This is a genomic window from Rhodococcus sp. IEGM 1318, assembly GCF_033142465.1.
Lineage (GTDB): Bacteria > Actinomycetota > Actinomycetes > Mycobacteriales > Mycobacteriaceae > Rhodococcus_F > Rhodococcus_F qingshengii_B.
This window is the reverse complement of the sequence record NZ_JAWLSC010000003.1, coordinates 514,315-557,810: the sequence shown is the minus strand read 5'-3', so window position 1 is coordinate 557,810 and position 43,496 is coordinate 514,315. Positions and strand designations below refer to the sequence as shown.

The window sequence follows — 43,496 nt, the reverse complement described above, 5'->3', positions numbered from 1 at the left end:
ACCGAGAGGTAGAACCAACCGAGCACCGCGAACATGATCACCTGGAACACCGAGTTGATGGCGACCAGCACCGCGGCAGCTTCGCGATCTCCGCAGGCCAGGTCGTTCCAGATGATCACCATCGCGATGCAGCGAGCAAGACCGACGATGATCAAACCGGTTCGATATTCCGGCAGGTCAGACAGAAACAACCAGGCGAGGGCGAACATCAACGCCGGGCCCAGAACCCAGTTCAGGAACAGCGAGCCCGCGAGAAGTTTCTTGTCCCCGGTGACCGTGTCGAGGCGGTCGTAGCGGACCTTCGCCAACACCGGGTACATCATGATCAACAGACCGAGGGCGATCGGCAGTGAGATGCCGTCGATCTGCACCTTCTCCAGGGCAGTGTTCACACCGGGAATCCAGCGCCCGACCAGCAGGCCGACGACCATGGCCACCCCGATCCAGACCGCCAGATAGCGATCGAGGGTGGAGAGTTTTCCGACCACTGCGCGGTGTTCGGTAGTCGCAGCGGTGTTGCTCATGCGGTGACCTCCGCGCACGCGTCCACTGCGGTCACGATCGAGCCTTCAACCAGGAGCACAGCCGAGAGCTGCTGCAGTGCAGCAGGAATCACCCAGTAGTACACCCAGGTCCCGCGACGTTCACAGTCGAGCAAACCGGCCTGACGCAACACCTTGAGATGATGCGAAATCGTCGGCTGGGACAAGTCGAACGTATCCGAGATGTCGCAGACGCAGGCCTCCCCACCCTCATGGCTGGCCACCAAGCTCAACAGACGGAGGCGAACCGGATCGCCGAGGGCCTTGAACATCCGAGACAGGTCACCGGCCCAATCCTCGGTCAACGGCTCACGCACCAGCGGGGAGCAGCAAGCGCCGGTCTCCACCACAACTTGATTCGACATACTTCGATATTGACAGTTTTCGAATCAACACGCAACAAATCGGAGATGAACATCCGCCTCCGCGATTGCCGATGCGACACTGATTCGAAACCCCACATTCGACGATCTGACCGGACTATGACCAGCAAGCCGACGTAGAAGCGCCACCTGACACGGCTCTCAGCCTTCGCACTGCGAGCACGGCGGGTCAAAGCACACTCGCTCTGCGAGGACGCGGATCGCTTGACGCAATAGGCTGGAGCGGATCGGGCCAAACGAACGAGATGAGTCCACCCGTCCGAAACGTAGATGTGATCGAGCGGCTACACCTATCCTGTCGGCGGCCTGCACGCTCGTTATGACACGAACCAGGCAGAAAGACTCTCTTTCGCCATACGTTCGACGAGCAAAGGAACGAAATCTCGTACTGGATCTAGAACCATCTACACACGCCCCCAAGCTTCCCGGTGCGCACTTCGAACCTGCGCCGCTCCTGTGGTTGGCCCTGAATCGCGGCAGCATTGACAGCGGCGGGCCTGCTCGCGTTCGGCCGTCGGGACCTGCGTTGCGTTGTCAGCACATCGTTGTCACGGTGGCGTTTGCGTGCCGAGGCCCAAGCGCCAGCACGGCGCGAAACCCTTCCGCGATAGCTGTCATCAGCGCGGGTTGGTCCGGAACTGCTCTCACGTCGACGTTGATCCCGACACACATGTGCGAGTCGTAAGACATCAAAGTCGCGTTGAAAGCCGATCCGAGGGTAGGACTGAATGCGAATTGGCGAATTATCCGCGCACCGGCGAGGTACAACGGTGTCGAAGAACCAACGACGTTGGATGCAACAAAATCCATGTGCTTGAGCATGTCGCCTGTGACCGCAACCGGCAGCAAGTTCAGCATTCTGGCCAAGTGAGGAGATAGCGGAATCGCCGGCTCGTTCCGCCAACTTTCTACGATGACGTGAACACGACGGATCAATTTCTCCGGATCTGCAATATCGACCGGAAGAGCAAACCTTGCAAGCGTGATTCGGTTGCCTCCCAGCGGATCACGACTGTCACGCAGACTGATCGGCAATGTCACCATCAGTTGATTCGGTACGTCACCGTGGCCTCTGTGGTAGCCGGCCATGCCCAGTAGAAGTGCAGCCAAGAACGCGTCGTTTACCGAGCATTGTGTGCCCGCCGCTGCAGCGGTCAGTGCCGCCACCGGAAATTCGATCACACCGAAACCACGGCGCGTACTCCGAGCAGTCATCACTGGCGACATCGTTCTGGTCGCCGGTCGCGTCATACGCGCCGTCGATCCGAAGATTCGTACGACGTCGTGCATCGTAGCGGCGGGATGGCGCACTGCGTGCGCGGCACTTCGGGCCACCGCTTCGGTCATCGCCGCACGTGAGTCTCCTGGTGTGGAACGAACAACAGGTGGCCTGAATTCGTGGCCGTCCTGACTTGATCCGCCAGTCCGCGTGTCATCGGTAATTTCGCGTGTCAGTTGCATACCCCCGACCCCGTCGGTCAAGGAATGATGAACTTTGACTACCAGCGCTGTTGCACCGCCGCCTAGCCCATCGAGCACGGTGAGTTCCCATAACGGACGATCCTTGTCGAAGGCTGCCATCCCGCTCATGCGGGCAAAATCCAGGACGCCTTTCCACCCACCTGGTGGTGGCACGGAAGACCTTCGAAGGTGCCAACTCAGGTCGAAGTCCGCGTCATCCACCCAACGTGGTGGACTCCACGGAAATTGTCGCGCAACCGCTTTGCACCTGAAGATCGGAACTACGTCGATGGCGTGGTTCATCGCGGCGGTCAATCGTTCGTGATCCGGGAGCCTGTCCAGCACGATGATCGAGACGATTGTCGAGCGGAGGACCGGATCGGCCTCCATCCGCCAAGACATCAGGTCGGTCTGCGTCATCGATCGCTCGTTTGCGCCGCTCATGGCCACTCGATTCACTCGTCGGCGTAATCCTTCAAGGATTGGCGATTCTCAAGGCCTCAATCGAACCTCGTCAACGCCTGGAACGGTCGAAGCAAGTGCAGTCACGACACCTCGCTCGGGATCATCGTCGGAAATCCCACTGACTGTCAGTATTCCGTCGACATAACCCACTGCCCATCGGTCGGGCCCGGCATAGACGTCAAGTCGATGGCGCACTTCGTCAGCGATCCGATCGGGGTCCAGGGCCAGCAGTCCGATCAAATCCTGGCGGGTCACCACTCCGATCACGTCCCTCTCACGAACGATCGGAACCGCGCGCAGCCCAGAACGCAGCATCTCGGATGCGATGTCATTGACCACGACATCTTCGGTCATTGCCACCACGGGTTGCGTCATCACGTCAGCGACGGATAGTTCGGTCGACTCGGTCGCGTGTTCCTGTGACAGTCGTTCGAACCCACTTCTGAGAAGATCGCCTTCGGACACGATCCCGACCAGTCGCTTCTGCTCGTCGACTACTGGGAGTGCCGAAAAACCTGACCGCGCAATCTCTCGTAGACAGTCACCTACACTTCGCGCCTGATCGATTGTCGTCACAGGGCTACTCATGATGTCTCGTGCACGCATGACAATTCTCCTCTGGTTATCCCGCTGGACGTCCGATCTCGCGAACGCAGGAATGCGACGAACCGATGTCCCCAGCGTGACAAACATCGACCGTGAACCGGAAGTGTCTTCGGCATCCTGCGCACTGGAAATCGGCCCCGAGCGGAGTGACTTCCGCCTCTGTAGACCTGATGCGGGAAAGGGTTTGCTGAACACTGTCGCTAGCTAACCCACGCGCATAGCACTCGGACGGGAGAGCTCATGAAAGCGAGTTCCATAGATGCCAGACGTCGGTGGGTAGTACCGATCGACGCCGTCGGACCCGAAGACGCACCGACCGTCGGCGGCAAAGCCGCGAATCTCGGCGAACTGAGGCGATCGAACTTTCCGGTTCCGCCGGGGTTCGTAATCACCACCTGCGGCTATCTCGACGCCATGGAAGCTTCCGGGTTGAGAGACGACCTGAAATCAGGGGAACTACCGTCTACCCGCAGCGCCGAGGAGGCAGTCACAGCATCACTCGTACCCAAAGCACTGCAAGAGCAGATCATCGACGCCTATCGCGCGCTGGGGCCTTCAGGTACGCGAGTAGCGGTCCGTTCGTCCGCTCCCGCAGAAGACGCGTCCGATACCTCGTACGCAGGCATTCACGAAAGTTTCACAAATGTCGCCGGTGACGAAGGCTTGATCGATGCCGTACGGCAGTGTTGGGCATCGTTATGGTCGGATCGAGCATTGTCGTACCGCAACCTCCAAGGCGTTGCGGACGAGCCGTCGCTGGCAGTTGTCGTCCAACTGATGGTCGACTCGGACCAATCGGGAGTCGTATTCACTGCCGACCCGCGCACCGGTGCGCGGGACCGCATGGTCATCGAAGCTGCCACCGGATTGGGGGAAGTCGTAGTGGGTGGACAGGTGGAACCAGACACTTACGTAGTGTCGAAACCTGACTTCGACATCATCGATGTACATATCGGTTCACAGGCATTCGCGATCTCGCTGTCCGAAGGGACTGAAAAGGCGTCGGAAATACCTCTCTCACAACGCGAACACCAGATCCTTACCGACGACCAGATCCACCAGCTCGCAGCATTGGCCGCAGCCGTGGAAGAACACTACCGGCGACCACAAGACCTCGAATTCGCCTACAGCGGAGGACAACTGTGGCTGGTCCAGACACGCCCGATCACCACCCTTTCCGAGCAACCGGAAGCACTGGCCGAAGCCCAACACGACGCCGGCGAAAAAGCACGTGTCCTCGCCCAGGGATTGGGCGCCGGGCCGGGAACTGCTACCGGACGCGTCCGAGTCCTGCGTTCAGTGGCCGACGGTCGTGATTTGGTCGACGGCGAAATACTGGTGGCCCCGATGACGCGACCGGATTGGTTACCGGTTCTCCGACGAGCCGCAGCCATCGTCACCGACGGCGGCGGCATTACCTGCCACGCAGCTATCGTGGGCCGCGAACTCGGCCGACCGGTTGTCGTCGGAACACGCACGGCAACAAAGGATCTTGCAGACGGGACTTTGATCACAGTCGACGGAACTGCAGGAACGGTCATTGCTGCAGATTCCGCAACTGCCGACTCCTCGAAAAATGCGACCACCACCATGCCGAGGACAATGTCGACACCCCGTCCGACAACCGCGACATCCGTCTACGTGAACCTGGCGACTCCTGAAGCTGCAGAACGGACAGCCGACACAGACGTCGACGGAGTAGGGCTCTTGCGAGCTGAATTCCTGATCATGGACGCTCTCGAAGGGCTGCATCCCCACACGATGATCGCCCGAGGTCTCCACGGAGAGTACGTGGCCAAAATGTCTTCTGCCCTGTCACGTATTGCCGCCGCTTTCGGAGCCCGACCGGTCATCTATCGCGCAATAGACCTCCGCACCAACGAGTTTGCACATCTTGAAGGTGGTGACATCGAACCCCACGAAGACAATCCCATGATCGGCTACCGGGGCTGTTTTCGCTACGTGCGGGAACCGGAATTGTTCGCGCTCGATCTCGATGTCATCGCCGAAACGCGAAAGAACTATCCGAACGTGCATTTGATGATTCCGTTCGTTCGGACCGAATGGGAGCTCGCGCGCTGTTTGGCACAATTGGATGCCCACCCTCTCGGGGCGGATCACCGGATGCTTCGATGGGTGATGGCTGAGATACCCTCGGTTGCCTATTGGATTCCCAGGTACGCGGCAATGGGCATCGACGGAGTGTCGATCGGCACCAACGATCTCACTCAACTGGTGCTGGGAGTCGACCGGGATTCGGAGATTTGCCAAGAACTCTTCGACACCATGGATCCTGCCGTTCTCGAAACCATCGACACCATCATCGAGCGTGCCACCCTCGCGGGCATGACGACCTCACTGTGCGGACAGGCAGTGTCAACCAATCCTGCTCTGGCCGAACACCTCGTGAGGCAAGGCATCACGTCGGTTTCCGTGACCCCCGACGCAGTTGACACCGCTCGCCATGCAATCGCGGTCGCTGAACGACGCATCCTCCTCGCCCGAGCTCGTTCGGGTTGACGCCGAAATCCGAGTCGCTGGCTTGACTGAGCATCGGAACCTAGTCGGGTCGGATCACTCCCCGATCTGCTCCTGCACGAATCCGTTCATAGAAGACCTCCACGTCGGCTGGTAAACACGGTGCCGTCCCTGGGGTCTTCAACATCGCGGCCCCGGCTGCAACACCGAACCGAACCGCATCCATCAGCGAACGCTGATGGATGAGCGAATACACCATGCCCGCAACCATGCTGTCCCCCGCGCCCACACCACTGATCGATACGACGTCCACCGACGGCACACACTCACACATGTCGGCAGTCACCAGCAAGGCTCCAGCGGCTCCAAGCGAAACGACCACCACCTCCGCAACCTTCTGCGCAACAATAGTTCTCGCTGCGTCGACTTGCTCCACCCGAGTCTCGAGTGGGTGGTCGACCCATTCACGAAGCTCGCGGATACTCGGCTTGACAAGAAAGACACCACTCTTCAATGCGCGCAATGCAGCGCCAGAGGTGTCGACAACCAGCCGCGCCCCGGTTCCCTCGAGGTAATCGACCAACCGCTGAACAAAATCAGCACCCACCCCCGGTGGCAAACTGCCGCTCACGACAACATATCCGGAATCGACGGCGAATTCACGCACTCGAGCGAGACACGATTCCACCTCTGCAACGGTGAGAATCGGTCCAGGCAACACAAAACGATACTGCTCACCTGTCGACTCATCGTCCACGGTAAAACTCTCGCGAGTCGACCCTGAGACGGGCTCGGCCCAATGCCGCACTTGTTCACCGATCAGAAGGTCCTCGACCGCCAGGCCACAATGACCTCCCGAGGGAAACACTGCCATCACGTCGCCGCCGAGGACCCGGAGCACTCGCGCGACGTTCAATCCGCCGCCGCCGGGATCACGACGAGGTGCCACACAACGCACCTTGTCTGTCGTGTGGACGGCACGCGCGCTGGTCGCTATGTCGAGTGCCGGGTTCATCGTCACCGTTACGACGCGAGAGTCACTCTGCTCCATGTAGTTTCACTTCCAGATGCAGCGTTGATCCATCACGACGAAGCGAATGCGCCCAGCCACGGTCACGAATGACCTGAAGCATCGGTGCGTTCGCCCCCAAAATTTCGGCCACCATGCGTCGTGCCCCGTGCAGGTAAGCTTCATCCTCCAGCCGCTTCAAGATCGAAGTCCCGATTCCATGCAGCCGGTCGCCTTGCGCAACCACGAGGGCGAACTCCACCGTGGGCGGCGAAACCCTCTCCAACGCAACATAGCTTCCGACACCCACCAATTCTTCGCCGATGAAGGCACCCAGAGCGCATCGCCGATCGTTGCACTCGCACAGTTGATCGGAAAAGGTGGTGAGTTGCTTCGGCTGCGGTCCGAACCACCGCATGTACGAATCATGTTGGTCAAGATGCTCATGTAACCGTTGAACAGCAACCGCGTCGGGTGCTCCGAGGCACCGGAGAGTTGTCGTGCCGATTCCGCTGCCCGTCGCGGCCATCGATCATCACCTGATTCGGCTGGGGATACTTTCCGATTGAACCGTGCCGTTGCCTTCAGGGGGCAGAGCCTTTTGTCATCGAATACCGTCCTTCGCCCCTACCCGCGCCGGCAGCCCATGCGCGAAGCTGAAGCGTGGAGGAATACGGATGACGCCCGCAAGGAGGATCCATGACTGATTCAGGATCTCCCACCGACCTGACCAGCGAACAATTCGTCATGGACCGAGACGGACTTGACGAGTTGATCACCGTGTTGATCAGCGAGGGTTATCGCGTCATCGGGCCGACTGTCCGCGACAGCGCTATTGTCCTCGACACTCTCGACTCCGGTGATCAATTGCCGACGGGGTGGGGTGTCGATACCGCCCCTGGCCTGTATCGACTGCGGAGGAGAGCAGATTCTGCCGTCTTCGGTCACTCCGCGGGCCCGCAATCGTGGAAGCAGTACCTGCACCCGTCGCGGCAACAACTCTGGAGCCAATCCACGGACGGTACATTCCACGCACCGCCGACCGAACCTGCTCGATACGCATTTCTCGGCGTGCGCGCGTGCGACCTCGCAGCGATCGGAATACTCCAGACAGTGCTGTCGGCCGGCGGAAAGGCGGCGACAAATCTATTCGAGGGTCTGTTCGTGATCGCAGCCAACTGCACGGAACCCGGCGGAGTGTGTTTCTGTGCGTCGATGAACACCGGCCCGGAGGCCAAAACCGGCTACGACCTGTGTCTGACCGAAAGGATCGACAACGACGGCCACCGATTCGTCACCGGGGTGGGCACCACGGAAGGATCACGGATACTCACGCTGGTCCGCGGTAGGCAGGCGACCGACGAGGAAACTACCGAGGCCGCAGGCGCTGTCGCCGATGCAGCACATCATATGGGTCGGCAAATGCCGGACGTCGATCTTCGCGGCATGCTCCGCGACGCACGGGACGCCGATGTCTGGGCGGACGTCGCGTCACGGTGCTTGACGTGCGGGAACTGCACGATGGTGTGCCCGACGTGCTTCTGCACTACCACCGAGGACGTCTCCGATCTTGCGGGCGACAATGTCGAGCGATGGCAGCACTGGTCGTCATGTTTCGACCTGGATTACTCGCAACTGCACGGTGGCGCAGTACGTGTCAGTGGTGAGAGCCGGTACCGACAGTGGATTTCTCACAAGTTGGGCACCTGGCACGACCAATTCGGTTCGTCCGGTTGCGTTGGTTGCGGCCGATGCATCGACTGGTGTCCAGTGGGAATCGACATCACGGCGGAAGCCGCCCGCCTGACCGGCGCTTTGACTGTGGAACCCGACAGCGATACCGGTTGTCACTCATGAACGATCACGCCTGCGAGCAGTGTCCAAGAGAAATCGAAGGTCTGGCCGACGATCAACGTCATGAACTCGCTGCCTTCTCACGCGAGGTTCAGTTCGCGGCCGGTACCGTGGTGTTCCGCGAAGGTGACTCCGCTGACAAATGTTGGCTTCTCCGGACCGGCCGGATTACGCTCACCACCAGAATTCCCGGACGCGGCGAGGAAACTGTCGAAACACTTTCTGTCGGTGAGATTCTGGGCGTGTCCTGGTTCCGCCCACCTCGACAGTGGCAATGGACAGCGACCGCGGTCACTCCCGTGACAGCAGCCGAAGTCGACGCCACCATGTTGCAATCTGTCGCCGGGAGCAATCCGGATCTCGGACGGGCGATCTACTCGATCCTGGCGGACACACTCCTCCACCGATTGCAGGCAACACGCGCACGCCTGCTTGATCTCTATGCACGCGAACATGTTCGGTGATCAACTCGTCCCGACGCCGTGCAAGGTTGTTGCCCGCCGGGACGAGAACAGCGATACCTCGACCCTGACCTTCGCGGCGCCCTCGCAGTGGTTCCCCGGGTTCCGCCCCGGTCAATTCATGATGGTCTACGCACGGGGGGTGGGCGAGATTCCGCTGTCGATCAGTGGGGACCCGACTCACGCCGATCACACAGTGGTTCATACTGTTCGGGCTGTCGGTGCCGTCAGCCGCGCGCTGCACGAAGCCTCCATCGGTGACATCGTAGGTGTCCGAGGACCTTTCGGAACGGGATGGGATCTGGATTCCGCCAAAGACGATCTGATCGTCGTCGCGGGAGGCGTCGGCTTGGCGGCAGTACGTTCGGCAGTCTTGGAGGCCCAGGCCTGCGGTCGATTTCGTCGAGTTGTCCTCAGCGTGGGTGCTCGCCGACCATCCGATCTCCTGTACCGCCCAGATCTCGACACATGGAGCCGGGGAGACCTGGTCGACCTCGAGCTGTCCGTGGACGTGGCAGAACCTGACTGGCAGGGTCATGTCGGATTTGTCACGCAGTCCCTGAACCGCCTCGTTCTCGAGCCTGGTCGCACGACGGTACTGCTGTGCGGCCCCGAACCGATGATGCGGATGTCGGCTCGGACCATGATCGGCCAAGGCGTTGAGCGCGAGAATATTCGAGTATCGCTGGAACGGAACATGCAGTGCGGGACCGGAGTGTGCGGGCACTGTCAACTCGGCGAACTCCTCCTCTGTCGTGACGGTCCGGTAGTCGACTACCGCGCGGCCGAGCCACTTCTCGCAGTGAAGGAGCTGTGATGCCCTCACCCACCATGGCGGTCTGGAAATTCGCATCCTGCGACGGATGCCAACTGACTCTGCTCGATTGCGAGGACGAACTACTCACTTTGGCCGACGCCGTTCACATCTCACATTTCCTCGAGATGTCGAGCGAGGTGGAAAGCGGTCCATACGATCTCTCGCTGGTCGAAGGCTCCATTACCACCGCTGCCGACATCGAACGTATTCATGCCATCCGCGAGAATTCCCGGCATCTGGTGACGATCGGCGCCTGCGCGACTTCTGGTGGGATACAGGCTCTCCGGAACTTTGCGGACATCGCCGAGTTCATGTCCGTGGTCTACGCGAGCGGCGAGTACATCGACACTCTCGCGACGTCCACACCGATCGCCGACCATGTCCCGGTCGATTTCGAACTACGCGGCTGCCCCATCGATCGACGGCAGCTCCTCGAGGTGATCTCGTCGTATCTGGCCGGGCGGGAGCCGAACATCCCGGACACCAGTGTCTGCGCCGAATGCAAACGACGTGGCCTCACCTGCGTCATGGTCGCCGACGGCACACCGTGTCTGGGACCAGTGACCCATTCAGGCTGCGGCGCGCTGTGTCCGGCACAGTCGAGGGGTTGCTATGGATGTTTCGGTCCATCAACCCACCCGAACTTGATTGCAATGGCGGGGTGGTTGCGCACCTGTGGGATGACCGACGAGAGTATCGAGCGCGTCTTCTCGACGTTCAACGTTGCCTCCCCCGAGTTCGACGGGATCAGGCGAGATGGACGGTGAAACGAACATGGATACCACCCGACTGACGCTCGGTTCCCTCGCCCGCGTCGAAGGGGAAGGCCGGCTGGCGTTCACGGTCCGACACGGCCGGGTTGAAGCCGCAGAGTTGAACATCTACGAACCCCCTCGATTCTTCGAGTCATTTCTCCGGGGCCGCGATTTCCGCGAGCCTCCCGACATCACATCCAGGATTTGCGGAATCTGTCCTGTCGCTTATCAAGTCAGCGCCTGCAACGCAATCGAGCAAGCATGCGGTGCGCACCTCACCCAACCGATTCTTGATCTGCGACGACTTCTGTATTGCGGCGAGTGGATCGCCAGTCATACATTGCATATCTACTTGCTGCATGCCCCTGATTTCCTGGGCGCGGCAGACGCCATCGAACTTGCCCGAATCGCGCGTCCCGACGTCGAACGTGGGCTCGCATTGAAGAAGGCGGGCAACGCGATTCTCGACATGATCGGTGGCCGATCGATTCACCCGGTCAACGTGCGCCTCGGCGGGTTCTACCGAGCGCCGACGTCCAGTGAACTCGCGCCCCTCGCCGAACAATTACACAGGGCACTCGACGATGCTCTCGCGACCGTGCAGTGGGTATCACACTTCGAGATCCCAGATGCCGAGGTGGATACCGAACTACTCGCACTGGCTCAGCCAGGCCGCTACGCGATCGAAGACGGCGTGTTGACAACCACATCCGGATCATCGTTCGCACCGGAGGAATTCTGCGATCACGTCGCGGAACGGCAAGTTCCGCATTCGACCGCGCTGCACGCGCACCTCGACGGCCAGGCCTATCTCACCGGACCGCTGGCTCGCTACAGCCTCCACTCCGCCGACCTCTCGGAGACCGCTCGTCAAGCGGCCACAGAGGCCGGCTTGGGAACAGTGTGTCGCAACCCGTTTCAAAGCATTGTGGTCCGCGCCGTCGAGACAGTGTTCGCCGTGGACGAGGCACTCCGCCTGATACGTGAGTATTACCGCCCGGAATCGCCGTACGTCGACATGTCACCCCGCGCCGCAACCGGGTACGGCGTCAGTGAAGCCCCCAGAGGCGTGCTGTACCACCGCTACCAACTCGATTCCGAGGGCCTAATCCTGCGGGCCACAATCATTCCGCCCACCTCGCAGAACCAGGCAGCAATCGAGAACGACCTCCGCAACACCCTCGCCGCGAACCTCAGGCTGACAGACGCCGAACTGACTGGACTGTGTGAGCGGACCATCCGAAACTACGATCCCTGCATCTCGTGTGCCACTCATTTCCTCGACGTGACAATCAACCGCGCATGACTGTCACAGTGGTCGGGGCCGGCAACGAATTCCGCCGAGACGACGGCGTAGGACCTGTGGTGGCGCGAACGATACAAAGCGAGCACCAGGCCGGCGTGAACGTGGTCATCGACAACGGTGAACCTTCAAGGCTGCTCGAAACATCGACGAGGTCAGATCTGGTGATCATCGTCGACGCTTCAGTCTGTGCTCCGTCTTCCGGCAGCCAGCCGCAACCTGCCGGAACAATTCGTCGGATCACGGATTGGTCGAGAGAGAACTCCGGAATACTCACCAGCTCACACGGACTGGGCATCATGGAGGCGCTGGCCTTGGCCGCCGCGCTCGGCCGAGAACCCTACCGCGTGGCGATCTACACGATCGAAGCGCACGACACCGACTACGGCATCGGGCTTTCACCCTCCGTTGCAGCTTCTGTCCCCGCGGTACTGTCTCTGATCGCAGCCGAAATCGCCGACGTGCAATCTCGGGATCTACCTCTTGGGACGTAACTCCGAGGTTATCGGAGGCGTGGCAGTGACCCGTGGCAGTGACCCGTGGCAGTGACCCGTGGCAGTGACCTTTGCCATCGATTGGCGTCGTTCGCCTCTACTTGGCCAATGTTCACCGGACAAGGCTGAAGCCACACCGGTTTCGAAGTGTCCGTGAGGATTGCACATGAAGCGACAGTGATGCGTGAACGGAACTTGACAAGTACACCACCACAGCCGAATTGACACCCAGGAACCTCGATAGGGAGGAATCTGATCGTGAACGAGAAGCATTGGTCAGTGGACATAACCATCGACGAGCACACCGCCGCAGAGGGCAACCGTACTCGGGCCATCGCACGCCTTCGATCGAGGGACGATACTCACATCGTCGGATCAGGTTTCGCTCGGTGCAACCCATCGGATCGCGATGTGCCCGAGATCGGTGACGAGCTCGCGGTCGCGCGTGCTCTTTCCCACTTGGCCCGTCAACTGATCGAGGCTACCGCTGCAGACCTCGAAAATGTCACGCACGAACCCGCCCACCTGAACGCCTAGCGACATCTCGGGAAGATGTCGAAATCGTAGAAATCGTTGTCGACCAAGGAGATGGCGATGTCGGATAAATTGACTCCCCTGGATGCGGCCTTCCTCGAGGTCGAGGACTCCGATCGACACGCGAATCTCTCAATAGGCGCGGTTGTAGTTGCCGAAGGACCCACACCCACCGACGACGATTTGATCGAGAGATTAAGCGCCCGAATTCGGTCCCTCCCACATGCTGCGGATCGGATTCACGTCATCCCACTCGATCTTGCTGCACCTACGTGGGTACCTGATCCGAATTTCGATCCAGCTCGCCACTTCACGCGGATCGGAGTGCCGAGTCCAGGGCGAATGTGCGACTTGACGGACACCGTCGCGTGGATCATGTCCGAACGACTCGATCGCGATCGTCCACTGTGGCAATGCTGGTTGATCGAAGGCCTCGAGGACTGCCGCTGGGCAATTCTCGTCAAGGCACACCACTCTCTCATCGATGGCGTTACCGGGGCCCGATTGTTCGACGTATTGTTCGACAAACCTCTCACCTCCGGACCGCCGACGGACAACGAGGCACCGAAAGGCCCGAAGTCGCTGTACGGCAAAATCATCGGATTCTATTGTTCGACGCTCAGGGCGCCGCAACGGTTGGCTCGGCGATCCGTCCGGATCGCGGAAGGCACTGCCCAGTTGGCGGGCGATCTACTGATCCCGAGCGCGAACAGTTCCCTGAACGGGCCGATTGGACATCAACGGCGATACGGGACAGCACAGGTGCGAATGCACGATGTAAGGACCATCTGTTCCGCCTTCGATGTCACCGTGAACGACGTTGCGCTGGCCTGCGTGACCAGTTCGCTGCGCTCACTTCTCCTCCACCGCAAAGAAGACATCAGCCGACATGCGGTGAGGACACTCGTCCCGGTCTCTGTTCGGGCATCGAACACCGGCACGTCGTTCCACAACGAGGTCTCTCTCATGCTTCCCTTCCTACCCGTCGAGATCGAGGATCCGGTGGACCGCTTGCAGACGATCCACCGCAGACTCTCCCGACACAAGAACGGTGGTGAATCAGGCAGTGGACAAACGATCACGGCAGCTGCTCAGTACGCACCATTCATGTCCTCCGCCTGGTTCATTCGGCTTGCGATGCGCGTTCCTCAGCGAAGTATCGTCACCGTAGTCACAGACGTTCCCGGTCCGACCGAAAAGCGCCGACTGCTGGGGCGAGAAATCATCGGTATCTATCCGTACGTGCCGATTGCAGTGCGGTTACGACTCGGATTCGCAATCCTCAGCTACCACGATCAACTCGCGTTCGGAATCACGGCTGACTACGACTCGGTCTCCGAAGTCCAACTTCTTTCAATGTCGGTGGAACAGGAAGTCGCCTCCCTACTTCGTTCCACGCGCAACCCTTCGTCCGCCGGCGAATTTCACTAGGTCAGTCGGACAGTCGCGCCCGGCCGGAGTTGTACCACTCGACCACGGCATTCGATCTCGATCGGCGGCTGGTTTCCGATCCCGGCGCTGACGTGCACTTCTCTTCCGTTGATCCGCAGTTGCAGGCGGTGGCCCCGGTAGAAGACGGGAAACTCGAGAACTCCGAGTGGTTTTGGCCAATGCGGGGAAAAGATCAGGCGGTCGCCGCGGGTCTCGAGCCCGGTGAAGCACCTTTGCAGCAAGTCGACGCTTCCCGCCATGGCGGCCAGGTGTATTCCCTCCGCGGTAGTTCCCCCCTGAACATCGGCAATATCGGAACGCAGTGCCAGGTCGAAGAATTCCATCGCCCGCTCGCGGTTGGCCCGAGCCAGCACCCAGGAATGGACGACACCACTGAGCGTCGAACCGTGCGAAGTACGTGCCATGTAATAGTCGATGGTTGCGGGGATGGCGTCACCCGAAAACTCGTAACCCAAACCATCAAGGATGCAACGCAACTCGTCAGCGGACAACAAGTAGAACAACATCACTACGTCGGCCTGCTTGGAAACCCTGTAGCAGTTGACGTCGTCCCCCTCTGCCTCGAGGAGTCGATCGAGGCGTTGTACGTCGCCGTATCGCTGACGATATGCGTCCCAATCCAGTTCGGGAAGGTCTGCGTACCCCTCGAACTGGCTGATGACATCGTCGTGAAACGGGACGAACATCTTGTGGGTAATGTCTCTCCAACGCTCGATCTCCACTGTGGGCAGTTCCAGCTTCTGAGTCAGATCCGACCGGATCTGAAGTGGCACAACTTCCAATGCCTCGAGTGCTCGCAGGATTACCCACACCGACATGACATTGGTATAGGCGTTGTTGTCGATCCCGTCACAGGGAGCATCCGGATATCCGGAGTGGAATTCGTCAGGGCCGATGATGCCCCGGATGACGTACCGTCCGCGCATCTGGTCGAGTGAAGCGAGATCCGCGTAGAACCGAGCGATTTCCACCAGCATTTCGGCCCCGAACTCGATCAGGTATTCCAAATCGCCGGTGACCTGATAGTACTGCCACACGTTGTACGCAATCGCGATGCCGCTGTGATGCTGGCGCCGACTCGGATCCGGGTTCCAGCGCCCGGATCTCGGATTGAGATGCAGTTGCTGGCTCTCTTCCCGTCCGTCACTACCCGACTGCCAGGGGAACATCGCTCCTTGATGACCGGTTTCGATCGCAGCCCGACGGGCCTCCCCTAATCGACGGTATCGATACCGGAGCAAGGACCGCGTCAGCGTAGGCAAGCGCAGGTTCAGAGCCGAAAAAACGAACAACTCGTCCCAGAAGATATGGCCACGATAGGCCTCTCCGTGCAATCCGCGAGCCGGCACTCCGGCGTCGCGGTCGGCGGTGTTCGGCGAGACCGTCTGCAGCAAGTGAAGTAGATGAAATCGGATTACACGCAGTGCGTGACCGTGACCTACGAGGTCGATGCCCATGCGATCCCACAGACTTGCCATGGCGAGAACGTGACCGTCGAGCATTACATCGAATCGGTCTAGACGAGACAGCCAGCGCTCGGCTTCGTCTGCGGGCTCGGTCACAGCGGGATCGCGTCCGGTGAACACCGTCACCATCTTCTCGAGAGTCGCCGAGCAACCCGCTGCAAGATGCAGAGATATGTCGTGCCCGATCCGACCCTCTCCTTCTACCAGTCGATACTCAGTCGAAGTCGAATCGCCATCGCTCCACACCGTATGCCGGGCGGCCATCGCCACCGGTATCCGTGAGCGATTGGTTTGCACCACGAGCAGAACCGCGTTCTCGGAAAGCTCTCTGGCCGTCAGCAGTTCGAGGTGTTGAGAGCCGAGTTCACGATAACGCTCCACCAACCTGTTGCGGACCGTACCGTCCAGTTCCGAGCGGATCTCGAGTAGGCCCGCCCAATCTTCAGCCACGATCGTCATCTCGAGCGCACAGGCGTGAGGGAGGTGCATGGCAACACATCTCCGCTGGACGACCGTGGTGGTGTATCCCTCAGTGTCGCGCACCCGGAATCGGCGCGTCAGCATTGCCCGGCGGAGATCGACGTACTGGCGGTACTCGAGCACCTCCACAGCATCGATATCGAACCACGGGCCCCCTTCGATCCGGAATGTCACCGGCAACCAGTTCGGCAGGTTGACGATGCTCTCGTTGTCGACTGTGATTCCCGATACTTCGTCCTGCAGGCGGTTGAAGATCCCCGCAGCGTACGTGCCCGGGTAGTGGATGGCCCCGGCGCGAGACTCCGGAGCACATCCCCTAGTGGCGAATGCTCCATTACCCAGGGTGCACAGTGCCTCCCTCAACTTCTCTGTGTTCGGGTCGTAGCCTTCGAAGAACACAGTCCAGGGATCGCCGGCAGGTGGCATCGTCTGCGCGCCGCTGCCCAGCAGATCTGCCAGCCATTGCACTAATTTACGGACCTGGACGGGACTGTCTACCGCGAACCGAGCAGCCGACCGCCGGTCGCCGTTCTCGAAGTGGCGCACCACGATCCCGACGCCGCGGTCTTGCAGCGCAACAAAAGCATCCTCGTCGGTGAAGTCATCGCCGATGTAAATCGGCAGCACGTTGTCGGCATCGACGAGGCGATCGAGAATCCAGTCCAGCGTTCGACCTTTGTCCCAGTCGACGTCGGGGCGGAGCTCGGCCACCATCCGTCCGCTGGTGGAACGAAGCCCGGTTCCACCCGCAACCTCCTGAACCATCGCGACAATCTCGGGGCCCCTGAGTGCATCTGCATTGCGATAGTGGACGGAGAGACCAAACCGCTTGCGCTCCAGGATAACCCCTGGAATACCGGTCAAACGATCACGCAGGATGTCCGCCGCGCGCTCGAGATTCTGCACCGAGGCCATGGCCAGCTCATTTCGATAGCGCTGCCCGTCCGGCCCGACGATTTCGAAACCGTGACTACCGGCGTACCAGATCCCGGTCATGCCAACTCGGGTCTCGATGTCCGCCAGATCGCGGCCGGTGATCACGCCGATCGTGCAATGGCGAGCCAGCCTCGCGAGATCTTCCTTCAGGCCATCGACGAGAGTGGCAGCGGCTGGGTCGTTCACGATGTTCGAGAGGGTACCGTCGAAGTCAAGAAAGACGACAGGTCGCCGGGAACGCAAAAGGGTCGTCAGCTGATCGCGTGATGTGAGAGCTTCCGGTATTTCCGACATTCGGCGGTCGTGACGACGTGGGTGGAGCGCAGGCATAGTCATGGACTCGACTCCAATGATTCATCGATGCCGGCGAGAACCCACTCGTCGCAAATATCGGACGCGATCGTCCACGAAGTATCGCCGGATTCCTTGATACACAATTTCTTTCGATGCCATCCTCTATTCGTCAACACATTCACCGCCTGGTTGTCGGACCATCAGGAGTGGGCACGGCGTTTTGTGCAGCAATGCTGTGCCGGTCGAGCCGATGTCCATCCCCGCGAAGCCGCCTCTTCCTCGGGTTCCGACCACAACGAGCTGGGCATCGGCCGCCAGAACCAGGAGATGACGAACAGGCCGGTCCCGAACCAGATTCCGCCGCACCCTGACCTCAGGGAATTGCTTCCACCACCTGGACACACTTTCCGCGAGCACCAACCGGCCTGCCGCCTCCACCGCGGCGCGGACCTCGGTCGCCGAATCGTCCTGCAGCGTAGACATATCCTGGTCGAAACAAGCGTGCAGCACGACCAGGGCCGCTCCACGAAGAGCACATTCTTCGAAGGCGAGACCGATGGCCGGATCACTGTTCATCGAGCCGTCGACGCCGACTACGACGGGTCCCGCGACGGGCTCGTCCCTTGACCAACCGTCTATCACTGCCACTGGGCATTTCGCTCGACGTGCTACCGCCGCGCACACCGAACCGACAAACCCTCTGGAGTACTCATCGAGCCCGCGACGACCGAGCACGATCATCGATGCATCCGCGGATCGATCGATGAGCGCTCCCGGAGCATACTGGTGTGACACTTCCCCCTGGACGTCGATCGATCCGGCAACTGTGTCAGCCCTGGCGATCCCAAGGGCCGTGGCAAGCACTCGATCTGCGCGGTCACATAACTCTCGGGCCAGGTACGGACCGTCTGCTGTGTATCGATAGGTCGTGCAGCAAACGAGCAGTAGAGGCAAGCCACGCAGGGTTGCCTCTCGCGTAGCCCACCCCAGAGCGTCCAGCGAGTGCTGAGACCCGTCTATTCCCACAATGATCGGAGATCTCACCATCAGGACCTCCACAACAATTGATATCAGCGTCGAACACCGATACGTCGGTGACCATCGCTTCCTCACCCACACAATTGTTCAGCTCAATCTGACTCCGGGGGCACGTCGTACAGCGCGGCGCCAGCGGTCACGCCCGCCCCTACCGCGACCAGCATCGTTCGGGAGCCGGCAAATCGTCGCGGTTTCTCCCTCGCCAAACCTGCGATCAGCGCAGCGGTGTGGATGTACTCGTCATCCGCCACGATGACCCGTGAGCTCGGTCTCCCCAGCCGTGTCGCGAGCGCTGAACGGAATGCCGGGCGAGCCGGAGCAGCCACTACGAAATCGACGTCGGCCAGAGCGATTTTCGCCTGCCGGAGACATGCGGTGACTGCTTCGTGACCGGCGGCGGCGTAGACGTCATCGAGCGAGTCGGTCTCCCGGAAACGCAGGATGTTTCGATTGTTTGCCTGACCGACAGTTGCCCGGAAGGAATCGCCGCTGTCGAGATCATTGACCCAATGCACCGGGCCGAGCCCATACCGATCCTCGGTCCAGCGGCACAACGCCGCTCCGCCTGCTGCAGAAAACGGAAAGCTCTCGCTGAGCCGGTGCCCCGGGTCTGCATCGCTGGCAACGACGAGAGCCAGTTCGATCACACCAGAGCGAAGGAATCCATCGACGATCTGCAGCGCGGTCAGAACGCCACAGGTGCCATTCGCGATATCGAAGGAGAAGGTCCCGTGTTCGCCGGTATGAGGGTCTTCCGGATGAGCACCGATGTCGTCCTGGATCAGCGCGGCCAGGGCCGGCTCACCAAGGTTTCGGTCGCGGTACAACCCTGCGTTAACGAGCAGATCCAAATCGTCCGGGCTGCGACCGGCCTTTCCGAGGCACGACTGAGCCGCCACTACCGCAAGGTGCAGTGCGCTGTGCCGCCTCAGCCATCCAGCCCGAGTGACGTTCACCTGCTCAATGATCGTTCCCATAGCACGCCACCAGTTCTTCGTCGATTTCCACCAGCACTACCCCGATCTCCAGCCCGGAAGCCAAGGAGATCAATGCCACTGTCTCTCCCGGTTTGATCCGGCCGGCTTCGAGTTCTTCGACCAACGCCACGGTGTGGGTTGTCGAGGCCGTGTTCCCGTATCGATCGACGGTGATGACCGCGTCATGGCGCGGACTGTCGCCGAACGACAGCGCCATCTCAGCCATGCCCTTCTTGATTGCCCGCGCCGAAGTTTGATGGGTGATCACATGGTCGATGTCATGGATCGACAGTCCGAGAGTGTCGAGTACCTCGTGCAGGAGTAACGGGGTATCGGCGATGGCGGCCTTCTGAATGGCTCGCGAATTGGTGAACATGCGAGCACCCGGCTCGCTGCCCTTCGGGTAAGCGAGACACAACCGGCTGTAGTCCGCGACCGTTGTAAACCCGGCGACGCGGATCCCGGCTGCACCGACGGGCGCCCGTTCGAGTACAAGTGCGGCGCCGGCATCGCCCAAGGTCAAGGAAGCCAATTCTCTGCTCAATATGTTGTGAATATGCTTGGCAGCATTGTGACCGAGCTGGGAAATATACTCACCGCTGACAACCAGCGCCCGCTCGATCAAGCCCAGGCGGATCCAATTGTTGGCCACCATCACCCCAGTGAGCATCCCAGCGCAAGCATTCGAAAGGTCGAAACTCATAGCCCGGTCTGCACCGAGGGTGCGCGCGACGGCACTACTCATCGTCGGTTCGAGCCATTGAGTCATGCCGCCCCGAAACTTGGTGATACTGCAGCTGATCACCACATCTATCGACTCGGCGGCACAACTCGACCGATGCAAGGCATCCCGCGCGGCTGCTGTTGCGAGAGTGTAGGAATCCTCATCGCCCACGCTGACCCGACGCTCGTGGATCCCAGTCAGTCGTTCGAGGTCGATACCAGTGTCGTGGCGTGTTGTCGCCATCAAGTCCTCAGTCGTGAGTCTTGTGACGGGAAGATGCCGACCTGCCCCCGCCACCCGCGTTCGATACGGCACTCGTCTGTCATTACTTTCCGAATCCGTCAACAGCCAGTGTTTGACCATGTCACTTGATACCTCACGCCGGGATTGGATCTGGAGCTAGTGCATCGACATCATCTGCATGGGTGGAAGTATGCCCATGCCGTGGAGACACATCATGAACATATGGAACATTTGCATGGCATCCATGGCTGTCACCTCCTTCTTTGCTTGTACCGAATCACTCACGGGGATGGGTCTGTTCGCAGAATCGTCAATCGGCTTCGATACTCGTTCTCATCAATTTCCCCACGCGCGAATCGCTCGGCAAGAAGTTGTTCTGCGCTGTGTTGCGGCGGCGGAAAACTTGTCGGCGGACTGCTACCGGCCGGCCGAATCGCCGACTCCGGAGGTCCGTGTCCGGCATAGCGAATGAGCAGAAAGATGCCCAAGATCAGCAGGCCCCAGAACAGGGCCATACCTACGAACATCAAGAGGTAACCCCAACTCCAACCACTCGAATAATGGTCGTGCATCACAGCGAGGCCTCCAACGTCTCCATGCGTGTCGTCCGCACTCCCTCCAGCGGAGAACTCACGCTTCCCCCCTCATGATGCGCCCTTTCACAACGCACATACAGGGTCTTTCTGCTCGTATCCACAGGTGTGGCCAAGGCTCCGCATCCTGCCGCAAGTCCTTCTTTCGAGAGCACTTCGGCACCATCTGTCACAAGAGACCCAGCCGAGGAATCCTTCCGATCCACGAGGTGTTTCAGAGGAGTAACGAGGTGGTAATCAGCGACCGCCGACTGAAGAGAAGTGGACGTCATGACGAACCTCCCCGAGTTCGAGGAGCGACTCCCGACCGCCGATACACCCGCGGTCCCTCGCGATGTCTCAGCAGAGTCCCCGGTTCGGTCCACTCCGCGCGTCATGCTCGTCGATCCACGGTTCGGTCAGCTGGCCGCACAGTTCTTTCGCCTCTTCGAGCGCCCCTCCAGCGGCGGCGGCGCACTGGCGGTATATCTGGGAGGGGAACCTGTCGTCGATATCTGGGCCGGGTGGTCGACCCCAGACACCCGCTGGCAATCTGACACCGTGTCCGTGTCTTTCTCCACCGGAAAAGGCGTCGCGAGTACAGTTTTGCACCGTCTCGTCGAACGCGGGCTGATCGATTACGACACACCCGTCGCAGAGTATTGGCCCGAATTCGCAAGCGCCGGTAAGGACACCGTGACAGTACGGCAGCTGTTGGCTCACCGGGCTGGGCTGCATCGTGTACGAGGACTGGTTCCCGGCCGATTGGCGATGCTCGATCACGACAGCATCGCCAATGCCCTTGCTTCGGCCACTCCGGACCAACGCCGCCTCGGCGCACCCGGATACCACGCAGTCACATTCGGATCTCTCGTCGCCGAACTCACAACTCGCGCCACCGGCTCATCATTTACAGACCTCGTCCGCACCGAGATCGCGGAACCTCTTGGTATTCCAGAATTCTGGTTCCAGGTCCCCGAAGACGAACGGCATCGGATCGCGAGGTTGTTCCCCCACATCAATCAGTTCAAAATGCCGTGGGATACCGCTTCGTTCGCTTTGGCCCGGATACCGGCGCTCAGAAATATCGCGGATGCCGGCATGCCGGCAGGTTTCGACGAACTCGTCCGCAATCCCGCGATCCATGACTACGTGATGCCCGGCTGGAACGGCGTGTTCAGCGCGCGTGCCCTTGCTCGTATGTATGCAGCACTTGCCAACGAGGGAATTGTGGGTGGAATCAGGTTTCTGAGCGAAGACACCCTGGAACAGGTCAGCGAAGTGCAGACCACTGCGCGCGATTACGTACTCGGAATCCACATGAACTGGAGACTCGGCTATCACTCGGCGTTCGTCACCAGCCGCACTCGGTCGCTGCAGGCCTTCGGGCACTACGGCCTCGGCGGATCAGGCGCGTTCGCCGATCCCGAAACTCGTTTGTCCGTCGCTTTCGTCACGAACAGAATGGGCGGCCCCCTAACTCCGTTCGCCGACCTCAGGCTGGCTGGATTGGGCGCCAAAGCGGAAGCCATCGCCCGCACGTTGTAGGCCGCCGATCAGCGACGTCGCGTCCACCGCCAGAATTCGTCGCATCCCCACACCAATACCGGCAACGGCAGTAACCACAGAACCTGATACCACGTGGGCGAGACTGTGCCGAATAGGCGCTGCGCCGTCGGAACCGTCACCACAACAGCGGCAAAGACAACCTCGAACGCAATCCCCCAGAGCAACAAACGGTTCGAGAACAGCCCGATCTCCCGCAAGGACGCTCGCTCAGTGCGAGAAGCGACGGCGGTACCGATCTGACACGAAACGATCCCGAGGAAACTCATTGTCGTCGCCAGCTTCCAGGTGTGCTCGAGTGCACCTGACGACACGTCAGCCCCGAATGTCCAGCCTCCGGACACGAGAGTTGCTATGAACAACACCATGACTGCTGCAGCCGACACGCCCCCCCAGGACGCCCCACGATCGGACCAGCATCGCCTTGTCCACGACATTTTGTGAAGCCTTTCGCGGCGCCCGATCCATCAAACCAGGTTCCTCCCGTTCCCGACCGAGAGCCAACGCCGGCAATGTCTCGGTACCCAAATCGATTGCCAATATTTGCATTACGGTCAATGGAAGTGGAATCTGACCACCGGAGAGCGCATAGACGAGAAAGGGCACCACTTCCGGTGTCGCGTGAGCGAAAATGTAGACGATAAATTTTCGGACATTGTCGTAGACCCTGCGCCCAGCTTGGACCGCGTCGACGATCGTGGCGAAATTGTCGTCGGTGAGAACCATCGTCGCAGCCTCCCGAGCGACGTCGGTGCCCGAGCGCCCCATCGCCACTCCGATGTCCGACCGTCGCAGAGCTGGAGCATCATTGACACCGTCGCCGGTCATCGCGACCACATAGCCACCGGCGCGTAGTGCATCCGTGATCCGAAGCTTCTCTTCAGGTGAACTACGAGCGAAGATGATCTCGTTGTCGGTGTAAAGGAGCCTGTCGAGATCCTTCTCCGACATACCTTCGAGTTCAGATCCGGTTACTACTTGTAAGCCCGCATTGCCGATTCCGACACTCTCCGCGATTCCGCGTGCAGTGAGTCCGTGATCGCCCGTCACCACGATGATGCGTATTCCGGCCGTATGACATTTTGCCACCGCCGCACGGACTTCTGGTCGCGGAGGATCGATCATCGCCACGATCCCCAGCAATGTCATGTCGCGCTCGATATCTCGACGACAGAGTTGTTCAGCCTCCTCGGCGGTGGCCGATCGTTCTGCCACAGCGATCAGTCGCAATCCTTCACGTGCCCACCTGTGGACCACCGCTGCCACTTCCGAGCGCTCCGAGGACTCGAGACCATGCTCGGACGCCCCAGAGCCGACGATGCGGACGCACAAAGACAGAATCTCTTCCGGCGCCCCCTTCGCCTGGATCCGAAATCGATCACCGACTCGGTCTACCGTCGACATCCTACGAAGCTCGGGATCGAACGGAAAAATAGTGTGATGTGCTTGGATGGCCGCGTTTCGCGGCTCCCCGATGTGTTCCGCCGCCCTCAACAATGCCACCTCGGTGGGATCCCCCGAGTCGCACTCGTCGCCGTCCCCTGACCCCTCCCTGAGCTCTGCAGTACAACAGGATGTGATCGCGTGTGCCAGACGACGCGGCACGGTCCCCTCGGGCCACGGATCGGTGGCCGCATCGTCTGCATCGAAGGTCAGAACGTCGCTCGGCATCCATATCCTGGTTACTCGCATGCGGTTCTGTGTCAGCGTCCCGGTCTTGTCCGTACAGATCACGCTGGTGGAACCGAGCGTTTCCACTGCCGAGATCCTTTTGACCAACGCACCTCGTTTAGCAAGGGTGCGTACTCCGACTGCCAGCGCCAACGTGATGATCGGAAGGAGCCCTTCGGGAACGTTGGCAACCAGGAGTCCGATTGCGAAGTTGATCGAATCTCCCCAGGACAGTCCCGCGATCAGGCTACCGAGGGGGATGAATGCCGCGCCCATCACCACCGCTACACAGGCGATCAGCCAGGCAACCTTCTTCACTTGTTTCTCGAGTGGACTCTCGTCACGACCCCCCGCTGGGAAAGGGCAGCAATCCGTCCGATCTCGGTACGCATACCAGTGGCGAAGACCAATCCCATGGCTTTGCCGCCGAGCACATCCGTTCCACTGAAGGCGATGTCTCGGGCCGAAACCAAAGCTCCTGCGTTACTTGTCGAATCCGCAGAAACAGTGACCGGAACCGACTCTCCGGTCAGTGTGGACAGATCTACCTGCACCGAGCCCGATATCAGTCGCGCGTCCGCCGATACCCGGCCGCCTTCGTCGAGAACGATCACATCACCTGGCACCAAGGTCCGTGCATCCACCACTTGCTCGGCGCGGTCACGGACCACCACCGCCGTTGCCGGGAGAAATGCAGAGAGCGCCTCCACCGCTTGTTCGGCATGTAACTCCTGAACGAACGCGAACACCGCATTGACGAGAATCACCAGAACGATTGCCACGGCCAGCGGAGAGGCTCCACTGACAACAGCAAGTCCGGCGGCAACCCACAACAGCAACGCGAGGGGATGAGTCAACTGCCGGAGTATCTCGCCAGGCCACTCACGTCCACGCCGACGCTGCAGTTCGTTGGAACCGTGAACGAGGGACCGTCGTTCGGCTTCTCTGGCCGAGAGACCTTGCCGATCTGACCTGAGATCTCGAAACATTCGTTCCACGGATTCACGCGGATTCACCGCATCTGATTCCGAATCAGCGACCGCTTCAGACACACGCACACCTCCTCGCGAACCAAGAACCAAGTGCAACTGCTTCGATCGAGGTTTCACCGTCCGAGAACGCGATACCAGGGCACTCGGTAGTCAACTCAGGCCGTATGGCCTCACTGATCGAAACAGTGTCCGCCTGCCGTGCAACTAGTGACATTCGGCCATGTATGCAATCGACACCGCGACGCAAAGCTGGACGAAGACCGGACATGCCTGCAGGTCCGCCCGCCCGCACGACGGTGCTCGTCTGGCCCCCTGCCCCGCACAGAATCGAGAATCACCGTGAGCGCCACCATCGTCGTCGTCGTGGTTGCGACAATCCTGTTCCTGATTTTCGCAATGGCAATACGAATCGTCACACAGTACGAGCGCGGTGTTCATTTCCGGCTGGGGCGGATCATCGCGGTACGCAATCCCGGTCTGACACTCATCATTCCCGCGGTCGACCGGATGACCAAGGTCTCGATGCGTATCGTCACGATGCCGATCCAGTCGCAGGGAATTATCACCCGCGACAACGTCAGCGTCGATATCGCGGCCGTCGCATATTTTCGCGTCATCGACGCGGAGAAATCCGTGGTGACCATCGAGAGCGTCAACTCTGCCATCGACCAGATCGCGCAAACCACTCTCCGAAACGTGGTAGGTCAGCATTCCCTCGACGAGGTTCTGTCGGAAACGGCCGTGATCAACACCAGCATCCGTCAGATACTCGATACCACGACACTCGACTGGGGCGTCGAGGTAACGCTGGTAGAGCTCAAGGACATTCAGCTTCCGGAAAGCATGAAGCGAGCCATGGCGCGTGAAGCAGAGGCCGAACGAGAGAAGCGGGCAAAGATCATCGCAGCGGAAGGGGAAGCGCGAGCCGCCGCTGCGCTCGGCGAAGCGTCGGACACAATGATGGACCACCCGTTGGCGCTACAACTGCGCAACCTGCAGACCCTCGCAGAGCTCGGCGTCGAGAAGAACACCACCGTGGTCTTCCCCGCACCCCTGATGAGCGCAATCGGCGAACTCGGTTCGTTTCTTCATCGGGAAAACGCATCTGCGGAGGATCTCTCCAGTCATGGTGCGAAGGAAAACGCCATGAAAGAGACAACTTTCAACGCAAGCTCCCTCAGCGCCAGCCGACCGTGATGCCTCCACTCCAGACCGGTCCAGGAGGCCGGCACCATGCGTAAAGATCTGATTCACACGACGGGACGGCCCACTCGCTGGTGGAACCAAGCTCCCTGGTCTTCGAACCGACTCATGCGTCCGTCGGATCGTATCTGGTCCTCCTTGGTCATCGCCGCAGTCGCAATCGGGACTCTTGCGATACCTGTCGCAGCAGCAGTCGGCACGTCCGTCTACGCGTCCGGCCGAGCGCGAATCGAACAGCAACAGCACGTCGACAGCCAATGGAGTGGCACGGTGAGTCCCGACCCGGTTCCCGGGACAAAAGACATGGGAGCCGCGCGCAAGGTCGTGGCATGGACCATGAACGGAACTGCACGCACCGAACCATTGGTTGCTCACTTCAGCGCACGTCCCGGTGACACGATCGCCGTGTGGACGAATGCAACGGGCGATCAGGTTCCGCCTCCCCCTCAGACGTCGAGCACGGCTGTCGACGGAATCGCTGCTGCGATCACGTTGTATTGTGCGAGCGTTCTTGCTGTGCACGGAATGCTCACTGCCGCAAAAATACTGATCAGTTGGCGCAACGGTCGCGCCTGGGATGCAGAGTGGTCGGGGGCCTTCCCACCACACGCATGAAGTAACAAAAGTCCAAGTGGATTCGTCTGCGACTGGATTCGTCTGCGACGCAGATCAACTGCTACTCCCTTCCCTCTCCGATCGATCTGCGAGGACGAAATAGCTCTCTTCTTCCTGACGGAAATGCAACTTCAGCACCGCATAGAGACCGTAGAGACACGCGAGAAGGTCTCCGACCTGAGCATCGTCCACCGCTCCCAGCTTGTCCGCGGCCCTGACATGATTCTCGACCCGTCGGCAGAGTCTCTCGATCTCGGAGTGAGCGTCGGCCACCGCCGAGATGGAATCCGCGCCACCCAACGAACGCTCTAGTGCTGGATACAGTTTCGCCCCCTCGGCCCGCTCGTGCGGAAGAACCACCTCCTGGAGAAACCGATTGGTCTGATGAAGTCGCCGCATTGCCAACACACGGTCGTCACCCGAGAGAGCATCCGCAGCGACACGAATCGAATCGAGATCTGCGCGCATACGACGCTCCAACTCAGGTTCGAGCTTCGGCACACTCGACCGTCCGTGCCCAAGCGCACGTAACGCGTTCAGTATCACTGCAACATCTATCAACTCCTGCAACAAGGCACCCACCGCCGGAGCCAGCAATCCGAACGCTGCAAAAGCCATCGCGACCACAGAAAGCCCGGTACCGACAGTGGCACTCTGCACAGCAATTCGACGAGATCGCCGAGCAATATCCATTGCATCGGCTACCCGAGACAACCGGTCTGTCGTCAAGACGATGTCAGCCGCTTCAGACGATGCCGTCGCACCTCGTGCACCCATGGCGATACCGACCGATGCTGCGGCCAGCGCCGGCGCGTCGTTTATTCCGTCTCCCACCATGACGGTCACCGCGCGCTCGGATTCTTCGCGTACTCGCACGACCTTGTCGGCAGGTTCCTGTTCCGCATGAACCGCGTCCAGTCCGAGGACACATCCGACCTCGACTGCAGGTTCCGGACGGTCGCCAGTCAGCATCACGATCTTGCCGATGCCGGCCGATCGCAAGCGCCGTATCGTCCAAGGTGCGTCGTTGCGAATCGGATCGATCAGCAGTAGCGCCCCGCTGAGTTGATCGTCGATCCGCACCCACACCACGACCGCTCCGTCGAGCCTCGCGCGATTCTCCACTGATGCGGCCCAGCCGGGGCGGTCGATCGCGCCGGCGATTCTGCCGACTTCGACGACATGACCGTCGACCGTTGCGGTCACTCCATACCCTGGCCGTTCGGTCACCGATTCGGGTGTACTGAGCAACAAACCCTGCGCTCGCGCACTTCGAACGATGGACTCCGCCAAGATATGTGAGGACACTTGGTCTGCGGATGCAGCCAGGCGGAGAATTGAAGAGCTGTCGACATCCTCTCCGCAGACGATATCCGATTGTGTGGATTTCCCTGTGGTCAAAGTCCCCGTCTTGTCGATAACGAGAGTCTTGACATTTCCGAGCCTCTCCAGTGCACCGCCGGACCTGACGATCACACCGATCCGCGATGCCCGTGAGAGACCGGAAACGATAGCAACGGGTGCAGCCAGCAAAAGCGGACACGGGGTCGCGACGACTAGTACGGCAACCGCACGTGTGGCAGAGCCACTCGACATCCACGCAAAGCCACTCACGAGCAGTGTCACGGGTATGAACCACGCCGCCACGCGGTCGGCCACACGCACGATCGGCGCACTGTCGGCGGCCGCTTCCTGGGCAAGCGAAACCACCGCCGCGTACGTGCTCGATCTGGCCGTTCGACTCGACTCGATTCGACAACCACCACCCGCATTCACCACGCCACTGCGAACCGGATCACCGATCGAGCGCTCCACTACTTTCGATTCACCCGTCAGAGCGGATTCGTCGAAGACTGCCGGTTCACCGACAATCCATCCGTCCGTGGGTACGACGTCCCCGGAGCTGAGGAAGATTCGGTCGCCTGGCTCGATCTCGTCGACCGCAACCGTCCGAAGTTGGCCGCGCTCTTCGCGTTGCGCAATCCTCGGAACATGTTCACGAAGGGAACGAAGATCTCGCGCCGCTCGACGATTGGCCGCCGCATCGAGGGTTCGCCCGGTCGCCAGCATGACTGCAATCAACGCACCGGCCAGATACTCCCCTACCAAAATCGTTCCGAGCAGCGACAGAACTGCAATGACATCGACGCCCGCCCGTCCTCTGCGCAACCCGTCGACAACCCACCACCCTGCCGGCAGCAACGCCGCAATTGTCCCCAAGGCCCACATCCCGTCGGCAACGGCGCGCTGATCGAGCGACCAGGCGAGAACGCCACCGGCGAGCGCAGACACAGTCGCGATCAGGAGAAGGGACTCGGCTTTCGTCGTCACGCGCTGGAACAGGTCTCGGATCAGCGACATGATTCCAGCGTCGTCATTGCCGCGCCGTGACCACTAGTGCCGTAATGCCCGACTAAGACACCGCAATGCCCCGCGACGGCTGACCGCTGTTTAGTCCAGACTTGAAGGATCGAGGAATCGAGCATCTCCGTGCGGGAACCGCTTCAGTTCGAGGGGAGATCAGATGAGCATTCATGCTTCGTATCTCGACGTAAAGGAAACGACTACCGGGGTCGTCGTACTTGTAGGTGACCGCGCGTACAAGATCAAAAAGGCCATTTCCACGCCATTCCTCGACTTCAGCGAACCTTCACGACGAGAGGACGCTCTGCAACGTGAACTCACGTTGAACCAAAGGATCTGCGAGGGTGTCTACCGCGGAGTGACACACGTGGTCGACCCGGTCGACCAGTCGAGCGAGCCGATTCTGGTAATGGTGCGTATGCCCGATGAGCGAAGACTGTCCGCGTTGGCTGCGACGAACCAGGATGTCGCACTCGCATTGGACGAGATCGCAGCGGCAGTGTCGGACTTTCACAGGCGAGCAGCCAGGGGCGAGCGAATATCCGAACAAGGAACATCAACAGGCGTCGGACACCGATGGGTATCGAATCTTGCCGAATTGCGCCAATTGTGTTCGGGTCTCGTCCCGCCCTGCCGACTCGATCACCTCGAGTCGATGTCTACGAGATACCTGTGTGGGCGTCGGTCCCTGTTCGATTCGAGAATCGCCGAAGGTTGCATCGTGGACGGCCACGGAGACCTTCTCGCGGACGATATTTTCGTAATGCCCGACGGACCCAAGATTCTCGACTGCCTCGACTTCGACGACCAACTCAGATTCGTCGATATTCTCGACGACAGCTGTTTCCTCGCCATGGACCTGGAGTTTCTCGGCTATGAGGATCTTGCGAGCGAGTTCCTTGCCTCGATCGTCGCGAAATCGAAGGACCAGCCGCCGATTTCGTTGATCGACCATTACATCGCCTATCGCGCCACGGTTCGTGCCAAGGTCGACGCTCTGCGTCTGCAGCAAGGCGATTCGAATAGTCAGGCCGCGCTCGAACGGCACCTTGATCTTGCCGACAACCACCTGCGCAACGGCGAAGTTCGACTATGCCTGGTGGGCGGCTTTCCGGGAACCGGTAAAACGACATTATCCCTCGCTCTTGCCGCACACACCGGCGCTACAGTCATCTCCAGCGACCGCGTGCGGCGCGAACTCGTCGATGCCGGCGCACTCCGCGGCTCCGCCGACGCCTATCAATCGGGACTGTATTCGCCCGACTCGGTTCACACCGTCTACAGCGAAATGCTCGATCGTGCCCGCGATCACCTCTCGATGGGTGAGTCGGTCGTACTCGATGCAACATGGGCTCGGTCTCGACACCGCAGGGAAGCCGAACTGTTATGCACCTCAACAGCGTCGACGTTGATCAGCCTGTCGACCAGCACACCGCTACCTGTCGCCGTTCAACGAATAGCAACGCGCACGAATACGCTTTCCGACGCCACGACGGCTACTGCAGCCGCCATCGCGCAAGGCCACGACCCTTGGCCCGAATCGACCGCGATCGATACCGACACATCCATCGACGTCAGCGCCGAGTCGGCCGTAGATGTCTGGCGCCGGTCAGTGAGTGTGTGTAAAGGTGTCAACTCGACACGGTGAGCACCTCTTCGAGTGGACGACGGCCTGTGCCCCTTGGTCGATGTTCCTCGATACGTGTTTCGCTCCCTGCGGCATCGATCACCGCGTCGGACGGTTCTCTCTCCAACCCGACACGAATCATCACCTGTGGATTCTGAAGTGTCTCGCCGGATCTCGAAGCAACATCTCGAACGATTTCCCGACTTGATTCCACTTCGGTCAAATGTGTCAGAGGGCAGGTTGCCAGGTGCGACGCGGTGGCATGTAACAGCAGCGAGGACATCGCCTGACCTACGTTCAGCCAGTCGGTCGGTGTGTCCGTAACCGTACTGAGCAGTATCAATGCTGCATCGTCCCTCACTCCATGCCCGATCCTCAGTTGCCCCGAAGGAAACGCTCGTGCAGACGCAGACTCGTGAATCGACAATGCATCCGGCAACGCACTGCGCGGAACACCGTCTGCGGTCGGAGCCGAGCGTATCCAACTCTCCAACTCGTTCCAGTACGCCGGATCGCTCTGATGCTCCTCCGCGGCCACTGTGGCCGCTCGGGCGAGCATGTCCCCGAACTGCGGTGACAAACTGATCGCCGACGCCCCGAACACCGAGGCTTGCCGCGCAAGGCCGACCAGCGACCCGACGGGGGGTGCATCGAATGGCCGTCGGTCGGAGCGGCGGCGTTCCAACGATGCGAAGAGGCCCGCGTCGGCACTCATCGCGCGCGCTCGCCCTCTGAAGGTGATCACCGCGAGCAGGTCGGGTTGCCCACGGTCGGGAAACGTCGCGACAATTGGCTCGATGAGGTTGTGTTCCAATGTAACTCGCAAATGATGCAAGGCGGCGCCACAGCTGATGATCAGTTGCCTGCCGGCAGGATCCTCCACCGGGATCGAGCGCAGCCGATCGACGCGGAGTTCAAGTTCACCGCGCCGCAGTCGCCACGCCCACGGTTGGACGTTGTGAACAGACGGCGCCGCGCAGGCCCAACGGACAGCGTTGCTGATCGTCTCGGAATCCGCGCTCACGTAGCGCACCATGGTTAGATCACTCTCGTCGAAGTCGTCTGCTGTCGGACGAGCGGCAAACGTCTCTGTTGATCGTGCGCCTCGCCCCGCACTGTTCGCTACGGCCCTTTGTCAATCAACTTGTGTCAATCATCGAACTCTCGTGAGGCATCCTCGGTTCGTGCGGAGTACTTGAATTCACCGCCACGGAGTTGTTCCGTGATCTTGTCCGCCCACGCATCGATGTCGGCCCAGTCTCGAGCATCCGAGTATCGACCGCCCATGATCTTGAAGACAATGCGCCCGACCAGGGGCCAGTCTCCACGTGTCAACGCACCAGCGAACCGGCGATGGTCTCGCAAGTCCGCGGATTTGCGAAGTTTTGTCACCGTCCTCGGTTCAGTCGCCGACTTTCTGATTCGACGAGTCAGTCGCGTAGACAGAAGCGTCGATGTCTCGCCCCATGTCGCGACCGAGAAGGCCCACACCGGTTGAGTCTTCACTTCCACCCTCCGTCGATCGACAACGACTGTGGCGGAGGGCAACCAATCCATGTCGTGAATGGCGCTTCCCAAGATCACAGCGTCGAACCATTCGTGCCCTGGGCTCTCGACCGCAGGAAACATCTTCACGTCGAATCCTGCAGCACCACACCGTTCCGCGATCCTTCCGGCTACACCTCGCGTCGATCCTTTGGCACTCGCGTACGCGATCAGAATCTTGGTCATCGTCACTCGTTCCCATCAGGAAGGGGAACCGACCAGACGAGAGTTGTACCGCCGCCATCAGGGGACTGTGCGTCAAAGGTCCCACCCAAGGCGAATGCTCGCTCGCACAGATTCTTCAGCCCGCGCCGATGTGCACCTGGTGGCAAGCCGATTCCGTCATCGGCGATCGTGACGGTCAATGAATCGTGCACATCTATGACGATCGCTACGGTGGACGCCTGCGCGTGTCGGACCACATTGCTGAGCGCCTCTCGCACCACCGCCTCAGCTTGCTCGCCCAGAGACGGATCGACGACAGACAGTGGGCCCCTTACTTGGACCGTTACCCGCAGATCGGTGTCAGCGCTCGTCTCGGCGACAACTTGGTTCAGGCGACTCCGAAGTGAAGGGGCGCCGTCCTCGGTCGCATGCAAGTCGAAGATGGCACGGCGAATGTCTTGAATGATGTCCTGCAAGTCGTCGATGGTCCCACTGAGCCTTTGATGTATGTCAGGAGCCCGCGTCCGCTGGAGCGTGCCTTGAACAGACAATCCGACAGCAAAGATTCGCTGAATCACGTGATCGTGGAGATCACGCGCGATCCGATCACGGTCAGCAAGTATGTCGAGTTCTGCCATTCGCCGTTGATTGTCTGCCAGCCGCAGTGCAACAGCCCCTTGATCGGCAAAGGCCGACATGGACGCCAACTGATCCGCTCCGTATTGCTCCGCCCCAAGCAATTTCAATACCGCCAGGACTCCTCGAACCTGTTGTCCGTCTCGAAGTGGCAGCACGATCGCAGGTCCGTAGTCATGTCCCTCACCGAACCCCGGATCGAATTCCAATGACTCCGTCACAATCGGAAATTTGTTCCGGTAGACCGCGCCCGATGTGGAGAAGTCCAACGGAATTCCGTGTCCGACCAAGGTTTCGGAATCAAGCCCACTCGCGACAGTGACCACCAACTCGGCGGTCGCTACTCCCGTCAGCTCAGGATCCGGAGGTACCGCCAGAAATGCGCAGTCAGATGAAGTGAGTGACAACGACTTGTCTGCGATCAGTTGGAGAACCCCGAGCGCATCGGCGCCGGCCAACAATGCTGTCGTTACCTCGCCGGTCGCGAGCAGCCATTCTTGTTTCATTTTCGTCAGGGCGTACAGCTGGGAGTTGTCGATCGCGATGCCGGCGGCCGATGCGAGCGCGAGAACGATCATCTCGTCGTGCGCGGTGAAAGCTCGCCCGTTCGACTTCTCGGTGAGGTAGAGATTGCCGAACACCTGGCCACGAGTCTGTATCGGTACGCCGAGAAAGGTTTTCATCGGCGGATGATGGTCGGGGAAACCCACGGAGGCCTCATGTTTTGACAGATCATCCAACCGCAGTGGCTTCGGATCAGAGATCAGGGCGCCGAGCACACCGCGTCCGCGGGGGAGGTCACCTATCAGTTCCCGCCCGGTCTCGTCGATTCCTTCGTAGACGAATTGCTTCAGTTCCTCACTGTCGCCGACCACTCCGAGTGCACCGAACCTGGCATCGACCAACGCGATAGCGGATTTGACGATCGTACGCAGAGTCGTATCCAAGTCGAGTCCTGCCGAGACCGCCAGTAGAGCTTCGAGAAGTCCGTCGACATGAATGCCTTCGCCGGACGGCACGCCGAAGTCGTTCGGTACCATTCCGGCATGAGCTTCAGAACCCGGCTCGGAGTGAGTCATGGCTGCGGAAGGTGCTCGTGCATCTTCGTTGCCAGTATCGCCGCTTGAGTTCTACGCTCCACGCCGAGTTTGCTCAACAAACGGGAAACGTAATTCTTCACGGTCTTCTCCGCCAAAAACATTCGCGCCGCAATCTGTCGATTCGTCAGGCCTTCACCAAGTAATCCCAGCAATACGCGCTCCTGCTGGCTCAGTTCCTCGAATGGGCCGTTCTTGTCAGCCGCATCGGTACGCAATTTCGCCATCAACGCCGCAGCAGCTCTGTTGTCGAGCAACGATTTCCCCGCGCCGACATCTCGCACCGCCCTGGCCAAGTCCAGTCCCTTGATGTCCTTGACCACGTAGCCACTGGCACCGGCCAGAATCGCATCGAGCATCGCCTGATCGTCTTCGAACGAGGTGAGGATGAGGCATCGCAATGCAGGCAACTTCGACAACAACTCGCGACACAGTTCGATCCCGTTTCCATCCGGAAGCCGAACATCGAGAACAGCCACGTCTGGTTTCAGAGCAGGTATTCGTGCCATCGCGTGGGCATAATTCGACGCCTCCCCTACTACCCTCAGCCCCGGGTCTCCCTCGAGTAACTCCACGAGGCCACGGCGCACAACCTCGTGATCGTCCACCAGAAATACGTCGGTCATGTGATCATCCGTCCTCACCTCACGCAGCACGCACTCAACGACTACCCATAGCCCGACGAACGAATCAGCGAACGCGGACGTCACTGCACCTAACGGGTGTTTCCCGACAAGTTCGTCACGTCACGGTAAGGACCTCGGACATCGACCTGCGAGTGGTCATGACGGGCGGAGTGCCGCCAGGCGCGCGCCCGATACGAACCAGCATCTGAGGAACGCCGACTTCCGGCACCAACTGGTTGAGCAGAGCACGACTGCCAGGCACTTCGGTCATGTGTGACAGTGAACAAGTCGCCGCGCCCCGAACCGTCGCTTCGAGCAGTATCGACGAGAGCACCTGACCACACCGCAGCCAGTCGCGCCGGGTGTCAGTGGTTGTGCCAATTGCCAATACCGTCGATTCGTCGATTGCGCCTTGGTCCCCCATCGCGGCATTACGGCGCGCGGGAAAAGTCCGGGCGATGGGGACGCTGCCACCACCGGAAACAAGCGAAGTCTCCGGAATTCCACCCGAGGACATGGAATGCCCAGCCCACCAATGCAACTCCGCTTGATACTCGGAATCATATCGGCGAGCAGCGGCCGACGCTTCGGTTGCGCGAAGCAGACCGGCTCGTTGATCCGAGTCCATTACCGTTACGCCGACGTCGAGTTTGCGACCTACTTCCGCCACACAGTCGGTCAGCTCGTCGATTGCGTCGAACATCCCGAAAGCGCGGCGGTCGGTGCGCCGCCGACGTATCGCGGCGAGCATGTCGAAGTCGTGCGAGCGCGGCCGCGCATCGTGTCGAAACTCTACCGTGGCAAATAGATTCGGGGAGACTCCGCGGTCTTCGTAGTGAATGTCGGCACTCCAACGTAGCCCCAGCAGGCCCACTCGGAGGTGATCGAGTGCGGCGCCGCAACTGATATGCAGTTGCCGTCCGGTCGGGTCAGCTGCCCGGAGAAGTCTACGGTGATCGCCGAACAGCTGTAACCGCCCGTCGGCGTACGTCCACCGCCACGGTTGGCTGTTGTGCAAGGACGGCGCCCGACACGCGAGATCGACGGCGAGCTGTACGACACTCGAATCCGGTTTGGTGAGGTTCATGTCTCCTCCGATCTCAGCGGCCCGAAGTCGTACGTGCCGCTCTCAGTAGTAGCGTCTCAGGGTCGTCCGCTCTGCATAAGTGCCAATGGTCACCGCAACGCCGGCCCTGTGAAGGTCGGCCCAATCCGACTGGTGACACCGAAAATGACTTTCTCCTCTGCCATCGGCAGCCTCGTTCACGAAGGATTCGGTCACGGCCAGTTGACATCCGTTCCGACGAGAAGGAGATCAGTTGTGAAAATCAATCCACCCGTTGTTGTCGGGTATGACGGATCTTCGCAGTCACGGGACGCAGTGTGGTGGGGCGCTCACGAATCCGCCCTCCGAGCTGCACCCTTACTCCTGCTGACGACGATGTTCACTCCCACCACCTATGGCGTACCCATCGGGATGCCGGCCTTCTATTTCGACGAACAAGAAGCAGCCGCCAAAAAACGACTTGCCGAGGCCACCGAACTGGCGAAACAAGCGATCGGCGAACGAACAGTCCAGATCGACGTCGAATTGGCTTCGGATCCACCCATACCGGTGCTCCGTGAAATCTCCAAGACTGCCCGGGTCATCGTCGTCGGAAGCCGCGGACACGGTGAATACACCGGAGGTCTCCTGGGTTCGGTAAGTTCGTCGCTGGCAGTGCATTCACTGTGCCCGGTCGCCGTCGTCCGAGGACTCGGCGGCGACGAGGACGTCTCCGTTCGCCCTGTAGTAGTCGGGGTCGACGGCAGCGTACACAGCGAACCAGCCATCGCAACTGCCTTCGAGGAAGCGTCACTACGTGGCGTCGAGTTGGTCGCCGTCCATGCCTGGTCGGACGTAGTTCTCGACGTTGTCTTCTCGAAGTTTCGCGAGGTCGATTGGCGAGCCCGCCAAGACACCGAACGCGCACTGCTCGCCGAGAGCCTGGCCGGATTCGGTGATCGTTACCCCGATGTTCCAGTAAATACTGTCGTAGTCAAGGACAAGCCGGGTCAAAATCTCGTCCACCACACCGAGCGGGCACAGTTGGTAGTTCTGGGACGCCGCGGCCGCGGCGGATTCAGCGGCATGCTTCTCGGGAGCACCTGTCGAGAGGTCCTCCACGACGCGCACTGTCCGGTGTTGGTCGTCAACAGCCATCGATGATCGAGATGACACCCCGCACGCCCTCCGACGAGTGGATGATGTCGTGGCATGTCGACTCCCCCGGTTCGCTCGGGACGCATCCTCTTGTAAGGCGACTGGTCCCCCGCCCGGAAATCGGCGCGAATGAACTACTTGTTCGTGTTCTCGCGTGCGGAGTGTGCCGCACCGACCTCCACGTCGCCGTTGGCGACCTTCCGGTTCACCGACGCAATGTCGTACCGGGTCACGAAGTTGTCGGGCTCGTCGAGGCGGTCGGGACGGCCGTCGACGCCTTCAAGCCCGGTAACCGTGTGGGGATTCCGTGGCTTCACTCGACGTGCGGTGTGTGTCGCTACTGCCTACGCGGCGCTGAGAACCTGTGCCCGAACTCCACCTATACCGGCTGGGATGTCAACGGTGGATTTGCCGAATATACTTCTATATCAGAAGGATTCGCACTCAAACTCCCGTCTGGGTACACGGACAACGAACTCGCACCGCTACTCTGTGCGGGAATCATCGGATTCCGTGCGCTCCAGCGTGCCGACCTGCCGGAAGGTGGGCGGCTGGGAGTTTACGGTTTCGGTGCAAGTGCACACCTTGCGACGCAGGTCGCACTTGCTCGAGGCGCACAGGTGCATGTGATGACGCGCAGCAGATCCGCGCGCGAACTGGCCCACGATCTCGGAGCCGCATCGGTGCAAGGTGCATACGACCATCCACCGGAACTGCTCGATTCGGCAATCCTTTTCGCGCCAGTCGGTGATCTCGTTCCCACTGCCCTCGAAGCACTGGACCGAGCCGGCGTCCTGTCGATCGCCGGAATACACCTCACGGATGTGCCTGTACTGAACTACCAGAAGCACCTGTTCTACGAACGCGAGGTTCGCTCGGTAACTTCGAATACCAGGCGAGATGCACAGGAGTTTCTCGAATTCGCAGACAATCATCACCTCCGCGTCAGCACCATGCCCTATCCACTCAGCGGAGCGAATCGGGCACTGGAAGACTTGGCGGCAGATCGAGTCACTGGCGCAGCAGTGCTGGTGCCATGACCATCTGGCGCGCGGCGACCTCCGAACACGCGTCGGTGGTCATTCGTAGACGCGTCTTTCGCGCTGTCTTGTTCGACATGGACGGTGTCGTGACCGACACCCGACATACCCATCGAGCCGCCTGGGGGCGTCTGTTTCACGAATTGAGCGCGCACGGCGACGTCGGCGATGTGGAACTCGACGACGAGGACTATCGAGAATTCATCGACGGCAAAGAAAGACAGAAAGGCCTCCGGTCATACCTCGAATCGCGGAAAATCGAACTTCCCCTGGGGCATCCCGACGATCCTCCCGATGCCACTACCGTCAACAATCTCCTCGAACGCAAAAACCGATTCTTCCTCGCGGAACTCGAACGAGAAGGAGTCGGGGTGATCGTCCCGACCGTGAGGTGGATTCAGCAACTACGCGCCGCCGGCGTACTCACTGCTGTGGTGTCGGCAAGTAAAAACGCGCGACGAGTACTCGAGAACGCCTGTGTCTCTGACTATTTCGACATCCGACTCGACGGCGCCGACATTGCACTACTCGGGTTGGACGGCAAACCGGATCCAGACACCTATCTGGAAACCGCACGAAGACTGTCGATCCCGCCAGCCGAATGCGTCGTCGTCGAAGACTCGATCGCTGGAATCCGCGCCGCCCGATCCGGTGGGTTCGGTCTGCGAATCGGTCTTGGTCCAAGCGAAAATCTCGACTCTCTCACCGAGAACGGCGCCGACCTCGCCGTCACCGCCATCGGCGAGGTCAACTTCCACTTCGTCACTGCCACAGCGCGCGAAGGCGATAACCACGATCCTGGATGCAGACTCTGCAGATCAGGAAATCAGCCCAACTCCACACTCGAATATCGCGGGATAGATCCGAGCGCCACTGGCCTTCGCGAGACCATGTCGACCGTGGGAAATGGCTACTTTGCCACGCGAGGCGCGTTGTCTGAGTCCCACGATGACGGCCTCCACTATCCCGGCACCTATGTCGCGGGGTGTTACAACCGACTCACCTCGGATGTGGACGGACACGTACGCGAGGACGAAAGCGTGGTCAATCTGCCGGACTGGACGACATTAACCGTCACCGGTCCCGACGGAGAACTGCTCCAATCCCCATCAGCGCTTGTCACGCACCACCACGAAGCAGTTGATCTCGAGCACGGAATCTGTTCCAGAGAAAGTGTATTCCGCGATACGCGCGGTCGCGTCACTCGAATTCGACAACGCCGGATCGTATCGATGGACGATCCACACGTAGCCGCGATCACCATGACCGTCGCAGCCGAAAACTGGGATGGATCGATCGACATCGCATCCGGGATCACCACCGACGTCGTCAACAACAATGTTCCGGACTATTCGAAACTGGCCAAAAAACATCTCGAAGTCCTCGCTTTGGATACCGTCGACGACCAATGCATTTCCGCAACGGTCCAAACCACTAGCTCCCACATCCGCATCACCCAAGCCGAGCGTCTCCGCCTGACCGACGTCGACGGATCAACCACGCAACACAACCGCCGCGTGAACACAGACCACACTGGAATCGTGCAGGTCATCCGCTGCCGAATCACGGTCGCCAAACCCGTCACTGTCGAGAAGACGTCGGCGCTCTTCACCTCCCGCGATAAGTCAACACTCGATCCAAAGTCCGCCGCGTGGCGACGAGTCCAGGAAGCAGAGAATCACGGCGCACTGTTTCGACGCCACTGCGCCGCTTGGGACTGGCTCTGGAACCAATTCGGCATAACACTCGCTACCGAAGACTCCACCGCTCTGGCGACGAATGTATTACTCCTTCACGTACTTCAGACACTGTCGACCCACACGACAGATCTCGACGTCGGAGTTCCCGCTCGAGGACTCCATGGCGAGGCATACCGCGGTCACGTCTTCTGGGATGAATTGTTCGTTGTGCCAATCCTGACGCGTCGGCTTCCGGAGTTGACATCGTCGTTGCTGCTCTATCGGTGCCGGCGGTTGGCCCGGGCGCGCCGAAACGCCCAAGGGTTGAACCTGCACGGCGCTCTCTTTCCTTGGCAAAGCGGCAGCGACGGTCGAGAAGAAACACCGTCCTTCCTCTTCAACCCGAGGTCTGCCCGCTGGATGCCCGATCACTCTCGTCGCCAGTACCACGTCAACCTCGCCATCGCCCACAATGTCTGGCGATATTGGCAAACGACAACCGATCTGGAATTTCTCGGTAATCACGGGGTCGATCTACTCATTGAGAATGCGCGATTTTGGATGGCAAAGTCCGAATACGACGCGAGCAGCGACAGATACGATATCCGCGGTGTCATGGGCCCAGACGAATTCCATGACGGCTATCCCGACCGCCCCGGCACCGGGATCGACAACAACGCATACGTGAACGTCATGACGGAATGGTCGCTCATACGTGCGGTCGAGGCGGTTCGGGTACTCCGGAATGACAACCGATACTTCCCTGGGCGCCTCGATGTGACCGACGAGGAGTTGGTGTCGTGGGACCGACTGAGCAGGCGACTGCGCCTGACTTTCCTCGACAACGGCCTGATCAGTCAATTCGAGGGTTTCGGCGCGTTGACCGAGCTGGATTGGGCCGACTACCGGTCACGATACGGGGACATCGGCCGCCTGGATCTCATATTCGAGGCAGAGGGAGACTCACCGATCCACTACAAGGCCTCGAAACAGGCAGACATCCTCATGTTGCTCTACGTATTCACCGCTGAGGAACTGACTGAGTTGATCACGCGATTGGGGTACGAGTTCTATCCCTCCGTGATCCCGGAGATGATCGATTACTACCTCGAGCGTACGACGCACGGTTCGACACTGAGCCGAATTTCCCACACCTGGGTCCTTGTGCGAGGCAACCGATCACAGTCGTGGGCCATGCTCCGCGATGCACTGGCCGCGGATCTGTCCGACGCTCGGAGCGGAAGTACCAGGGAAGGAATCCATCTCGGAGCGATGGCGGGCGCGATCGATATTCTCGAACGCTGCTACACAGGGCTCGATTTTCGGGACGATATTCTGTGGCTGCATCCGCAATTACCCGTCGAGCTGCGTGAACTTGCCTTCACGATCTATTACCGTGGCCACCGTCTTCGAATCCAGTGCACCCATTCGGCTGTGACTGTGACATCGGAGACGAAAGATGTCCCACCGATCGCACTTTCGATCGACGACACCAGCTACACCTTTGCTGCAGGCTCGTCGGTCACCGTGGAGTCCGAACAGCCAGGGAGCTCGAACAGCTAGGGGGTCCGAACAGCTAGGGGCTGTCACGAGGCGTCGATCGACCCCAGGGCGAATCCGGCGTCGGACAGATCCGCATACGCAGGCTCGCCGTGGGAGCCGTCATCGCGAACCTCGACATACCTGGCCGAATACGCTCTCGGGTCAGCAGCGCTGCCCGTGACAGGCATCCTCTCGAGGACGACAGCGCCAGGCCATCGCGCATGAACCGCAGCGACCAGGGCGCTGCCGTCGACTGTCGCCGTCGACAGTGGTCCACCTTCACCCACGATCACTACCCGCTGACCATCTGTCAGCATCCATACCCCGACCGGGAAGGACCTGACTGCGCCCTCTCCCCCTGAGACCGTCACCGTATCCCCTGTCTCGCTCACCAAACGCGCAATTTTCGGTTGATTCATTGCCGGGCCTCCTGAGCAGTCGTACCGGTCGAGTCGAGTCGCTCTCTGCCGTCGACGCTAGCGCACAACAACCACCACCACAGGTGTCGGCGGCACACGGATCAGAAGGCCGAAAGACCCTTTTTCGTGCACCTCGCGGCCCTGACCAGGAAGTCCTGACCCCGGCACAATTCGAATCACGATCACCCGAGCACGGCGAGTGCATGTGAGCAATCACCGTGTTGATTCCCGAGCGGAGCACTGGATGAAAACACTGGTCACGGCCGCAAGCCGCCACGGTTCGACAAGCGAAATCGCAGATTTCCTCGCAAAATCCCTGCGAGAGAGCGGAATGGATGCAGACCGCCGTCACCCCGACGACGTTCTCGAACTCACCGAGTACGACACGATAGTTCTCGGGAGCGCGATCTATATGGGGCACTGGATGAAGGACGCAGAGGAATTCACCAAACGCTTCTCGGATGCATTGCGGCTTCGCCAGGTTTGGCTGTTCTCCTCGGGACCGATCGGTTCGGGCGAATCCACGACCGGTGTTCCGTCCGACATTGCCATCTTGATGGAGAAAACCGGTGCAGTCGAACACAAATCCTTCGCAGGCAAACTCGACCGCGAAGGATTGGGGTTCGGTGAACGAGTAGCCGTACGAGTCGTTCACGCGCCTGAAGGCGACTTCCGGGATTGGGCTTCGGTTCGCTCCTGGGCTGAGTCGATCCTCGGGACAGCTCGCACCACACGGCATTTCGAATCAGAGGAGACATCATGAACCGCGGAGCACCAATCGTGGTGGGTGTCGACGGGTCGGCACCGGCGCTTTCCGCAGTTCGATGGGCGGCCCGAGAAGCCGTACTTCGCACTCGACCGCTCCACTTACTGTCCGTGATGCCTGTCGAAGCAGACACTTTCGGCGGTGCTGTCAAACTCGGTGCACCACGGTTTCCAGACCAACGAACTGTTGGTCGCGAACGACTCTCCACAGCTCGTTCCGAGGCGCTGCTGTCCGCAGCGACGCTGGGAGACAGAGAATTACAGATCGTCGACAAGCTGAGATTCGGAAACGGTGTAGAAGCACTCCTTGACGAATCCCGCACGGCAGCGATGCTTGTCGTCGGATCACACGGGCTCAATCAATTCGCCGACGCGATACTCGGCTCCGTCAGCGCGG

General features: G+C 60.2%; 37 protein-coding genes and 1 pseudogene (1 of these 38 running past the window's edge). 18 read left to right on the top strand and 20 right to left on the bottom strand.

All coding sequences use genetic code 11. The features are described from left to right. The 5 genes from R4P65_RS10855 to R4P65_RS10840 all read right to left on the bottom strand — a co-directional run. The coding region (locus R4P65_RS10855; protein ID WP_411742533.1) for an arsenic resistance protein at positions 1-524 on the bottom strand (524 nt) is incomplete at its 3' end. Next, complete coding sequence (locus R4P65_RS10850; protein WP_230813486.1) at positions 521-907, bottom strand: ArsR/SmtB family transcription factor; 387 nt, start codon at positions 905-907, stop codon at positions 521-523. The genes R4P65_RS10855 and R4P65_RS10850, both read right to left, overlap by 4 nt. Before the next feature lie 335 nt (positions 908-1,242). Continuing rightward, entirely contained in the window at positions 1,243-1,329 is an 87-nt protein-coding gene (locus tag R4P65_RS33140; RefSeq protein ID WP_411742536.1) for a three-helix bundle dimerization domain-containing protein, read from the bottom strand. A gap of 130 nt (positions 1,330-1,459) precedes the next feature. Further along, on the bottom strand, positions 1,460-2,806 hold the full coding sequence (locus tag R4P65_RS10845; RefSeq protein ID WP_317826476.1) for a wax ester/triacylglycerol synthase domain-containing protein: 1,347 nt from the start codon (positions 2,804-2,806) through the stop codon (positions 1,460-1,462). Positions 2,807-2,878: 72 nt separating this feature from the next. Further along, positions 2,879-3,457 (bottom strand): CBS domain-containing protein, encoded by a 579-nt coding sequence (locus R4P65_RS10840; RefSeq protein ID WP_317826475.1) that lies wholly within the window; start codon positions 3,455-3,457, stop codon positions 2,879-2,881. A gap of 240 nt (positions 3,458-3,697) precedes the next feature. Here R4P65_RS10840 and ppsA point away from each other — a divergent pair, with 240 nt between their 5' ends. Beyond that, positions 3,698-5,977, top strand: coding sequence for a phosphoenolpyruvate synthase (gene ppsA / locus R4P65_RS10835; protein WP_019748700.1), 2,280 nt, complete (start codon positions 3,698-3,700; stop codon positions 5,975-5,977). 40 nt (positions 5,978-6,017) lie between these two features. On the opposite strand, the gene R4P65_RS10830 is transcribed toward ppsA, so the two are convergent. After that, entirely contained in the window at positions 6,018-6,986 is a 969-nt protein-coding gene (locus tag R4P65_RS10830) for a 1-phosphofructokinase family hexose kinase (protein WP_283569313.1), read from the bottom strand. Next, positions 6,973-7,473 carry a GNAT family N-acetyltransferase gene (locus R4P65_RS10825; RefSeq protein WP_020907959.1) on the bottom strand — a complete coding sequence of 167 codons (501 nt, stop codon included), beginning with the start codon at positions 7,471-7,473 and terminating at the stop codon, positions 6,973-6,975. The genes R4P65_RS10830 and R4P65_RS10825 overlap by 14 nt, the downstream gene beginning before the upstream one ends. A 170-nt stretch (positions 7,474-7,643) precedes the next feature. Here R4P65_RS10825 and R4P65_RS10820 point away from each other — a divergent pair, with 170 nt between their 5' ends. From R4P65_RS10820 to R4P65_RS10785, 8 genes are all read left to right on the top strand, one after another. Further along, positions 7,644-8,801 (top strand): 4Fe-4S dicluster domain-containing protein, encoded by a 1,158-nt coding sequence (locus R4P65_RS10820; RefSeq protein WP_019748703.1) that lies wholly within the window; start codon positions 7,644-7,646, stop codon positions 8,799-8,801. After that, positions 8,798-9,262 carry a Crp/Fnr family transcriptional regulator gene (locus tag R4P65_RS10815; RefSeq protein ID WP_019748704.1) on the top strand — a complete coding sequence of 155 codons (465 nt, stop codon included), beginning with the start codon at positions 8,798-8,800 and terminating at the stop codon, positions 9,260-9,262. The genes R4P65_RS10820 and R4P65_RS10815 overlap by 4 nt, the downstream gene beginning before the upstream one ends. After that, entirely contained in the window at positions 9,252-10,076 is an 825-nt protein-coding gene (locus tag R4P65_RS10810) for an FAD/NAD(P)-binding protein (protein WP_317826474.1), read from the top strand. The genes R4P65_RS10815 and R4P65_RS10810 overlap by 11 nt, the downstream gene beginning before the upstream one ends. Continuing rightward, entirely contained in the window at positions 10,076-10,843 is a 768-nt protein-coding gene (locus R4P65_RS10805; protein WP_317826473.1) for an oxidoreductase, read from the top strand. Before R4P65_RS10810 ends, R4P65_RS10805 begins: the two co-directional genes overlap by 1 nt. 7 nt (positions 10,844-10,850) lie before the next feature. Beyond that, positions 10,851-12,137 (top strand): Ni/Fe hydrogenase subunit alpha, encoded by a 1,287-nt coding sequence (locus R4P65_RS10800; RefSeq protein ID WP_317826472.1) that lies wholly within the window; start codon positions 10,851-10,853, stop codon positions 12,135-12,137. After that, a complete protein-coding gene (locus R4P65_RS10795; RefSeq protein ID WP_317826471.1) occupies positions 12,134-12,628 on the top strand; it encodes a hydrogenase maturation protease in 495 nt (164 codons plus the stop codon). Before R4P65_RS10800 ends, R4P65_RS10795 begins: the two co-directional genes overlap by 4 nt. A gap of 258 nt (positions 12,629-12,886) precedes the next feature. Then, a complete protein-coding gene (locus R4P65_RS10790) occupies positions 12,887-13,165 on the top strand; it encodes a DUF1876 domain-containing protein (RefSeq protein WP_019748709.1) in 279 nt (92 codons plus the stop codon). A 57-nt stretch (positions 13,166-13,222) separates the two neighbouring features. After that, positions 13,223-14,593 (top strand): wax ester/triacylglycerol synthase family O-acyltransferase, encoded by a 1,371-nt coding sequence (locus R4P65_RS10785; RefSeq protein ID WP_031333443.1) that lies wholly within the window; start codon positions 13,223-13,225, stop codon positions 14,591-14,593. Here R4P65_RS10785 and otsB read toward each other — a convergent pair. The 4 genes from otsB to R4P65_RS10765 all read right to left on the bottom strand — a co-directional run bounded on the left by otsB (position 14,590) and on the right by R4P65_RS10765 (position 20,892). Next, complete coding sequence (gene otsB, locus R4P65_RS10780) at positions 14,590-17,832, bottom strand: trehalose-phosphatase (RefSeq protein ID WP_317826470.1); 3,243 nt, start codon at positions 17,830-17,832, stop codon at positions 14,590-14,592. The two genes, R4P65_RS10785 and otsB, sit on opposite strands and share 4 nt — an antisense overlap. Before the next feature lie 120 nt (positions 17,833-17,952). Continuing rightward, on the bottom strand, positions 17,953-18,837 hold the full coding sequence (locus R4P65_RS10775; RefSeq protein ID WP_317826469.1) for a universal stress protein: 885 nt from the start codon (positions 18,835-18,837) through the stop codon (positions 17,953-17,955). An 83-nt stretch (positions 18,838-18,920) separates the two neighbouring features. Continuing rightward, positions 18,921-19,805: a 3-oxoacyl-ACP synthase III family protein gene (locus R4P65_RS10770; RefSeq protein ID WP_317826468.1), complete on the bottom strand. Its 885-nt coding sequence runs from the start codon at positions 19,803-19,805 to the stop codon at positions 18,921-18,923. After that, positions 19,789-20,892 carry a 3-oxoacyl-ACP synthase III family protein gene (locus tag R4P65_RS10765; RefSeq protein ID WP_317826467.1) on the bottom strand — a complete coding sequence of 368 codons (1,104 nt, stop codon included), beginning with the start codon at positions 20,890-20,892 and terminating at the stop codon, positions 19,789-19,791. Before R4P65_RS10765 ends, R4P65_RS10770 begins: the two co-directional genes overlap by 17 nt. 743 nt (positions 20,893-21,635) lie before the next feature. Between R4P65_RS10765 and R4P65_RS10755 the strand changes: the two genes are divergently transcribed. Then, complete coding sequence (locus R4P65_RS10755) at positions 21,636-22,892, top strand: serine hydrolase domain-containing protein (RefSeq protein WP_411742532.1); 1,257 nt, start codon at positions 21,636-21,638, stop codon at positions 22,890-22,892. A gap of 8 nt (positions 22,893-22,900) precedes the next feature. On the opposite strand, the pseudogene R4P65_RS10750 reads toward R4P65_RS10755, so the two are convergent. Next, positions 22,901-24,899, bottom strand: a pseudogene (locus tag R4P65_RS10750) (cation-translocating P-type ATPase). Beyond that, positions 24,896-25,633, bottom strand: coding sequence for an HAD-IC family P-type ATPase (locus R4P65_RS10745; protein ID WP_317826466.1), 738 nt, complete (start codon positions 25,631-25,633; stop codon positions 24,896-24,898). The pseudogene R4P65_RS10750 and the gene R4P65_RS10745 overlap by 4 nt, the downstream one beginning before the upstream one ends. Positions 25,634-25,969: 336 nt before the next feature. Here R4P65_RS10745 and R4P65_RS10740 point away from each other — a divergent pair, with 336 nt between their 5' ends. Both R4P65_RS10740 and R4P65_RS10735 read left to right on the top strand, forming a co-directional pair. Next, positions 25,970-26,770: a slipin family protein gene (locus R4P65_RS10740; protein WP_080656743.1), complete on the top strand. Its 801-nt coding sequence runs from the start codon at positions 25,970-25,972 to the stop codon at positions 26,768-26,770. Positions 26,771-26,806: 36 nt separating this feature from the next. After that, positions 26,807-27,391: a hypothetical protein gene (locus R4P65_RS10735; RefSeq protein ID WP_317826465.1), complete on the top strand. Its 585-nt coding sequence runs from the start codon at positions 26,807-26,809 to the stop codon at positions 27,389-27,391. A 54-nt stretch (positions 27,392-27,445) separates the two neighbouring features. Here R4P65_RS10735 and R4P65_RS10730 read toward each other — a convergent pair whose 3' ends face one another. Further along, positions 27,446-29,752: a heavy metal translocating P-type ATPase gene (locus tag R4P65_RS10730; RefSeq protein ID WP_317826464.1), complete on the bottom strand. Its 2,307-nt coding sequence runs from the start codon at positions 29,750-29,752 to the stop codon at positions 27,446-27,448. A 163-nt stretch (positions 29,753-29,915) separates the two neighbouring features. Here R4P65_RS10730 and R4P65_RS10725 point away from each other — a divergent pair, with 163 nt between their 5' ends. After that, positions 29,916-31,403, top strand: a complete 1,488-nt coding sequence (locus R4P65_RS10725; RefSeq protein WP_317826463.1) for an AAA family ATPase — start codon at positions 29,916-29,918, stop codon at positions 31,401-31,403. On the opposite strand, the gene R4P65_RS10720 is transcribed toward R4P65_RS10725, so the two are convergent. From R4P65_RS10720 to R4P65_RS10700, 5 genes are all read right to left on the bottom strand, one after another. Then, entirely contained in the window at positions 31,387-32,406 is a 1,020-nt protein-coding gene (locus tag R4P65_RS10720) for an Acg family FMN-binding oxidoreductase (protein WP_317826462.1), read from the bottom strand. The two genes, R4P65_RS10725 and R4P65_RS10720, sit on opposite strands and share 17 nt — an antisense overlap. Before the next feature lie 125 nt (positions 32,407-32,531). Continuing rightward, positions 32,532-33,113, bottom strand: coding sequence for a flavodoxin domain-containing protein (locus R4P65_RS10715; protein ID WP_080656740.1), 582 nt, complete (start codon positions 33,111-33,113; stop codon positions 32,532-32,534). Positions 33,114-33,115: 2 nt separating this feature from the next. Then, complete coding sequence (locus tag R4P65_RS10710; protein ID WP_317826461.1) at positions 33,116-34,807, bottom strand: GAF domain-containing sensor histidine kinase; 1,692 nt, start codon at positions 34,805-34,807, stop codon at positions 33,116-33,118. Beyond that, positions 34,804-35,451, bottom strand: a complete 648-nt coding sequence (locus R4P65_RS10705) for a response regulator transcription factor (RefSeq protein ID WP_020907981.1) — start codon at positions 35,449-35,451, stop codon at positions 34,804-34,806. Before R4P65_RS10705 ends, R4P65_RS10710 begins: the two co-directional genes overlap by 4 nt. Positions 35,452-35,566: 115 nt before the next feature. After that, positions 35,567-36,538 carry an Acg family FMN-binding oxidoreductase gene (locus R4P65_RS10700; protein WP_317826460.1) on the bottom strand — a complete coding sequence of 324 codons (972 nt, stop codon included), beginning with the start codon at positions 36,536-36,538 and terminating at the stop codon, positions 35,567-35,569. A 234-nt stretch (positions 36,539-36,772) separates the two neighbouring features. On the opposite strand from R4P65_RS10700, the gene R4P65_RS10695 reads away from it, so the two are divergent. From R4P65_RS10695 to R4P65_RS10685, 3 genes are read left to right on the top strand one after another with little or no spacing between them, the layout of a single operon-like run. Beyond that, positions 36,773-37,660 carry a universal stress protein gene (locus tag R4P65_RS10695; RefSeq protein ID WP_020907983.1) on the top strand — a complete coding sequence of 296 codons (888 nt, stop codon included), beginning with the start codon at positions 36,773-36,775 and terminating at the stop codon, positions 37,658-37,660. A gap of 35 nt (positions 37,661-37,695) precedes the next feature. Beyond that, entirely contained in the window at positions 37,696-38,694 is a 999-nt protein-coding gene (locus R4P65_RS10690) for a zinc-binding alcohol dehydrogenase family protein (protein ID WP_317826489.1), read from the top strand. Next, entirely contained in the window at positions 38,691-41,936 is a 3,246-nt protein-coding gene (locus R4P65_RS10685; protein WP_317826459.1) for an HAD-IA family hydrolase, read from the top strand. Before R4P65_RS10690 ends, R4P65_RS10685 begins: the two co-directional genes overlap by 4 nt. 23 nt (positions 41,937-41,959) lie before the next feature. On the opposite strand, the gene R4P65_RS10680 is transcribed toward R4P65_RS10685, so the two are convergent. After that, positions 41,960-42,334, bottom strand: coding sequence for a hypothetical protein (locus tag R4P65_RS10680; protein ID WP_021333637.1), 375 nt, complete (start codon positions 42,332-42,334; stop codon positions 41,960-41,962). Positions 42,335-42,578: 244 nt separating this feature from the next. Between R4P65_RS10680 and R4P65_RS10675 the strand changes: the two genes are divergently transcribed. Both R4P65_RS10675 and R4P65_RS10670 read left to right on the top strand, forming a co-directional pair. Further along, positions 42,579-43,097: a flavodoxin domain-containing protein gene (locus R4P65_RS10675; protein WP_317826458.1), complete on the top strand. Its 519-nt coding sequence runs from the start codon at positions 42,579-42,581 to the stop codon at positions 43,095-43,097. Further along, positions 43,094-43,496: the 5' end (the start) of a universal stress protein gene (locus tag R4P65_RS10670; protein ID WP_195791374.1), read on the top strand. It continues 530 nt past the right edge of the window; the window shows 403 of its 933 coding nt (coding positions 1-403); the start codon lies at positions 43,094-43,096; its stop codon lies off the right edge, out of view. Before R4P65_RS10675 ends, R4P65_RS10670 begins: the two co-directional genes overlap by 4 nt.

Excerpts from the sequence above, each read along its gene's own strand:
- R4P65_RS10850 (WP_230813486.1), bottom strand. The coding sequence starts at position 907 with ATGTCGAATCAAGTTGTGGTGGAGACCGGCGCTTGCTGCTCCCCGCTG.
- R4P65_RS33140 (WP_411742536.1), bottom strand. The coding sequence starts at position 1,329 with ATGGTTCTAGATCCAGTACGAGATTTCGTTCCTTTGCTCGTCGAACGT.
- R4P65_RS10845 (WP_317826476.1), bottom strand. The coding sequence starts at position 2,806 with ATGACGCAGACCGACCTGATGTCTTGGCGGATGGAGGCCGATCCGGTC.
- R4P65_RS10840 (WP_317826475.1), bottom strand. The coding sequence starts at position 3,457 with ATGCGTGCACGAGACATCATGAGTAGCCCTGTGACGACAATCGATCAG.
- ppsA (WP_019748700.1), top strand. The coding sequence starts at position 3,698 with ATGAAAGCGAGTTCCATAGATGCCAGACGTCGGTGGGTAGTACCGATC.
- R4P65_RS10830 (WP_283569313.1), bottom strand. The coding sequence starts at position 6,986 with ATGGAGCAGAGTGACTCTCGCGTCGTAACGGTGACGATGAACCCGGCA.
- R4P65_RS10825 (WP_020907959.1), bottom strand. The coding sequence starts at position 7,473 with ATGGCCGCGACGGGCAGCGGAATCGGCACGACAACTCTCCGGTGCCTC.
- R4P65_RS10820 (WP_019748703.1), top strand. The coding sequence starts at position 7,644 with ATGACTGATTCAGGATCTCCCACCGACCTGACCAGCGAACAATTCGTC.
- R4P65_RS10815 (WP_019748704.1), top strand. The coding sequence starts at position 8,798 with ATGAACGATCACGCCTGCGAGCAGTGTCCAAGAGAAATCGAAGGTCTG.
- R4P65_RS10810 (WP_317826474.1), top strand. The coding sequence starts at position 9,252 with ATGTTCGGTGATCAACTCGTCCCGACGCCGTGCAAGGTTGTTGCCCGC.
- R4P65_RS10805 (WP_317826473.1), top strand. The coding sequence starts at position 10,076 with ATGCCCTCACCCACCATGGCGGTCTGGAAATTCGCATCCTGCGACGGA.
- R4P65_RS10800 (WP_317826472.1), top strand. The coding sequence starts at position 10,851 with ATGGATACCACCCGACTGACGCTCGGTTCCCTCGCCCGCGTCGAAGGG.
- R4P65_RS10795 (WP_317826471.1), top strand. The coding sequence starts at position 12,134 with ATGACTGTCACAGTGGTCGGGGCCGGCAACGAATTCCGCCGAGACGAC.
- R4P65_RS10785 (WP_031333443.1), top strand. The coding sequence starts at position 13,223 with ATGTCGGATAAATTGACTCCCCTGGATGCGGCCTTCCTCGAGGTCGAG.
- otsB (WP_317826470.1), bottom strand. The coding sequence starts at position 17,832 with ATGACTATGCCTGCGCTCCACCCACGTCGTCACGACCGCCGAATGTCG.
- R4P65_RS10775 (WP_317826469.1), bottom strand. The coding sequence starts at position 18,837 with ATGGTGAGATCTCCGATCATTGTGGGAATAGACGGGTCTCAGCACTCG.
- R4P65_RS10770 (WP_317826468.1), bottom strand. The coding sequence starts at position 19,805 with ATGGGAACGATCATTGAGCAGGTGAACGTCACTCGGGCTGGATGGCTG.
- R4P65_RS10765 (WP_317826467.1), bottom strand. The coding sequence starts at position 20,892 with ATGGTCAAACACTGGCTGTTGACGGATTCGGAAAGTAATGACAGACGA.
- R4P65_RS10755 (WP_411742532.1), top strand. The coding sequence starts at position 21,636 with ATGACGAACCTCCCCGAGTTCGAGGAGCGACTCCCGACCGCCGATACA.
- R4P65_RS10740 (WP_080656743.1), top strand. The coding sequence starts at position 25,970 with ATGGCAATACGAATCGTCACACAGTACGAGCGCGGTGTTCATTTCCGG.
- R4P65_RS10735 (WP_317826465.1), top strand. The coding sequence starts at position 26,807 with ATGCGTAAAGATCTGATTCACACGACGGGACGGCCCACTCGCTGGTGG.
- R4P65_RS10730 (WP_317826464.1), bottom strand. The coding sequence starts at position 29,752 with ATGTCGCTGATCCGAGACCTGTTCCAGCGCGTGACGACGAAAGCCGAG.
- R4P65_RS10725 (WP_317826463.1), top strand. The coding sequence starts at position 29,916 with ATGAGCATTCATGCTTCGTATCTCGACGTAAAGGAAACGACTACCGGG.
- R4P65_RS10715 (WP_080656740.1), bottom strand. The coding sequence starts at position 33,113 with ATGACCAAGATTCTGATCGCGTACGCGAGTGCCAAAGGATCGACGCGA.
- R4P65_RS10710 (WP_317826461.1), bottom strand. The coding sequence starts at position 34,807 with ATGACTCACTCCGAGCCGGGTTCTGAAGCTCATGCCGGAATGGTACCG.
- R4P65_RS10705 (WP_020907981.1), bottom strand. The coding sequence starts at position 35,451 with ATGACCGACGTATTTCTGGTGGACGATCACGAGGTTGTGCGCCGTGGC.
- R4P65_RS10700 (WP_317826460.1), bottom strand. The coding sequence starts at position 36,538 with ATGAACCTCACCAAACCGGATTCGAGTGTCGTACAGCTCGCCGTCGAT.
- R4P65_RS10690 (WP_317826489.1), top strand. The coding sequence starts at position 37,696 with ATGATGTCGTGGCATGTCGACTCCCCCGGTTCGCTCGGGACGCATCCT.
- R4P65_RS10685 (WP_317826459.1), top strand. The coding sequence starts at position 38,691 with ATGACCATCTGGCGCGCGGCGACCTCCGAACACGCGTCGGTGGTCATT.
- R4P65_RS10680 (WP_021333637.1), bottom strand. The coding sequence starts at position 42,334 with ATGAATCAACCGAAAATTGCGCGTTTGGTGAGCGAGACAGGGGATACG.
- R4P65_RS10675 (WP_317826458.1), top strand. The coding sequence starts at position 42,579 with ATGAAAACACTGGTCACGGCCGCAAGCCGCCACGGTTCGACAAGCGAA.